Source organism: Neolewinella aquimaris, assembly GCF_014197245.1.
Lineage (GTDB): Bacteria > Bacteroidota > Bacteroidia > Chitinophagales > Saprospiraceae > Neolewinella > Neolewinella aquimaris.
Map to the genome: position 1 here is coordinate 314806 of NZ_JACIFF010000002.1, position 57671 is coordinate 372476.

Annotated in this window: 45 protein-coding genes (2 of these 45 only partly in view); 21 read left to right on the top strand and 24 right to left on the bottom strand. The window is 58.7% G+C overall.

The window, feature by feature from the left end; translation table 11 throughout:
• The 10 genes from GGR28_RS05885 to GGR28_RS05930 all read right to left on the bottom strand — a co-directional run.
• Window positions 1–370: the 5' end (the start) of a M28 family peptidase gene (locus GGR28_RS05885; RefSeq protein WP_183494814.1), read on the bottom strand. 1025 nt of this gene lie to the left of the window's left edge; the window shows 370 of its 1395 coding nt (coding positions 1–370); its start codon is at window positions 368–370; its stop codon lies off the left edge, out of view.
• A 104-nt stretch (window positions 371–474) separates the two neighbouring features.
• Complete coding sequence (locus tag GGR28_RS05890) at window positions 475–1575, bottom strand: energy transducer TonB (RefSeq protein ID WP_183494815.1); 1101 nt, start codon at window positions 1573–1575, stop codon at window positions 475–477.
• Window positions 1572–3335, bottom strand: a complete 1764-nt coding sequence (locus tag GGR28_RS05895; RefSeq protein WP_183494816.1) for an ABC transporter substrate-binding protein — start codon at window positions 3333–3335, stop codon at window positions 1572–1574. The genes GGR28_RS05890 and GGR28_RS05895 overlap by 4 nt, the downstream gene beginning before the upstream one ends.
• Window positions 3336–3499: 164 nt before the next feature.
• A complete protein-coding gene (locus tag GGR28_RS05900; protein WP_183494817.1) occupies window positions 3500–5050 on the bottom strand; it encodes a flotillin family protein in 1551 nt (516 codons plus the stop codon).
• A gap of 65 nt (window positions 5051–5115) precedes the next feature.
• Complete coding sequence (locus tag GGR28_RS05905; protein WP_183494818.1) at window positions 5116–5670, bottom strand: hypothetical protein; 555 nt, start codon at window positions 5668–5670, stop codon at window positions 5116–5118.
• Window positions 5671–5842: 172 nt separating this feature from the next.
• Window positions 5843–6634, bottom strand: a complete 792-nt coding sequence (locus GGR28_RS05910) for a ThuA domain-containing protein (RefSeq protein ID WP_183494819.1) — start codon at window positions 6632–6634, stop codon at window positions 5843–5845.
• Window positions 6635–6861: 227 nt separating this feature from the next.
• Window positions 6862–7863, bottom strand: coding sequence for a septal ring lytic transglycosylase RlpA family protein (locus GGR28_RS05915; protein WP_183494820.1), 1002 nt, complete (start codon window positions 7861–7863; stop codon window positions 6862–6864).
• A 196-nt stretch (window positions 7864–8059) separates the two neighbouring features.
• Window positions 8060–8704, bottom strand: coding sequence for an inorganic diphosphatase (locus GGR28_RS05920; RefSeq protein WP_183494821.1), 645 nt, complete (start codon window positions 8702–8704; stop codon window positions 8060–8062).
• A gap of 49 nt (window positions 8705–8753) precedes the next feature.
• On the bottom strand, window positions 8754–9944 hold the full coding sequence (locus tag GGR28_RS05925; RefSeq protein ID WP_183494822.1) for an ATP-grasp domain-containing protein: 1191 nt from the start codon (window positions 9942–9944) through the stop codon (window positions 8754–8756).
• A gap of 40 nt (window positions 9945–9984) precedes the next feature.
• Window positions 9985–10821, bottom strand: a complete 837-nt coding sequence (locus GGR28_RS05930) for a M90 family metallopeptidase (protein ID WP_183494823.1) — start codon at window positions 10819–10821, stop codon at window positions 9985–9987.
• A 109-nt stretch (window positions 10822–10930) separates the two neighbouring features.
• Between GGR28_RS05930 and pepT the strand changes: the two genes are divergently transcribed.
• The 4 genes from pepT to glgB all read left to right on the top strand — a co-directional run bounded on the left by pepT (window position 10931) and on the right by glgB (window position 15702).
• On the top strand, window positions 10931–12181 hold the full coding sequence (gene pepT, locus GGR28_RS05935) for a peptidase T (protein WP_183494824.1): 1251 nt from the start codon (window positions 10931–10933) through the stop codon (window positions 12179–12181).
• Entirely contained in the window at window positions 12178–12606 is a 429-nt protein-coding gene (locus GGR28_RS05940; RefSeq protein WP_183494825.1) for a hotdog fold thioesterase, read from the top strand. The genes pepT and GGR28_RS05940 overlap by 4 nt, the downstream gene beginning before the upstream one ends.
• Window positions 12607–12825: 219 nt before the next feature.
• The gene (locus GGR28_RS05945) at window positions 12826–13584 is read left to right on the top strand and encodes a helix-hairpin-helix domain-containing protein (protein ID WP_221233812.1); all 759 of its coding nucleotides are present in this window, start codon (window positions 12826–12828) and stop codon (window positions 13582–13584) included.
• Between the two features lie 165 nt (window positions 13585–13749).
• The gene (glgB, locus tag GGR28_RS05950; protein WP_183494826.1) at window positions 13750–15702 is read left to right on the top strand and encodes a 1,4-alpha-glucan branching protein GlgB; all 1953 of its coding nucleotides are present in this window, start codon (window positions 13750–13752) and stop codon (window positions 15700–15702) included.
• Between the two features lie 4 nt (window positions 15703–15706).
• Here the strand turns inward: glgB and GGR28_RS05955 are convergent, their stop codons facing one another.
• From GGR28_RS05955 to GGR28_RS05965, 3 genes are read right to left on the bottom strand one after another with little or no spacing between them, the layout of a single operon-like run.
• Window positions 15707–16810 (bottom strand): lactonase family protein, encoded by a 1104-nt coding sequence (locus GGR28_RS05955; protein WP_183494827.1) that lies wholly within the window; start codon window positions 16808–16810, stop codon window positions 15707–15709.
• A gap of 41 nt (window positions 16811–16851) precedes the next feature.
• On the bottom strand, window positions 16852–18861 hold the full coding sequence (locus tag GGR28_RS05960) for a TonB-dependent receptor family protein (RefSeq protein ID WP_183494828.1): 2010 nt from the start codon (window positions 18859–18861) through the stop codon (window positions 16852–16854).
• Window positions 18862–18870: 9 nt separating this feature from the next.
• On the bottom strand, window positions 18871–20127 hold the full coding sequence (locus tag GGR28_RS05965; RefSeq protein ID WP_183494829.1) for an arginine deiminase family protein: 1257 nt from the start codon (window positions 20125–20127) through the stop codon (window positions 18871–18873).
• Between the two features lie 127 nt (window positions 20128–20254).
• Between GGR28_RS05965 and GGR28_RS05970 the strand changes: the two genes are divergently transcribed.
• Genes GGR28_RS05970 through GGR28_RS05980 form a run of 3 tightly spaced genes read left to right on the top strand, consistent with a single transcriptional unit; the run spans window position 20255 to window position 23064 of the window.
• Window positions 20255–21583, top strand: coding sequence for a glucosaminidase domain-containing protein (locus GGR28_RS05970; protein ID WP_183494830.1), 1329 nt, complete (start codon window positions 20255–20257; stop codon window positions 21581–21583).
• A 9-nt stretch (window positions 21584–21592) separates the two neighbouring features.
• A complete protein-coding gene (locus GGR28_RS05975) occupies window positions 21593–22366 on the top strand; it encodes a hypothetical protein (protein ID WP_183494831.1) in 774 nt (257 codons plus the stop codon).
• Entirely contained in the window at window positions 22366–23064 is a 699-nt protein-coding gene (locus GGR28_RS05980; protein ID WP_183494832.1) for a ComF family protein, read from the top strand. Before GGR28_RS05975 ends, GGR28_RS05980 begins: the two co-directional genes overlap by 1 nt.
• Window position 23065: 1 nt before the next feature.
• Here the strand turns inward: GGR28_RS05980 and GGR28_RS05985 are convergent, their stop codons facing one another.
• Window positions 23066–23542 carry a DUF2892 domain-containing protein gene (locus GGR28_RS05985; RefSeq protein ID WP_183494833.1) on the bottom strand — a complete coding sequence of 159 codons (477 nt, stop codon included), beginning with the start codon at window positions 23540–23542 and terminating at the stop codon, window positions 23066–23068.
• A gap of 171 nt (window positions 23543–23713) precedes the next feature.
• On the opposite strand from GGR28_RS05985, the gene guaB reads away from it, so the two are divergent.
• Complete coding sequence (gene guaB / locus GGR28_RS05990) at window positions 23714–25195, top strand: IMP dehydrogenase (RefSeq protein ID WP_183494834.1); 1482 nt, start codon at window positions 23714–23716, stop codon at window positions 25193–25195.
• Window positions 25196–25203: 8 nt separating this feature from the next.
• Here the strand turns inward: guaB and GGR28_RS05995 are convergent, their stop codons facing one another.
• Window positions 25204–26571, bottom strand: coding sequence for an ADP-ribosylglycohydrolase family protein (locus GGR28_RS05995; RefSeq protein WP_183494835.1), 1368 nt, complete (start codon window positions 26569–26571; stop codon window positions 25204–25206).
• A 328-nt stretch (window positions 26572–26899) separates the two neighbouring features.
• Between GGR28_RS05995 and GGR28_RS06000 the strand changes: the two genes are divergently transcribed.
• Both GGR28_RS06000 and GGR28_RS06005 read left to right on the top strand, forming a co-directional pair.
• A complete protein-coding gene (locus GGR28_RS06000; protein WP_183494836.1) occupies window positions 26900–27352 on the top strand; it encodes an FKBP-type peptidyl-prolyl cis-trans isomerase in 453 nt (150 codons plus the stop codon).
• Between the two features lie 71 nt (window positions 27353–27423).
• Complete coding sequence (locus GGR28_RS06005) at window positions 27424–27873, top strand: TrmH family RNA methyltransferase (RefSeq protein WP_183494837.1); 450 nt, start codon at window positions 27424–27426, stop codon at window positions 27871–27873.
• On the opposite strand, the gene GGR28_RS06010 is transcribed toward GGR28_RS06005, so the two are convergent.
• Window positions 27850–29265 carry a hypothetical protein gene (locus tag GGR28_RS06010; RefSeq protein ID WP_183494838.1) on the bottom strand — a complete coding sequence of 472 codons (1416 nt, stop codon included), beginning with the start codon at window positions 29263–29265 and terminating at the stop codon, window positions 27850–27852. The genes GGR28_RS06005 and GGR28_RS06010 overlap by 24 nt on opposite strands.
• 241 nt (window positions 29266–29506) lie before the next feature.
• Here GGR28_RS06010 and GGR28_RS06015 point away from each other — a divergent pair, with 241 nt between their 5' ends.
• Window positions 29507–30844 carry a peptidoglycan-binding domain-containing protein gene (locus GGR28_RS06015; protein WP_183494839.1) on the top strand — a complete coding sequence of 446 codons (1338 nt, stop codon included), beginning with the start codon at window positions 29507–29509 and terminating at the stop codon, window positions 30842–30844.
• A gap of 16 nt (window positions 30845–30860) precedes the next feature.
• On the opposite strand, the gene obgE is transcribed toward GGR28_RS06015, so the two are convergent.
• Genes obgE through GGR28_RS06030 form a run of 3 tightly spaced genes read right to left on the bottom strand, consistent with a single transcriptional unit; the run spans window position 30861 to window position 33198 of the window.
• Window positions 30861–31898 (bottom strand): GTPase ObgE, encoded by a 1038-nt coding sequence (gene obgE, locus GGR28_RS06020; protein ID WP_183494840.1) that lies wholly within the window; start codon window positions 31896–31898, stop codon window positions 30861–30863.
• A 36-nt stretch (window positions 31899–31934) separates the two neighbouring features.
• Window positions 31935–32516 carry an adenylate kinase gene (locus GGR28_RS06025; RefSeq protein WP_183494841.1) on the bottom strand — a complete coding sequence of 194 codons (582 nt, stop codon included), beginning with the start codon at window positions 32514–32516 and terminating at the stop codon, window positions 31935–31937.
• 49 nt (window positions 32517–32565) lie between these two features.
• Complete coding sequence (locus GGR28_RS06030; protein ID WP_183494842.1) at window positions 32566–33198, bottom strand: NUDIX hydrolase; 633 nt, start codon at window positions 33196–33198, stop codon at window positions 32566–32568.
• A 20-nt stretch (window positions 33199–33218) separates the two neighbouring features.
• Between GGR28_RS06030 and pyrE the strand changes: the two genes are divergently transcribed.
• The 3 genes from pyrE (at window position 33219) to GGR28_RS06045 (ending at window position 35846) form a co-directional block, all read left to right on the top strand.
• Window positions 33219–33857: an orotate phosphoribosyltransferase gene (gene pyrE, locus GGR28_RS06035; protein ID WP_183494843.1), complete on the top strand. Its 639-nt coding sequence runs from the start codon at window positions 33219–33221 to the stop codon at window positions 33855–33857.
• Window positions 33858–33938: 81 nt separating this feature from the next.
• Window positions 33939–35024, top strand: a complete 1086-nt coding sequence (locus tag GGR28_RS06040) for a M20/M25/M40 family metallo-hydrolase (protein WP_183494844.1) — start codon at window positions 33939–33941, stop codon at window positions 35022–35024.
• A 9-nt stretch (window positions 35025–35033) separates the two neighbouring features.
• Window positions 35034–35846 carry a UbiA prenyltransferase family protein gene (locus tag GGR28_RS06045; protein ID WP_183494845.1) on the top strand — a complete coding sequence of 271 codons (813 nt, stop codon included), beginning with the start codon at window positions 35034–35036 and terminating at the stop codon, window positions 35844–35846.
• Here the strand turns inward: GGR28_RS06045 and GGR28_RS06050 are convergent.
• Window positions 35808–37169: a gluconokinase gene (locus GGR28_RS06050; RefSeq protein WP_183494846.1), complete on the bottom strand. Its 1362-nt coding sequence runs from the start codon at window positions 37167–37169 to the stop codon at window positions 35808–35810. The genes GGR28_RS06045 and GGR28_RS06050 overlap by 39 nt on opposite strands.
• Window positions 37170–37248: 79 nt before the next feature.
• On the opposite strand from GGR28_RS06050, the gene GGR28_RS19305 reads away from it, so the two are divergent.
• Window positions 37249–39996, top strand: coding sequence for an alpha/beta hydrolase family protein (locus GGR28_RS19305; RefSeq protein WP_183494847.1), 2748 nt, complete (start codon window positions 37249–37251; stop codon window positions 39994–39996).
• Here GGR28_RS19305 and GGR28_RS06060 read toward each other — a convergent pair.
• A complete protein-coding gene (locus GGR28_RS06060) occupies window positions 39980–40756 on the bottom strand; it encodes a biotin--[acetyl-CoA-carboxylase] ligase (RefSeq protein ID WP_183494848.1) in 777 nt (258 codons plus the stop codon). The genes GGR28_RS19305 and GGR28_RS06060 overlap by 17 nt on opposite strands.
• A gap of 66 nt (window positions 40757–40822) precedes the next feature.
• Between GGR28_RS06060 and rsfS the strand changes: the two genes are divergently transcribed.
• The 4 genes from rsfS to GGR28_RS06080 all read left to right on the top strand — a co-directional run bounded on the left by rsfS (window position 40823) and on the right by GGR28_RS06080 (window position 50416).
• On the top strand, window positions 40823–41215 hold the full coding sequence (gene rsfS, locus GGR28_RS06065; protein ID WP_246416370.1) for a ribosome silencing factor: 393 nt from the start codon (window positions 40823–40825) through the stop codon (window positions 41213–41215).
• A 64-nt stretch (window positions 41216–41279) separates the two neighbouring features.
• Window positions 41280–43271, top strand: a complete 1992-nt coding sequence (gene ftsH / locus GGR28_RS06070; RefSeq protein ID WP_183494849.1) for an ATP-dependent zinc metalloprotease FtsH — start codon at window positions 41280–41282, stop codon at window positions 43269–43271.
• Between the two features lie 138 nt (window positions 43272–43409).
• Window positions 43410–45977 carry a sigma 54-interacting transcriptional regulator gene (locus GGR28_RS06075; protein WP_183494850.1) on the top strand — a complete coding sequence of 856 codons (2568 nt, stop codon included), beginning with the start codon at window positions 43410–43412 and terminating at the stop codon, window positions 45975–45977.
• Between the two features lie 209 nt (window positions 45978–46186).
• Complete coding sequence (locus GGR28_RS06080; protein ID WP_183494851.1) at window positions 46187–50416, top strand: hybrid sensor histidine kinase/response regulator transcription factor; 4230 nt, start codon at window positions 46187–46189, stop codon at window positions 50414–50416.
• Between the two features lie 14 nt (window positions 50417–50430).
• Here GGR28_RS06080 and GGR28_RS06085 read toward each other — a convergent pair whose 3' ends face one another.
• The 3 genes from GGR28_RS06085 to GGR28_RS06095 all read right to left on the bottom strand — a co-directional run bounded on the left by GGR28_RS06085 (window position 50431) and on the right by GGR28_RS06095 (window position 53682).
• On the bottom strand, window positions 50431–51300 hold the full coding sequence (locus GGR28_RS06085; protein WP_183494852.1) for a family 16 glycosylhydrolase: 870 nt from the start codon (window positions 51298–51300) through the stop codon (window positions 50431–50433).
• 5 nt (window positions 51301–51305) lie between these two features.
• Window positions 51306–52448, bottom strand: a complete 1143-nt coding sequence (locus GGR28_RS06090; protein ID WP_406603757.1) for a glycoside hydrolase family 117 protein — start codon at window positions 52446–52448, stop codon at window positions 51306–51308.
• Between the two features lie 106 nt (window positions 52449–52554).
• Complete coding sequence (locus tag GGR28_RS06095; protein WP_183494854.1) at window positions 52555–53682, bottom strand: NHL repeat-containing protein; 1128 nt, start codon at window positions 53680–53682, stop codon at window positions 52555–52557.
• Window positions 53683–53824: 142 nt separating this feature from the next.
• Here GGR28_RS06095 and GGR28_RS06100 point away from each other — a divergent pair, with 142 nt between their 5' ends.
• Window positions 53825–54838, top strand: a complete 1014-nt coding sequence (locus tag GGR28_RS06100; RefSeq protein WP_183494855.1) for a zinc-binding alcohol dehydrogenase family protein — start codon at window positions 53825–53827, stop codon at window positions 54836–54838.
• A 416-nt stretch (window positions 54839–55254) separates the two neighbouring features.
• A protein-coding gene (locus GGR28_RS06105) for a DUF1553 domain-containing protein (RefSeq protein ID WP_183494856.1) crosses the window boundary here: on the top strand, window positions 55255–57671 show its 5' portion. Its footprint extends 784 nt past the window's final position; the window shows 2417 of its 3201 coding nt (coding positions 1–2417); its start codon is at window positions 55255–55257; its stop codon lies beyond the right edge, outside the window.

The window sequence follows — 57671 nt, forward strand, 5'->3', positions numbered from 1 at the left end:
CGGCGATGACGTTGACCACCCAGGTATCTTCCTTGATCCGGCTTTCGGGGTCTCCCTCGACCAGGTTGCGCTGGTACATCACCTCGAGGCAACCTCCACAGGCTTCGCTAATGCGTTCGAACTCGGAGAAGATCCAGCGGCGGGCCGCGCCGATCCCCCGGGTGTCGCTGGTGGTGTCACTGAGCGTATGGCGGGTACCGAAGTTGACCAGCGTGGTCACGTCCGCTTCGATGCGGGCCGGATCGGGTGCTTCGGCGATGTCGTACATCCGAAGATCGGCGGCGGGTGGCGGAGCAGTGGGCGTGGTGTCCTGAGCGTAACTATTGAGGCCAAGAAAACAGAGAAAACCGGTTAGAAAGGGCTTGTACATATAGAAGTAGTCGTTTGCGGGCTACAATGTACACTGTAGCATCGATCCGACGGTACGGCGCGGAACGCTGCCCTATTTCATTGCACCCGCGTACCCGCCCAATTTTACTCCTCCCGTTCCTCACGGCAAATCAGCGGCAGCACCGAATCGTACCAGTCGATCAGGGCGATCTCTTTGGCCAGCGTAAGATCCGTGCAGGCTTCCGCAAGCCGGTTGTTGTCGAGCAGGGCCTGTCCCCGCAAAACACGGAAGCGCCCGTCGCGGGGAAACAGCTCGATGGCCCGGTTCATTTTTTCCAGGCCTGCATCCAGTGAGGTGCTGTCGCGAACGAGCAACTGGGCTTCCTGCATCGTGGTCAGTGCCTCATTGTAGTTTTCGATGATGTACTGGCATCCGGGATCGGTGGGGGCGAAGGTGAACGAAACATCGTAGGCGCTGGAAACTTTTCGCCCCTCGTACTCCGCGGCGATCCATTGCCCGAAGGATCCGGTGGCTGCGTCGATGGCCTTGGTGGTGAATTCAATGCCCAGGTCGTTGTAGTCGATGATGTCGTTGACGGAAACCAAGCCATCCGGTTTAACGATGAGCTGCATATCGAGTTGCCCGGTAGCGCAGCTGTCCTGTTCGATGTCGGGATAGGTGATCTTCTCGTCGAGGTACCCCACCAGATCTCCCCCGTTACCGATGAAGGAAGCTCCCTTGGTGAGTTCGGTGTACACCGTATCGCGGTCGATGATGACATAGGGTTTGGGCTCTTCCAGTCGAAAACGAATGGGCAGCACTACGCGATAGCGGACGGGTTCTCCATCCTTGAAGGCCGGCCTCCAGAGCACTTCCCGCTGCATTCCGATCACGCTACGCAGTGCTGAGAAACCGAGCCCTCCCCCGGGGTCACGCAGAATCTCCGGACGGTTAACCAGTCCGTTGCGCTCCACGATAAAGGCTACGACCGCCGTTCCACTGATGCCCTGTTCGCGGGCTTCCGCGGGATATAGCGCACGCTGATAAATGTATTCGAGCAGATAATTCTGGGCGCATTGCCACTTGGCTGCCGCGGTAGTATCGTAGCGTTCGCAGGGACTCGGGAACCGAGCGACTTCGTCGGCAAAGTTGTAAATGGTGGTGTCGCCCGGGGCAACTGCGGTAGTATCCTGTCCGTACGCCAGCAGGGGCAACAGAGCAAAGAAAATAAGAAGGGTCTTCATTGAGTTGCTTTAAGCTTAAGCGCGTTAAACTTCAGATTGGGGGCAATGGAGCTGATGCTGTATTCAAACCGTTTCGATATTACAATCCGGTCGTAAGGTGAATACAGAAAAATCATCGGTTGGTTGGCGTAGATGATTTCCTGAAACCGCCGGTATAGCGTGGCGCGTGCGCTGGTATCCATGGTGATGGCGATCTTGCGAATGAGGCTATCGGCTTCCGGGTTGTTGAAATTTCCGCGGTTGGTGCCGCTGGGGGGTACAGAAGTTGATGACCAGACCTGAGCAAAGTCGTCGGGGGTAGGCTCGAAGCCCTGTCCGTAAAAGGTAGCGGAAAAATCTCCCGCATCCAGGCGTGCCATAAGGGCGCGCGGTTCCATCTTGGTCACCTGAATATCGATGCCCACCCTACGGGCACCCTCGGCAATCACCAGTGTTACCGCTTCACTCGTCGGCATAGGGTAGGTAAGCAGTTGGAACTGAAATTCTCTTCGTTCCCCCTCAATGGTCCGGTCCAGAATGCCGTTGCCGTTGGAATCCGACCAGCCTGCTTCCCGCAGGAGGCGTGCTGCCCTCTCGAGATCGTAGGGGATGCTGGGTAGGTCGTTGTTGTAGTAAGACTTGGCGGGCAGTACGGGACCCACGATTCGCTGAGCCAGTCCAGGAAACAGTTGCTCGATGAGCTGATCTACGTTGACGGTATGGGCCAGCGCCCGGCGGGTCAGGGAGTCGCTGAGCAGCGGATCGTCGCTATTCAGGAGAATGGAAAAATACTTAAAGCCAGGTAGGGCGACAAAGTCGTACAGGGACGTGAGGTACTCGTCGTTCCGCATCTCCTGAAATATGTCTACCGGCATGTCGATCGCTACATCGACCGAATTGTCGCGCAGGGCATTGATCTCGGCGGAATAGTCGGAGATGATTCTGAAGTTAAGGTATTCGGGGCAGGCGGCGAGCCGATCTTCCTCCCGGTCCTGGGCCCAGTAGTTGTCGCGGCGGCGAAGTCGGAGTCTCTGCCCGGGTTCCCAGGCCACGAGTGCATAGCCACCGCTGCCGACGATTCGTTCGGGGTCCAGGGCCAAATCGGGGCTATTGAACGCATCGGCGAAGGTCCGTAACCCGGCGTTTGCTTCGGCCAACTGCTCGGCCAACTGGGGATCGGCGAAATTGCTGAGCGGAATATCGTGGAGGTAGCCTCCGGGGTCATAGGCGTACTCCGGATAGATGTAGAGATCTGCGATGGCCTGATCTGCGAGGATGTAGGGCCTCTCCGTAACCACCCAGAAGGTGCGCTCGTCCGTTGAATCCACCAGCACGTCCTGTATCATATCGTAATACGGCCGGTAGGGGCCGGCTTCGACGAGCGGGTTCAGCAGGGCCTTAAGACTAAAGATGACGTCGCGGGCAGTTACGTCCGTACCGTTGGGCCAGGCAGCCAGCGAGTCGATGGTGTAGCGGTACGTAATGGTGCCATCGGCTCCTTGGGTCACAATGGGCGTTGAAGCTAGGAGGGGAACCAGTTCAAAGGTTTCCGGGTCGCGTTCGTTGAGGGTTTGAAAGATGTGCTCGTAAACGTAGCGCGATACATTCTGAACGGACAGGATAGGATTAAGCCCGACGGGTTCGGCCCGCATCGAGATCGTAACCTCGTTATCGCTGCTACCGGCTTCCTGGCCTCCATTCACCCTGTCTGACCCGCCGCCCTCCGCGCAGGAAAGCAAACCGCCCAGAAAAGCGGTCAGGATCAGTAGATGAAATTTCATGAGGCTGTGATGTCTAACAAGAATAGCTCCTTGTTGCGAAGGTATCTCTTTTCTGCGTATGCTGCCGGCTGGCCGGCCCCCAATTAGACTGTTCCATGTACTATATATGTGTTAAAACAAATTTAGCACGTAGCTTCCGGAAAGCGGGCCGCCCAGTCCGGAGATCACTGCGCCTCCGTCGTCTTTTCATGCCCGTTGGAAGCAGTAGCATCCAGGGACGGGGGAGGAGTTTCCTCAACCAGGCCCTTCGGCAACTTCATCCCGCTCTGCTGGAGGAAATCGCTAAGCTGGGGAACCATACCGTAGAGTCCCTGAACGAAATTGCCGACACCCCGACCGTTACCACTGTCGTACACGACGACTTTGTCGATGTCGACATCCTTGATCGCTTCGGTTTGAATTCTGGTCAACTCGGCCAGTTTGTCGAGCATCAGGTAGTTGATGGCGCTTTCGGGATTGCCGCCCGCAGCAGTGACGAGCTTTTGGAATCCGTCGGCCTGCTTACGCAGCAGTTCTTCTATGCCCTGCGCTTCGGCCTGATAGCGGAGGAGTACTGCGTCAGCCTCTCCACGGGCAATCTCGCGACGTTTCTCGGCTTCGGCCTGAGCGGCGATGATGGCCATTTGCTTTTCGATGTCGGCCAGCACCACCTGTTCGGCTTCCATACGGGCCTTCTCGGTGGCGGCACGGGCCACTTCCGCGCCACGTTCGGCCTTGTACGCTTCCTCGCGGGCGTTGGCTTCGGCGACCTTGCGGGCTGCTTCGGCACGGCGACGGGCTTCGGCCATGGCGACATCGCGGGCGGCATTGCTTTCGGCAATCTTAATCTCCGAGGTGTTCTTTCCTTCCGTTGCCTCGGCGCGGGCGGCGGCTTCTCCGATCTGGGCGGTACTTTCGGCTTCCGACACCTTAATGCGGCGTTCCCGCTGGGCCTCAGCTTCGCCGATCTCTGCGCGGCTATTCGCGGCGGCTACCTGAATACGTTGCGACTGAAGTGCGGCCGCTTCACCGATTTCGGCCCGGCTGTTCGCGTCGGCGACTTTAGAACGCTGGTCCTGCTGCGCTTCCGCTTCCCCGATGCTACCGGTACGGAGCTCATTCGCGACCTTGATCTTGGCGTCGTTGATGGCCTTAGCCGCGGCTTCCTGACCGAGTGCCTTGATGTAGCCCGACTCGTCCTGAATATCGGTTACGTTGACGTTGATCAGCTCCAGTCCGATCTTGTGGAGTTCCTCTCCTACGTTTCGGTATACGCTCTCGACGAACTTGTCGCGGTCGATGTTGAGTTCCTCAATGTCCATATTCGCAATCACGAGGCGCATCTGTCCCATGATTATATCGTGACTGAGACTTGAGATGCTACTGCGCTCCAGCGCCAGCAGGCGCTCGGCCGCCGCCAGCATCAGGTGCGGCTTATTGCTGATACCGACGGTAAACTGTGCCGGTACACTGACCCGGATATTCTGCTTAGACAAGGCATCCTGCAGGTTGACATCAATGGAGAGTGGAGTCAGGTCGAGGTAGCGGTAGTCCTGGATTACGGGCCAGACGAAGGTGCCCCCGCCCGCATAGCACTTAGCCGAAGCTTCGCTACCGGTACGACCGTACACCACCAATATTTTATCCGAGGGGCACCGTTTGTACCGACTTACCAACCAGAGTAAGAAGAGAAACAGAACGCCGGCAATCGCGCCGGCCATAATCAGGGGTTCCATGATCGAGGTATTTTAAGGTAAGTAAACAGCAACCCCCAGAATGACGGCAGGTGCAAGTAATCTTTTTAGGTAGCCGTTGGGTCGAGCTTCTCAGTAGGGCTCACTAGTAGAATGCCCTCGGAAGTAAAGTCGTCGACGAACACCGAAACACCCGTTGGGATAGATGTACCCGTAGAGCTGCGCGCCCTGAGCTCTCGCATCCCGCCCTTGACGTTTACCGTAACAATGCCCTCGCCCGCATCCGGTATACGGAGGTATACCTGACCGGATTGCATCAGGGCATCTTCCGGCGACCAGTTGACATTCTCTTCGTAGCTAAGCAGCCAGTTAACTAAAAAGGATAACAGGTAGACCGCCACTGCTCCCGCGCCTACGCCCGACACGATGGCAACGACAGGATTGGCACTGGCCAGCAGCAGTAATTTGACTACCCAGGAACCGACGGACAAGAAGGTGAGCCCCCCCTTCACTATTCCGACCCCTACCCCGCCGTCGGCCTGGGTGCTACTGTCTAGGTCGAAGTCTACGTCAAAATCTAATCCGCCGAGAATCCCGACCAGTAGGATAAGAACCAGCAGTCCCCCGGAAATAAGCGAAATGTAGGTGAGTGCAATAATCATCGGCCGGTGGCTTTAATACTTTATTAACGTTCGGCACCCCCGGTTGCGTTGCAACGTAAATTCGGCATTGGTCTATGTAATGCGGTCGCTTGTCGATACCCTGTATACGTACATTGCCCGATTGCAGGAATGTGCAACCGGGCAATGCGATACCTCCCACCCCCGCAGCCAGCTACCTGCTGGCTAAGTCCGCGAACTTTACGCGTTTGTTGTTGCCAAATAGATAGTCCAGGGCACCGGAGATGTGACTAACGAATTCAGGCTCGGAATAAGACGCATCGGTGTGTCCCAGTCCCGTATAGAACATCCGACCGTTGCCGATCGGCTTGTACCACGCGATGGGATGGTCGGCTCCGTTCTTGCCGCCCTCATAGCTAGACTCGTCAAGACGCAAGAGCGTGGTAAAGTCGTCCTGAATCGATTTATAGTTGTACCACTCGTCCTTGCGCACCCATTCGTCGCCAAGAAAGGCAGTAGAGGGGTGGTTGTGGTCTTCCACCACGATGGTGGCCTGCGGTTGTCCCTTCGGATGGCTGAGGAAGTACGCCCCGACCAGTTTATTGTACCACGGCCAGTCGTACTCCGTGTCCGCCGCGGCGTGTATTCCCATCCAGTTGCCGCCGGCCTCCATGAATTGCTCCAGCGCGCGTTGTTGTTCCTCATTGAGGATATCACCCGTCGTGCTGAGGAAAACGACCACATTGAATTTACTTAACCCTTCCTGATTGAAAACCTCGGCAGCGTCTTCGGTAAATTCGACGGCAAACTGCTTTTCCGCCGCAAGCTTGCGGAACATTTCCTGACCGGCTTCAATGGAAGCGTGCCGAAAACCGGCGGTCTTAGAGAACACAAGTACGCTTCTGTTTTCCGTACCACCACTACAACCGCACGCCAGGAACAGGATGACTGCAACGATGAATAGGACCGCTGCTGGCTGAAGGGGGGTAGGAGAATTATTCGTCATGGTGTAATACTGTTTCTCTCTAGAGCAAGAACATGGAAAACTAAGCCGTGGTTCTGCATCAAATTTTACTCGGCGCCCCTTCATCCAATCAATTGCTTGAATGACGAGGCAATTGCAAACTAATCTTCTAAATTGGATGCTTGAGACGCCAAGCTAGCAAAAAACAAAAAGGGGCGTTGTGCAAATTTGCACAACGCCCCTAATAATTTTCAGAAAAATGCTGGTCGCTACATTTTTGCTACAATACCAGCAATGTTAAATTTATTTTCGATCTCCTTCGCCGCAGTCTGCGCTTCGTTGACGTTGGCGAAACGGCCGGAATACACGCGGTTGATGACCTGTCCGTCCGCTTTGGTAATGGGTTGGTAGAAGGCATCCGTGAGTCCTTGCTCCTTCAATTCATCCACGCGACGTTGGGCATAGGCCTGGTTGTTGTAAGCCCCTAACTGAACTGCGTAGGCCCCCTCGGCAACCGTAGCACTCAGTACGGTCAGAGCAGTTCCACCCCGGGCCTCCTGCCTACCGGGAACGGTGGGTGAGGGTGGCGTAACTGACGCGACCTCGGAGGGGGAGGAGTTAGGATAGCGATTAAACGTAGCAGGGGTAGGCGCTACTTCGCGGTTCATGACGCTAGACGTGGCCGGATTAGCGACGGGCTTCTCAACCTGCTGCCGGGGCGGAGCTACTACTCCACTGGCTGCTTTGTCGTCAGCCGAGGCCAGAACCGGGGTTTGGCTGTAGGTAGAAGGGGTATAGGTCACCGCGTCGGTTGGCGGCAGGGGATTCCAGTTGCTAAACCCGCTGCGCTCCAGGCTAACTGGGGCTGACGAACCGATTCCAAGCTTATCCGCGGCAACCTGGCTGAGGGTTACTAGGCACTGGTCACACTCGCGACCCTTGTCCGTTACGCGTACTACGACACTACGGCCGTTTTCTACATTCGTCACCCGGAGTAACGTACCGAGGGGAAGTACGGCATGGCTGGTAGTCATCTCGTCCGGCGAGTACGTCTCACCGTAAGCCGTAGGCATTCCCTGGGCATCCGGCGTGTATACACCCGCGAGTCCCGTTTGACGTTCGGCGTAGGCCCTTTCATAGGTCTGTACGTCGTGCTGTACCTCTTTGGGGTGGGGTGCAGGGGTAGGTTTATCCTTGTTCCACTCAAAGCTTTGGGCGCCTAATGCCGCCGTAGCCGTGACCAGAATTCCGAGAGAGAGTAAGCGTTTCATTTATAGTGTAGGATTAAGGTTGGCTGTGGTGGCCAGGGCCGATCCGCACAACCGGGTAAATACCCTGGGGAGGCAAACAACGCCCGATCAGGTCAATTCATTGGCTATCCAAGGAATTATCGTCTGACGGGGTAACAAGGTAACGGCTCAGACAGGAATTTGCTCGCTCCTTACCACAATTTGGTGGAAATTTAACTTATTGGATGGCCTCACTGTCGGTTCGCCACCGCCGCACTTCCCGCCAGGCGTAGGCTTCGTCTTCCCACCGCAGCAGCTCGGTCGCGTTGGGCCCCTTATAGTTCAGGAACCACGTCTCGATGATCCGTTTGGCGGCATCGTTGCCGAGGGAGAAGTCGAGAAAGTTGTCCGCCCGAAACACCTGCGCAGTGCTGTCGGCGGGCACGGCAATGATCTTGGTGTCGATCTCGCCGCGGTCGCGAAGCAGCAGGGTTGCGATCGGGTACACGCGCAACTGAGTGCCCACCGGCACCCCCTCGCCAATCACGAGAACGTCGAGCGCGTCGCCGTCCCCCCCACGGGCTTTTTCGACCAGGGTGGAGGGAATGAAGCCATAATTTCCGGGGTAAGGCAAGAAGTTGATGACCCGCTGTGAGCCGTCGGGAAGGGTATCGTTAAGGTAGCCGGCACCCCGGTGGTACTCGATCTTGTGGTTGGTCCCGGCGGGGATTTCGACGATGACGTTGAGTGCGTCGCCGTCGATACTAGCAATCAAATAGGGGTCGCTGGCCTCCGCCGTGTCCTCCGTAGCAAGCGGTTCCGCGGGGGACGTTTCGCAGGCCGTCAGCAGGAGGAAAAGGAGGGCAGCTGAATAAACTCTCATGAAGGGGCAAGTTTTTAACAACACGAAGGTAGTACGGAATCGGTGCCGGCTATACCTCAAAATATCCAAGGGTACCCCCTACCCAACTCTTTCCCTTGTTGTACCTGACGCCGATCATCTCCCCCTTGGACAGCCTCACCAAATTGTTGACCAGCGTAGGACGATCGTCGCCCGGCAACCAGAGATACATCATGCGCAGTTCTACCCGCGCCAACTCGTCCGGCGTACGCACGATGGGGACGTAGTAGACCTTTTTCTGCAGGATGAAGTGCTCGGGCTGGTCCAGCCCCCGCAGGTCCGCTTCGGTCGGGTGAAGGTTCACGCCCATCCCCGCGAAACTATAGAGGGGTTTGAGCACGTAGTCCGAGAGGTTGGCCGGAAAGTGATCGAGCTCTGAGACAAACCTGGTTTCGGGAACGTAGGGACTATCCATAAAGGGCAGGCTGTACTTACTGATCAGGAAAAACCAGTTGGGGTGACCGGCCCACTCCACTTCCGCTACCTCGATCAGGTTGAATTTGCGTTTGAGGTCAGTGCGGGCCTTCAGCTCGTCGAAGATCACTCGATTGTAAATCCGATGGACCTGGGTGCGCTTCCCGTCCCGGTCGTAGTATAGTTTACCGTCTTCCAGGTCGACTTCGCTGATGCACACTTCCTGAATGCCGAGTTCGGCACAGGCCACGACCAGGTCGATCCGGGTGGTTTGCCCCTTCGGGTCGACCTCCAACAGGATAACGTTCTCCGGTGCATGCCCCCCCAGGATCGCCTGCCGCAGGGTGTCCAGGTATTCTTCGGGCGAGGAGCCGTCAAAGCGGGCCGAAAAACCGTCGGGCACGGTGAAAAATCGGCGGAAACTCCGGTCGAGCAAATGCTGAAAGTGGTACAGGGAGGGGAAGCCCTGGGCCTCCACCAACTGGGGTACGATGGTGCCGTCGGCCGCCTGGCATACCCCGAAGTCGAGCTGCAAAAACAGCGGCCGCTCGGTCTGGTTCGGCACGAATTCTCCGGGGGGAATTGCAGCGGCGGCCCGTTCGGCGTACCCAGGGTCCGCGATCACGTCCAGTACGTCTTCACAGGCGGAGAACACCCGCTCGCGGAAGTCCCGCGGAAAGAATACGGGCGTTTCCGCCACGTGGAATTTAGGGTCGTGGTTGTACTGTCCGCCCAGCCAGGAAATCATGGCCTGGTAGGCTTCGTTCGTAAAGGAGTCGTTGTACTGTTGGCGTAAGGCGGGTATCATAGGTAACGTTAACCGGAGGTACCCGGACTTGTTTGTTACCCTAAATATTAGCCACCGGATCTTGCTGTGCAACCGTACCTACCCCGCCGTCGCCGTCCAGGTCCTGGTGGAAGATGCGTTCCATAAGCGCAAAGAGCTCGGGATGCTTGCTGGCAAAGGCGGCCGGCCGGTTGAAAAAATACTCGGCCGCAACCGCAAAGAATTCCGCTTTATTGGTAGCACCGTAGTCGTCGATATCCGAGTCGCCCCGCTGAATGGCCTCCATTTCTCCCCGCATCATCTCCACCCACGGGATCAGGTACTGGTGCTCGAGAAAGTAGTCGGGAATGCCGTCCGTCTCGCCGTCGGCCTTGTCCAGCAGGTGGGTAAATTCGTGAATGCCCGTGTTGTCCCGTCCGGGATTGGCGAATCCACGGCGCAGGGCCTGCTGGGAGAGCAGCAGTTTGCCGTTCATGTAACCGCCGCCCACCATGCCCGCCACGTCGCGCCCCGCCCCCTCGGTGGCAAAGGTGTCGCGATTGAAAGTATTGGCGTAGAGCAGGACTTCACGTAGCTTGGGGTACTGGTTCCACTGCTCGAACCCGAAAGTGGGAATCAGCCCACTGGCGGCCACGAGCACCCGGTCGAGTTCGGTCACCTCGGTATCGATACCGGTGATGGTGACCCGCTGAAAGAAGTAGCGCATCCGCTCCTGGAACCTTTTCTTGTCGGCGCGACTGAGGGTCGAATAGAAGGTGACCTCCTTGCGCAACAACCGGCGCCACTGTTTGCGGAATTCGGGCAGCGGACCCATGGGCTCGTCGCGGAAAATATAGTAGAGCAATCCCCCGGCCAGGGCCAGTACCGCCAGGGCGATAAGTGTAGCGGAAGTAGTCATCGGTCGTTCGGTTTTTTGGGCGGGCGCGCAGGTGCGGTGCAACTCCAGTAAATGCCGTCTGCCTGGGCAAATGTTCGAGCAAAATCCCGGGACGCTGTACTTTGGCGGCATGAATGTCCTTGACCGCTTCCTCCGCTACGTGCGCATCGACACCCAGTCCGATCCCCACTCCAAAACCCAACCGTCGACCGACAAACAGCGCGACCTGGGCCGCCTGCTCGCCGAAGAACTCCGGGAACTGGGCCTCGCCGATGCCGAGCTGGACCGGTACGGCTACGTATACGCTACGGTACCCCCCACCCCGGGGATGGAAGACGTACCCGTCATCTGTTTCTGTGCCCACCTCGACACCAGTCCCGATGCGAGCGGCAGCGGCGTAAAGCCCATCGTACACCAAAATTACCAGGGCCAGGATCTCGTCCTGCCCGATGACCCTAATGTAGTACTACGGGCCGATGCCTTTCCCGGGCTGCGGCAGAACATCGGCCACGATATCGTAACCGCCAGCGGCACTACCCTACTCGGGGCCGATAACAAGTCGGGCATTGCAGCGATCATGGCCGCCGTAGAACACTTGAGTGAACACCCGGAAGTGCCCCACGGAAAACTGCGCATCCTCTTTACTCCCGACGAGGAGATCGGCCGGGGAGTGAATGCGGTAGACATGGAAAAACTGGGTGCGGATTTCGGCTACACCATCGACGGGGAAACCCGGGGCAGCATGGAAGACGAAACCTTCAGTGCCGACGGGGCGGTGATCACGATCGCGGGAGTAAGCAGTCATCCGGGCTTCGCGGAGGGAAAACTGGAAAACGCCGTGAAGATCGCCGCCGACATCCTTTCCGGCCTGCCCCGTACCGAACTCAGCCCCGAAACCACTTCCGGGAAACAGGGCTTCATTCATCCGGTGGAGGTTTCCGCAAAGGCCGAGAGCGCCCGGATCGATTTTATTTTGCGCGACTTCGACACGGCACGCCTCCGCGACCATGCGGAGGTGCTGCGAAAAATCATTACCGACGTCGGCCCGAATTATCCAAATAGCTTCATCCACCTCGAGGTCACCGAGCAGTACCGCAACATGAAGGAAGTGCTCGACCTACACCCCCGGGTAACCGCGCTGGCGGAAGCGGCCATTCACGCCGTCGGGCTGCAACCCAGGCGATCTTCCATTCGGGGGGGGACCGACGGATCGCGCCTGAGCTTCATGGGGCTGCCGTGCCCGAACATCTTTGCCGGTGAGCACGCCTTCCACAGCCACTACGAATGGGCCAGCGTTTTCGAAATGCAAAAAGCCGCGGAGGTCATCGTCGAGATCAGCCGGCGTAACACCCTCACGGACCCAACCGACGCCGCCCAATGATCTGGAAGACCAACCCCACCCTGGAAGGCCTGAACGCCATGAATACAAACACCCTCGGCGCGGCCCTCGGCATCAACTTCGTGGAAGTGGGCGAGGATTATATTGTCGCGGAAATGCCCGTCGACGAGCGCACCGTTCAGCCCTTCCGTCTCCTGCACGGCGGGGCATCGGTGGCCCTGGCGGAAACCCTGGGCAGCGTCGCCGGCTTTTATGTCCTCGACGATCCCGCGAACTACATCGTGGTGGGAGTAGACATCAACGCAAGTCACCTCCGCAGCATCCGTGAGGGCGGTACGGCGCGGGGTACGGTCCGCCCGGCACGCATCGGTAAGACGGTGCAGGTGTGGCAGATAGAAATCACCGATCAGCGCGGAAACCTTACTTGTGTATCGCGATTGACGTGCCAAGTGGTAAAACGGCGATAAAAATTTGCTTTTTTTTGCGTACTGCCGTTTCGGTAAATAATTGGGGGATTTCCGTTCCCTGCCTAGTATTTCGTTCGTATTGGGCAAATAGAACACAGCAAATTAGGTCTGTAAACCAATTACCACCGGACACGTTGAATCATTGCACCTACGTACCCGCCCAATGCTTTGACGTTCAGGGTGTATCACCATAATTTTGTACGAAATACACACACTACCATGATTAAGTCCACCTACGTAAAGTCTAAGGAGCAGTACAAGGTAAGCTTCGAACTGCCCCAGGAGCGCGTCGGCGAAAGCCGCGACGTAAGGGTGCTCGGAAACTTCAACGATTGGAACTGGGAGCAGGGCCTGAAACTCAAAGCGAGCAAGGGATCCTACACCGGAAACACTGAACTGCCCGCCGGCCATTACCAGTTCCGCTACCTCGTAGACGGCCACCACTGGGCCAACGACGACAGCGCCGAAGCCTACACCGACAGCGGTCACGGATCCACGAATTGCTGCTTCTCCCTGGAGCAGGTACAGAAGGAAGCCAAGGGTACGCCGAAGAAGGCCGCAGCTAAGAAAACCGCAAAAAAGGACACGACCATCCAGGCCGCCGAATCCGCTCCCGCCAGCAAGCCCGTCGTGACGCCCCAGGACAAGCCCACGGCCGCCGCCAAGACCAAAAAGGCCGCCGCCCCCAAGAAAACCGCCGCTAAGAAGACGGCCGCCAAGACGAAGGGCGACGACCTGAAGAAGATTGAGGGCATCGGTCCTAAGATCGCCGGTCTGCTCAACGAAGCCGGCATCAAGAGCTTCTCCGACCTGGCCGCCGCCGACGAAAAGAAGCTCGCCGACGTGATCCAGAAGGCCGGAGCCCGTTTCCGCCTGGCGAAGCACGACACCTGGCAGGAGCAGGCCAAACTCGCCGCCGATGGAAAGACGGACGAGCTGAAGAAGCTGCAGGATGAGCTGAAGGGAGGAAAGCGGTAGCACACCCTTCTTTTCTACCTTCATACGACCACACGGTAACCCGATAGGCTTCCCCCGCGAGTGCGGGGGAAGCCTATTTGTATTAGCCCACCCCATTGTTAACATCCACCCCCCTTTGGTGTTACCTGACATATATTGGACAATCACCATTAAAAGCTATTGCCTGTGCCTTCTACCGTTACCCCACACTCGCTCTTTACCGATTACGACATCAACCTGTTCCGCGCCGGAAAGAATTTCCGGATCTACGACAAGCTCGGTAGCCACGTCATCGAGGTCGACGGTAAGCGCGGCACCTACTTTGCCGTTTGGGCCCCGAGTGCCAAGTCAGTGGGAGTGATCGGTGATTTCAACGGATGGAATCGGAGCAGCCACCCCCTCCAGGCTCGCTGGGACAGCAGTGGTATTTATGAGGGGTTCATCGAAGGAGTCGAAAGTGGTACGGTGTACAAGTATGCCGTCGAGAGCCAGAACGGCGATCAACTGGAAAAGGGCGATCCCTACGCCCGCCTCTGGGAGACACCTCCGAAAACCGCCAGTATCGTCTGGGATACTTACTACGAGTGGGAAGACGGCGACTGGATGAAGAACAGGTACCAGCACAACGGTATCGATCGCCCCTACTCCGTTTACGAAGTCCACCTGGGCAGCTGGAAGAAAAACGAGAAAAACGAGAGCCTCTCCTACCGCGAACTCGCTACCGACCTGGTCGACTACGTGAAGAAGATGAACTACACCCACGTGGAGTTCCTGCCCGTCATGGAGCACCCCTACTTTCCGAGTTGGGGATACCAGATCACGGGATACTTCGCTCCTTCGAGCCGTTTTGGCGGGCCCCAGGACTTCATGTACCTCGTCGATAAACTGCACGCGGCGGGCATCGGCATCATCCTCGACTGGGTACCCAGCCACTTCCCCAACGATGCCCACGGCCTGGCGCAGTTCGACGGCACCCACCTCTACGATCACGCCGACCCCCGCAAGGGATTTCACCCCGACTGGAAGAGTGCCATCTTCAACTACGGCCGCAATGAGGTGCGCTCGTTCCTCATCTCCAACGCCCTGTTCTGGCTCGACCGTTACCACATCGACGGACTGCGGGTCGATGCAGTGGCCTCGATGCTCTACCTCGATTACAGCCGCAAGGCCGGCGAATGGATCCCCAACCAGTACGGGGGCAACGAAAACCTGGAAGCCATCGACTTCATCCGGGAATTTAACGAGGCCGTCTACCGCGATTTTCCCGACACCATGACCATTGCCGAAGAAAGCACTGCGTTCAGTGGCGTAAGTCGGCCAACCTACGTCGGCGGACTGGGCTTCGGACAGAAATGGATGATGGGCTGGATGCACGATACCCTGAATTACTTCAACAATGATCCCGTTCACCGCAGCTACCACCACGGTGAGCTTACCTTCTCGCTGGTGTACGCCTTCAGCGAAAACTTCATGTTGCCGCTGAGCCACGACGAAGTGGTGCACGGGAAGGGGCCCCTGATCGACCGCATGCCCGGTGATGAATGGCAGCGATTCGCCAATATGCGCCTGCTGTACGGTTACATGATGACCCATCCGGGCAGCAAACTCAACTTCATGGGCGGCGAATTCGGCCAGACCACAGAGTGGAGCATCGAGCGGGGAATCGACTGGAGCCTCACCCAGTATAAACCCCACGCCACCCTGCAGCAATTTGTAGCCGATCTGAACGCGATCTACCGCGACACCACCGCCCTTTACGAATATGCCTACGACCCCAAGGGATTCGAATGGATCGACATAGGTGACCACCAGCACAGCGTACTGAGCTACCTGCGGCGCGGTAAGGATGAGCAGGATGTCGTGGCAATCATCCACAACTTCACCCCAACCGTTCGCAACAATTACCGGGTCGGTGTACCCTTTGAAGGCACCTACGAGCCCGTGATCAACAGCGACGACGAGCAGTACGGAGGCACCGGAAATTATACGATCAAAGCAACGAAATCAGCCCCCAGCGAATGGAACGGCCGGCCTAACCATATTGAACTGACGCTCCCCCCCCTGACGACCATGATCTTCCGGTATAAGGCCCCGGCGAAGAAGAAAGCCGCCAAGAAACAGGTGGCCGAGAAAAAGTAGCCGATCAGAACAGGATACAGACGGGTATGGGCGCCGGAGTCGAAGTGACGAAGTCGAGCATACCCGTTTTTATGTTTCGCTTCAACGTCGTGATATTTTTGGATCGCTGGTTTGCCACCAGGAGGTAATCCTCGCGGGGCGACAGCGCAAAATTTCGCGGCCAGTCTCCGGCGACGGACTCGTGCTCCAGGGCAGTGAGGGCACCGGTACGCGCGTCAACCCGGTAGGCTACAATGCTGTTGTGGCCCCTATTTGATCCGTACAGGAACCGACCGTCGCTACTGACGTGGATGTCGGCACAGAAGTTTTCTCCGGTAAAGTCTTCGGGTAACGTAGACCAGCTGTCGACTACCGTCAGCGCGTCACCGGTGCGGCTCAACTGGGTCACCGTGCTGTTCAGTTCATTGATGACGTAGATCCACTTTCCGCCGGGGTGAACGGTCAGGTGGCGGGGGCCGGCACCATCTTCCATTTTTACCGCAGGTGGAGTGGCGGGCCGAAGTTTTCCTGCTTGCTTATCGAGCCGGTAGTGCCACACTTCATCCGTGCCCAGGTCGACGCAGAGCACCTCGGAACCGTCGTTGAGGAAGTAGGAAGAGTGGGCGTGGGGCGTCTCGCCGCCCCGCTGTCGGTGGTCCTGCAGATCGAGGGGCTCGGACAAGCGGCCCGTCCCGTCCAGTTTGAGCAATTCAACGTTGCCCCCGCCGTAGTTGGCAACCATGACGTAGTCGTCCTGGCTGACGTTGATGTGGCAGGCTCCGTTTCCTCCGGAAGTCTGTCGGTTAATGGCCTGCAGTTCATCGCCCCGCACCGCGAAGGAAACCACCCTACCCGGTCCTTCCGAAACTTGCTCTACCGAAACCAGTACCGAGCGGTCCTTATTATAGGAAAGGAAGCTGGGATTTTCCGCCTCCACTACCCTGCCCAGATTGGTCAGACGGCCGTCCGCCGCCAGGGAGAACCGGTAGATACCGGGTTCGTGAACTCCGGGTTCGTCGTAGGTGCCGAGCAGGAAGGTCTGCTCCTCAGCGGATGATTGGGTTACGCCGCCGGGGGTGGAGCAGGCACAGATCATCGACAGGAAAAGGGACAGGAATAGGTAGCGCATGGCGGAAGGTACGCCGGGGCCGGGAAATGGCAAATACCAGCCTAGGGCGTGACGGCAATCCCGATAAACCAGTTTCGTCCCGGTGCCGGTTGGTAGTAGCGCCCCCCGAATTGCGGATTCAGGTCGTTGCCGAAACTCATGCGTGCGTCCAGTAGATTGCTGCCGCCGAAGTATAGGTCAGCACTCGTCCTGCCCAGCCTACCGCGCCACCCTGCCCGGCCACGAACCAGGTGGTAGGCATCGCCGTATACGACGTTGGCGTCGTTAAGGGGGATGGCATCGGTATAGTTTTCGGTAAGGACCAGGTAGAAACCGGCGGGAAAAGCGAGTCGGGCTTCCAGATTTACGGTGTGCGGAGCGGTGCCGGGCAGTCGGTTGCCGGAGTAGTCCTCACCGGCTCGCGAGTAGTTGCCGTAACTGAAATCGTGGTAGGTGTAGCTGGCGTAAAGGTCGAGCCAGGAGCGGACGGCGTAGTCCAGGGCAAGCTCCAACCCGCGTTGATCCGTATTGCCAGCGTTGCGGAACAGGGTGGTACCGCGCTCGTCGGAGTAGGTACTGATGGTTTCATCGAGGCGTAGGTAGAACAAGCTCAGGTCGTAGGTCAGTGGACCGCGCCTGCCCTTGGTGCCCAACTCGTAAGTTATGCCCCGTTCCGGTCGAAGGGCGGTGTTGATGCTGCCCTCGTTGGTCCTGAATTCGTCGAGGGTCGGCGGACTGAACCCGCTGCTGATGCTTCCGTACACGCTCCACCTGCCAAAATCCCGCAGGGCAGAGATTCGGGGACTTACCACCCCCCGAATGTCGCTTTCGGTAATGCCGGTATTGCCATCTGAGTCGAAGGTGCGGTCGACGCGGTAGCTGAGGTTGTTAAGGCTGACCCCCGCGGTGAAGCGCCAATCGGCGAAATTCTGACTGGCCTGGAGGAACACCACCCGCTGCTTGCTGAGTACTTCGTCACTGAAGTTCAGCTCGGACGGTTGCCCGGCATCGTTACCGAAGTTGTTGGCCATGCGGTACTGCAGCTGATCTTCGGCACCGAGGGTCAACTTTAGCACGGAGGAATTTAGGGGCAGGGTATAATCAAACGCCGTGCGGCCGCCGACGCCCAGGTTGGTTTCCCGTTTGTAGTCGAAGTTGAAGGGGTGATCGAAGTAGAAGCCGGTGCCGTAGAGGGTCGTGCTGTTGGTCCACCGGCCCTTCGTCCAGTTCTGGGTCAGGCCGAGCAGGAGGTTGTCGTAGTTGATGCTGGCATTCGTTTCTTCGCTTCCGGGCCGGGCCTGCCGGAGGTCGTCGGCGTACTGCTCGGCGTTGAGTCCGCCGGGCAGGTCGTAGCCAAGGCGGGTGTAGAGTGCGTGCAAAGACCAATCACGGCCCGAAGCGCTGCTCCACCGGGTGGATGCCTGTACGGTTTGCCGCCGTAGGGAACTGTGCTCCCGGTAGCCGTCGGTCTGCTGGTGGGCGACCCGGAGCTGGTACTGCGCTCCGCCCGTGACTTGCGCTGCTTTCCCCGCCGGCCATTGCACCTGCGCCCCCGCCCGAAAAAAACCGAAGGAGCCACCGGATATTTCGGTCGAAACGGGACTTCCCAGTGTATCCGTCGACAGCATCAGGGTGCCCGCCGTGCCCGCCCCGTAGAGGCTACTGGCCGGTCCGCGGATGAGCTCCACCCGGTCGATATTACTGATGTCCAGGAAGTTAAGCTGGGTGTCTCCCCCGGGCTCCGTGATGGGGATGCCGTTCCAGTACACCTTGATGTTGCGGACGCCGAAGGGGCTGCGCAGGGTACTGCCCCGTACGCTGATGCGGTAGCTGCCCGGTGCGCGCTCCTCGAAACGGACGCCGGGCAGACGGTTCATTGCCGGCAACAAATCGTTGGCAGGAAACTGCCGCAACTCCGTCCGGTCCAGCGTACTGATGCTGGCCGCTACCCGCTGTACGGGCAACTGGTCGCGGAAGCCCACCACGGTAGCATCGGGCAGGGTGTAGAGGGTGTCGGACTGGGCCGCCATCCGTTGCGTTAGCAACACTAAAAGAACGAGGTATCGGAACATGGCAAAGGTTTACCCGCGCTCTACCGGGCAGGTCATGCAGTGACTACCGCCCCGCCCCCGGCTGAGTTCGGCGCTGGGCAGGGTAATGATGGTCTTGGTCAGGGTACTAACATCGGTTTCTCCCGCATTGATGCGATCGAGTAGCCGCTGGGCTTCAATAATGTCGTACCCATTGTGGGCCAGGGCTTCGGCGGTAACTGGGTTGCGGTCGTAGGTGAGGGCGATTCCCGGGGCCAGGGCGACGAGGTTGCAGCCGTCGGTCCACTGTTCGCGTTCCTGAAAGGGACTGCGGCCGTTGCCGGCGGAGATAAAATTGGCGTCGGGGTCGATCTCGCCGAGGATACATTCCTTCAGGCTGGGATAGTAAGTGGTTTCTCCCTCGCTCCGCCACACTTCCACGCCGGCCTGTCGGCCGCCCTCCGCAATGATGGGCTGGTAGCAAACGTAGTCGTGGACATCGATCTGGGTAAAGATGGTATCGAGGTGCATGAAACTGCGCTCGGCGGGAACGCTTACCCGTACGACGTTTTTCACCACTCCCTGCATAAATAGTCGTTCGGCCAGCTTACGAATGCTGTAGGTGTTCGACCGCTCGCTGTCGCCGATGAGGAGGTAGTCGCGGTTGAGCAGCATCACGTCGCCCCCCTCCATGAACACTTTTTCCCCCAGCTTGCTAGGCGGGAAGGCATCGACGTCGTTGAGGTTGATCACGCGTCCCTCCTCCCACATTTTGGCAAACATGGGGTGGGCCAGAATAACGAGGCGGGTGAGGAAGTTTTCGCGGCTCCGGGCCTGCTTGGCGGCCTTGGTCACCAGGATGTGGTCGTTGATCGTGACGGCGATATCGCGGGTGAAGATGAAATTCGGGATGGGGTCGAACAGCACGCGGTCCGTGGCGGCGATGTATCCCGTGATCAACACGTCGGCGAGTTCGACCGGAGAGAGTTCGGCCAGCTTTTCGGCGTAACTGTGCGGAAGCTCCTCAAAATTGATGATCAGATCGAGCGTCTCGGCGGTCGTTTCCGGTGAGGCGGCAATGGCTTCGGCGACCAGGGTACCGATCTCCAGGACGCCATCTTTGCCCAGGAAAGCACGCAGAATGGACGTAAATACATCGTGTTCCTCCTGCAGGCGGGGCAGGTAGACGATGTCGTCGAAGAGCAACTCTTCCGCCCGGCGCGGTGTAATAGTGGCCGTACCCGCATCGGGGCGGTGTACGATGACCCGGCGGAGGGGCGAAATTTCGGAATTTACTTGGATAGGCATAGGGGGCGAAGGTAGGGCGGGGGCGCAGGAGCCGGGCAAAATCTAAAAAAAAGCTAAAAATAGTGGCGTGATCCGACGAAGGACCGGAAATTAGCCGTTAGACTTCTACGTACGATTTGAGACTACCATGGAACAACTACTGACCGGACTTTTCCTATTTATTTCCTTTGCCACTTTTGCTAATTCTGCTCCAATCGTCTGGACGGCGGAGGAAGCCAGCGAGCAGGAAGCCTACATCGAGCGGTACAAAAAGATCGCCATGCAGGAAATGGAGCGCTCCGGCGTACCCGCCAGCATCAAGTTGGCCCAGGGCATCCTGGAGAGCGATTCCGGTCGCAGTTACCTGGCCCGCACCGCCAAAAACCACTTCGGCATCAAGTGCGGCAGCAACTGGAACGGCGATAAGGTGTACCGGGAGGACGATGATTACGACGACCGCGGCCGGCTCACCAAGAGCTGCTTCCGGCAGTACCGCAATGCGGACGCAAGCTTCGTAGCCCACTCCGAGTTTCTCCGCGACCCCCGCAAGAGCTTCCGCTACGGCTTTCTCTTTCGTCTGGAACCCACCGACTACAAAGCCTGGGCGAAGGGATTGCGCAAATCGGGCTACGCCACCAACCCCCGGTACCCGGAGCTGCTGATCTCCCTGGTGGAGCGGCACAAACTGGACCAGTACGATCGTCCCAGTGCCAGTACGCCCGTCAACATCGAAATTCCCGTGGAGGAAGCCATCACCGGCATCCTGAATACGAACGACGTCAGCTACTTCATCAGCGAAGCTCCGGTGAGTCTGCAGGAAGTGGCCCGTAAGGTCGACCTAAGCGTGCGCCGCCTGCTGGAATACAACGAGGAACTGGTCAGCGAGAACCAGCTGGTCGACCCACGGGAGCGCATCTTCTTGCAGAAAAAACGCCGGTCGTACCGGGGCCCCGAGCGCTACCATACCGTAGTGGCCGGACAGGACCTTTACGACATCGCCCAGCAGTACGGCCTGCGGATCAAAAACCTTGCTAAGCGGAACCGCATCGGCGAACAGGCGGATCCCGCGACCGGCGAGCAGGTTAAGTTGCGCGGGAGCCGGGTACGGACGGCTCCCCGCCTGGAAAATTCCGGTGCCAACAATCGTCCGACCCGCCCCGTCATTCCCGGCACTTCGGTAATCGAACCCGACGACGATGGATTCCTCGATATGGGCGAACCGAATACACCCCGTATTCCTCCCACCGCTCCCACGCCCCAGCCCGATCCGCGCCCGATCGTGTCGCCCGAACAACCGGTTGTAACTCCCCCTGCTACTGCCCCCAACCGGCCGGCGGCGGGCTACCATGCCGTGCAGGCGGGGGATACTCTGTATGCCATTAGCCGGAAGTACGGCGTGAGCGTCGAAGAGATCAAGCGCCTAAATGCACTTAACGGCAACAACATATCGGTCGGCCAACAATTGCGGATCAGGTAACTTACCGCCATGCTCCGTATTTTATTCCTGCTCTGTAGTTGTTTCCCCCTGTTCCTTACCGCCCAGCTCATCGATGAAGCGGGCACCTACGGCGAAGACTGGGGCGGCTATTTTTTCGGAGTCCGTGGTGGGCTCAGCCTGGGCAGTCAGGACTGGTCCAACATTGAAACCGAGCTGAATCCGGGCTTTCACATCGACGGGTTCCTGGAGACGATTCCTTCCCGCAGCACCTTCAGCTTTTGGGGGCAGGCCGGGTACCACCAGCGGGGCAGCCGGATCAGCCGGCAGCGGGTCTTTACCTTTCAGGGCAACCAGATCAGGCTTCCGGCAAACAGCTTCGTGTTCAATAATTTGTCGGTTGCCATCGGAGGAAAACAAGTGGTCAAGTACGCCCGCCTGGCCGATCTCTATTACCTGCTCGGCCTCCGTGCGGAATACAACCTCAGCACCAACCTTAGCGAGTACGACCAGCTGAGCAACAGCCAGGGGGTGAACTACGGACTGAATTTTCCCATCGACTCCTATGACTTCATCAATCGCTTCACTTACGGAGTGACGGTGGGTGGTGGAGCCAGTTTTCCGCTGAGCGAGGCCATCGGCGGATTCGTCGAAATCAGCGCACAGCCCGACCTGAGTTTTCAGTACAAGCAGGGCACGATCAGCAACGTCATCAACCCCGGAGGCGGCGGCAACACCAGCATCGGAGAGCGGGCGATCCGCAACTTCAACATCGAATTATCGGTCGGCCTGCGTTTCCTAAGGAAGTGGTACTACCTGGACTAATGGGGATCTCGCACTGGGTACGTGGCCTGACGAGCCTGTTCTTTCCTAACGTTTGCCTGAACTGCAGCCGGTCCGTTGACGATTCAACCGCCCTGCTCTGCCTCCGTTGCGAAAGCGACCTGCCCGTCACCGACCACTGGAAACAGCCGGAAAACGAAGTAAGGGATCGGCTGGCGGGGCGGCTACCCCTGGAATATGCTGCAGCGGCATACACCTTCCGGGAGGGGAACGTCTGTCAGCAACTCATCCACGCCATGAAATACCAAAACCGGCCCGACGTGGGTAAGAAATTAGGTGAGCGGTTGGGCCACCTGTTAAGCACGGCGGACAGACTGAACGACCTGCACGGGATAGTCCCCGTTCCGATCCACAACCGACGGCGGCACGAGCGCGGGTACAACCAGGCGGAGGCAATTGCTGAAGGAATCGGAGCTATCCTCAACAAACCAGTATTTTCGGATGCGCTGCGAAGAACGGACTTTCAGGGGTCCCAGACGCGACGGACCAAACTGGAACGGCTGGAGAACGTGCGGGACTCCTTCGTTGCCGGGCGGGGAAAGTTTAGCAATCAACACCTGTTGTTGGTTGACGATGTGCTGACTACAGGGGCCACGCTTGACTTTTCGGGCAACGCGCTACTGGAAGCGCACTCCGGGTTGCGGCTTAGTGTGGCCACCCTGGCGATAGTCGAGCGTTAGGTCAGTCGCCGGCAAGCTTGAGTGCGGCCCGGGCGCGCTCACGGGAGTCTTGAATGTCGCTTAGTTCAGCAAAGTCACCGCGAACGGCCTTCAGGGCAACCCGTTCCCACTCAATTTCCCGGCAGGTACGAAAGCCCATTCGCCGGAGCACGAACAGGGGCGGGCACCAACCCTGGATACCGTGTTGCAGTAAGAAGCCGGCGACGACTCCGGAGAGGATAAGCCAGCGGCGGTCGACAAATTCGCTTAGCGCCAGACCGGCTAGTACCAGCGTAGAGGCGTTGGTTTCGAGGGTACGCTCGACGTCCCACTCCTTGTCCAACTCTTCCAGACGCTGATCGATACCGGCCGGATGTTGCGCAAAGTGCTCTACGCGAGCGGTGATTTCCTGAGCTATCTTATTTGTATCGGCCTCGGAAGAATGTTCTACGACCCGTCCGCCGGGCGCATGCTCTTCTACATCATGTTGTGTGGTCATAACTCAAGGTGTTTGGTGCAATAATCAGGCGATCAACAACTGCAACTCCGGTAATAATACATATGTTCTGTACGGGTATTTGTGGGGTTTTAACTGGACGGATACGGCTAATTGCCCGCCGGAGTGACTACTTCGCGGTCGCAAGCCGATACATTTTACATACCTTTGCGCATGGAAGACAACAAAAGCTACCCCGACCGCTTTTCCGTCCAGGGTTTGACCTTTGACGACGTACTGCTGCTGCCCGCCTATTCCGAGGTCCTGCCCCGCGAGGTAGATCTTTCCAGCCAGCTTACCCGCGGTCTCCGCCTCAATGCCCCCATCGTTTCCGCCGCAATGGACACCGTGACCGACGGCCGTCTGGCCATCGCGATCGCACGGCAGGGAGGTATCGGCATCGTCCATAAGAATATGACCATTGCGCAGCAGGCCGAACAGGTACGCATGGTAAAGCGATCGGAGTCGGGGATGATCGTCGACCCGGTAACGCTCAAGCACGATGCCACGGTGGCCGACGCCAAGAATCTGATGTCTAAATACCACATCGGCGGAATCCCAATCGTCAACGATCACTACGAATTGGTAGGAATCCTGACCAATCGCGATCTCCGGTTTGAAACGGCTTCCCAGCGGCCCATTAGCGAGGTGATGACGACGGAACGGCTAGTCACCGCGCCCGTTGGCACCAACCTGGAACAGGCCAAGCAAATCCTGCAGGGCCACAAGATCGAAAAGCTGCCGGTGGTGGACGACCACAACATCCTGGTAGGTCTGATCACCTATAAGGATATCCTCAAGGTCCAGGACTACCCCAACGCCTGTAAGGATAGCTTCGGCCGGCTGGTGGTGGGCGGCGCCATCGGAGTGACCAGCGACATGCTGGAGCGGGTGCAGGCCCTGGTCGACGTCAACGTCGACGTAATCACCATCGACACGGCCCACGGGCACAGCCGGGGTGTACTGGAAGCCGTCAGACGTACGAAAGACGCCTTTCCCGACCTACAAATCATCGGTGGCAACGTGGCTACCGGACCGGCCGCAAAGGCGCTTGCCGATGCCGGTGCCGACGGTGTGAAGGTTGGTGTCGGCCCAGGGTCCATCTGCACCACCCGTATCGTTGCCGGCGTCGGGGTACCCCAACTCAGCGCCATTTCCAACGCGGCGGCGGCACTGCGCGGTACCGGTGTTCCCGTGATCGGTGACGGTGGTATCCGGTACTCCGGCGATATCGTCAAGGCACTCGCCGCCGGGGCATCCACCATCATGGCCGGCAGCCTGTTCGCGGGGGTCGATGAAAGTCCCGGGGAGACCATCCTTTATGACGGCCGCAAGTTCAAGGTGTACCGGGGCATGGGCTCACTCGGCGCCATGAACAAGGGCAGCAAGGACCGCTATTTTCAGGACGTGGAAGACGACGTGAAGAAGCTCGTACCGGAAGGTATCGAGGGCCGGATTCCCTACAAGGGAAGCCTGGCGGAGGTCGTCAATCAGTATTTGGGCGGACTGCGCGCCGGTATGGGCTACTGTGGCGCGGCGACCATCGACGGATTACAGTCGGCCGAATTCGTGCGCATCACGGGAGCCGGTATGCGGGAAAGCCACCCCCACAACATCACGATCACGAAAGAGGCACCGAATTACAGCCGTCGCTAGCAGCGCGGTTATTCTACCTGGTTTCGGCGAGCGAGAATCGCCGCGGTCAGGTCAGCGGCCCGCGCTTCCAGGTCAATGTCGAGGACTTCCCGGTTGACCCGTACGACCATTTCACGCTGGTCAACGGGCAGTCCCCCGTACCCGTGCAGTGCTCCCAGGATCGCGCCGGTGACGGCAGCGACCGTATCGTTGTCCCGGCCGTAGTTGATGACGAATTCCATGGCGGGGCCGAATTCATATCCCGAGAACAGCAGGGCCGTTAAATTGATAAGGTGAATCTCACCGGCGTGAAACGGGACATCCTGCTTCGCGCGGTCCAGTAATTCATAGGCCTTAAGCATCCGCCCGTAGGTAAGGCTATCGTAGGGATAGGTATCCGGCATACGGAATTTCATCGCGCGCACCTCTTCCTGGGTCAGCCGACGCGCCGTCCTGACGATGCTGCGTGCCTGACGAAATTGTTGGTAGGCAATCCGACCGATGAGGCGGGAGCGGAAGAAGCCCTCCGGATCCACCTCCCGCATGACGTCGACAAACGTACCAGGTCCGGCTCCGGGCGTAAAGGCAGCTGAAGTAAGTGCCGCGGTGAGTCCCGCAATGTCACGGGCGTAACCTAGGTCGAAGAGCGCAAGGTCGTAGGCAGCGCGGTACGCTTTCTCCGGTCGGCCGGGAAAGGCAGCTCCCAGGACCGGCGAGAATAGCATACCGGCACAGGACATTTCACCGCCGTAAAACCGCGAAAGGGCATTGCGGTAACCGTCCAGGTCGCGGGCGGCGTAGGCCCGGGTAACCTTCGCCCACTCCTGAAGCCACGTCAGGCGACGCATGGCATCCTCCAGGGGTTCGGGATCCAGCCCCTCGGTGGCCTTCAGGTCGTCGACACTAGCGGAGTACCGTCCGTTGATGAACTTGCTGAAGCGGCCGGCACCGGGAAGCAAGGGGCCGTTTGGCGCACGTTGCGCGTGCTCTTCCACCATAAATTCCACCATCAGCGATTTCCAGCGGGTGTCGTCGGTACCGGCTCCGGGGGGCAAGTTGTAGTTCCAGGGGCCTTCGGGACTGGGTTCGCGCAGGACGAGGTCCAGGCTGTCGACGTGGCCGTACTCATCCGTGATGTCGCCCTGCGTCCACATTTCCGTCGGTGCCCCCATCGCATCGCCAATGGCCGACCCCACTAAGCTTCCGAGCACCTTGTCGTACAGTACGCTGTCGCTGAGGGAAAGGTCCTGATAGTTCGCTTCGTCGTGTGCTGCCACGGAATGGTTGGTATCGGTTGGGGTGATGGCCGGGGAATCGTTCTCCGCACAGGCGAACGGGAGAAGCGCAACGATAATACAGTAGCCGATTCGGTCGGAGTGCGGATAGGTTGACGCCATGCTGTCCCAAAGATACCCGAACCACCAGCTACTAAGGCCGCTACAGGCTTCCGGAAATTCTAATCTGTATACCGGGCATAAAAAAAGGCCCGCCGGAAAACCGACGGACCGCTTACATACACTCACCTTATCTTATACGCTTAATTCGTTTGCTTTAGTAACCGAAGAAAATATAATTGTGTTCAAGATTACGAACAATTATTTGTTGTGAGAATCTTTTTCACAGAATATTTTGATTTCTGTTGCCGTCTTAACCCTGGCAGTTGACGGAATGTGCGGAAGGGTACCATCATTTTTTGACTATTTTTGCACACCATTTAAGTAGCCCATGAAATCATTCCCCCGCCTGATCCTTCTACTCGTCCCGGTATTTGTAGCCTTGGGTTGTAGCAAAGAGGATGATTGCCTGGCGAGCGACCAGTCGATAACGGAGTACATCACCGCTAACGGAATCATGGCTACCGAGGGCGACCTGGGTCTGTACTACATCATCGAAGCGGAGGGCGGCGCGGAAAAACCGACCACCTCCAGTAGCGTTACGGTTAACTACACCGGTCAGACCACCAATGGCGAGACCTTCGATCAGACGAGTGGCTCTCCGCGCACCTTTCTGCTCTCCGGACTTATTCAGGGGTGGCAGCAGGGTATCCCCAAAATTGGCAGGGGTGGTAAAATTCGCCTCTTCATCCCATCCTCCCTCGCATACGGAGCGAACCAAGCCGGAGACATCTGCCCGAGTTCGGACCTTATCTTCGACATCGAATTGGTAGACTTCAACTAAGCGGACCCGCGATCAGACAGCTGGAACACCACGAGATCGAGAACGAAGTTCGCCGACACCGGATCACCCTCTTGTGCGTCGACTGGAAGGATCCGCGGAATGTCGGTTCGGTGTTTCGACTCGCCGATGCAGCTGGAGTCAGCAAACTCCTACTTGCGGGTACTACCCCTACCCCACCCCAACCGGGCATCAGGAAGACGGCCAGGTCGACGGAGCGAAGCGTGCCCTACGAGGTCGTCAAAGATCCGGTTGCTTACCTGGCTCGATCCCGGCAGAGCGGGGCGCTTATCCTCGCCCTTGAGATCACGGACCAGAGCACATCGTTGTTCGACCTGGACTTACCCGAGCCGGACCGGGAGATCGTGCTCCTGGCGGGGAGCGAATCTACGGGAATAGCCGGGGAGCTGCTTGCCCTCTGCGACGCGGCCGTTCACCTGCCGATGTACGGGCAGAACACCTCCATGAACGTCACCGTAGCGCTAGGCGCGGCGGTATACTTAATCCTTATGAAGGTGCAGTAGGGCCATGATGTCGCGATCCTGCTCCAAATCGGGATGCCAGTTGAAGAGGAGTTCGTGATCTTCGTAGAACTCCGCCAGTCCCTCGTTCAGTAGGGCAAGGGCCTGCTGCCGCCGGCTGGTGATCATCAGAATCGCTACGGTACCAAAAAGCAGGGCACTATCGCGGTACACCGTGGCCGTATCGGCGAGGAGCTGAAGCGCGTCGGCTTCCCGACCAAGTTCAACCAGGAAGAGCGCGTAGGAGATGTAGGCGTCACTGAACTGCTCGTCCATCTCGATGGCCTTGAGAAAGGCCTGTTCCGCATCGAGGGGCGAGTTGGTGGCCGAACTGCAGAGCGCCAGACCAAGCCAGCAATCGGCCGTGTGATTCGGAAGCTCCACCGCCCTGCCGTAATTGTAGGCGGCTACGCCCCACTTCTCTTCGGCCACGCAGCACTCCGCGATGTACTGGTAGATGTCGTACATCTCGGGGTCGATTTCCAGGGCTCGGAAGTACGACTTCTTCGCGCTGGTGTAGTCATCCAGCATCTGGTGGCTGCGACCGATGCGCATACAGGTTTCGTAGCTTTCCTCCGCTTCCTCCGACTCGAAGTAAGCCTGGTACGCGGTCAGGGCCGGTTCGTACATTTCGAGATCGAAGAGCTTGTCGGCGTACTCCAGGTCGTAGGCGCTCCTCGCGTCGTTGAGGGACCGGGCGTTGCCGAACGCTTCCAGGGCTTCCATATCGTTGCCTCCGTCGTCGTACCAGAGTCCGAGATAGAACCAGGTCAGGTCATTGAAGGGGTCGCGATCGGCCTGCCGTTTGAGCAGTTTACCGATCTCTTTCCGCATCGCGGAAAGCTCCGGCGCGTTGAGTAGCTCGTCGTAAGCGGGTTCCTGGTAGGGGTCGAGGCGGATGGCTTCGGCCAGGGCTTCGAAGCTTTCGCGGAAGCGATTTTCCTGCATACAGAGCAGGCCGTCGAAGAACGCCAGCAAACTGAGCTTTTCGTCCTGGTCGACTACATTATACAACTGGTCCAGGGCCGCCCGGGCTTCTTCCTGGTGTTCGAAGTGGACGTAGACTTCCAGGCGCAGCATCATCACCTCCTCGTCGTTGGGGGCGTAGATATTGAGCTGCTCGAGGGTGGCCATCGCGTCCTCCTCCTCCAGGTTAATCTTGTGGATCAGGGCTTTCCACTTGTAAAAGTCGGGAGTGTAGTTGTGCTGGCTGATGGCCAGGTCGGCTACTTCGAGGGTTTGATCGTAATCGTGAATCCCGAAGTAATGCACCAGTAGTTCCTCGAATTCTTCCTCCGCGAGAAACAAGGTATCACCTCCCTGAGCCGCCCGTTCGTACCTGGCCACGAGGGCCATCAGCGCCGTCTCGCGCTGGTCGTTGCTCTTTCTATTCATACCGTATTCTCGCCCCCGGCTTAGTCACCTGGGCCATTGGCTGGGGATTGTGCTAAAAATACGAATTCCGCCCGATAAAGTTGTGTTCGCCTTGTCTCCCACCAAGCATCCCGTCAAGAAAATCACGCCGCGCAAACCCGGTGGGGGTAAGAAGTCGTTACCTTACCGGTCCGATACCAGGCCGTCAGTTTGATCGTTGATATCCAACCTCAGTCACCCCACCCCCCGAGCTACTCCGCCCATGCTAAAGTTTTTCTATCCGCTACTGCTGCTGCTCCTGCTTTCCGGTTCTGCGCTCACCGCCCAGGACATCTTTAATGTCCGAATCGGCACATTTCAGGACGTGAAAGCCGACGACTTTGTGGACCTACAGGAAATGGGCTTTGTGTACGGCCTGCCCCGGGAGGGACAACTAACGGATGTCTACCTAGGAAATTACAGCTCCCGCGACCGGGCGGCCACCGTCACCGAACAGCTACAGGCCCGGGGCTTTCGCAATGCCGCCCCCTTCGCCCTGCCCGCCGGAGTGGCGGAGCCGGCAACTTACGTACAGATCGCCCTCCGGGGCAAGGGCCGTTCGCTGGACTGGCGTTCGCTAGAGCGTGCGGGTAAATTATTCGTCGACGCCCGCGATGGGGTGACCAAAGTACTGACTGGCCCCTACCCCAACGCAGAGGCCGCCAACGAGGCCCTGGCCGGCATTCGTACCCTCGGTTACGGAGATGCTTTCGTAAGAACGGCAGTTCCCGGCAAACTGATCCCCATCGGGGTCTTCGAAACCGGAATCAAGAAGCCCCTGATCCCAATCGAACTACGCCAGATCGGGTCACCGGATTCCCCCGCTACCGATGCTTCCACTGCTCCCGCGCCCCCGCCCGCCCCTACACCCGCACCGGCGCCGGATACCACCGAAACCGTAGCCGCCACTACAGCCGTCGCAATCCAACCCCCACCGGCACCCGCCGCCACTCCCCACCTGGCGGCCACCCAACCCGGCCTACCCCCGATCGACGTAAAGACGAAGCGACACTCGGCGGCGGAACTGCAGCGGGTACTGAAGGAAAAGGGCTACTACGACGGCAGTATCGACGGCTATTACGGAGAAGGGACGCGCTCCGCCTACCAGGAAGCCTGGAACAAACTACCCGAGTTGCGCAAGTACCGTCTCCTTGCAGCAAGCGAGGACGTTGCTACCGGCACGCTCCTGAGCTGGCCCGAAATAGCTGTAGTCACCACGGTGGCCGATGAACTGGCCGCGGGAATGACCAATACCGTGCGTGAAGAAGAACTTGCCGAGGCGCGTGACGAACTATTCAATGCCACCGCCGCCCTACCCGCTGCCGATGCGACACGCGCGCGCACCTGGGAAAGCACGGTATGGGAAAACCTGAACGACTGGGCCGTCCAGGACCCCCTGCACGCCCGAATCCTGACCGCCCTGCGGGTATCCTATTACCAGGCACAGGCCCGCCTGGAAGCGATGTATTTACAGCGGGGGATGTCGGCGATCGCCGCACGCGACCTCGCAACGGCAACCCTGCAGAATTTGCTGGGTGCTCCGCTGGATCGCTTCCTCTAATTCACCTTCTCGGATCTTATTCTTCCTCCATCGCGAACTGAACTCCGTCGTAGCCTTCCCGCCGCTCGATAATGAGGCCGTAGAGCAAGTCCTTGAGGGCGGTGATCCCCTCGCCGGTGACGGCGCTCACGTATAATTTCGGCAGATCGGTGGGGATCTCCCCCTCGCGCAGGCGCTTTAGCTCTTCGTCCACCATGTCGGCCCGCGTGAGGGCCAGGACGCGGGGTTTGTCGAGAAGTTCCGGGTTGTACCGTTCGAGCTCATTGAGCAGGATGCGGTACTGTCCGCGAATGTCGTCGGCATCGGCGGGGATACAGAACAGCAGGGTCGCGTTGCGCTCGATGTGGCGGAGGAAGCGGTGTCCCAGTCCACGGCCCAGGTGAGCGTCCTCGATGATCCCGGGAATATCGGCCATGGCGAACGATTTTCCGTCGCGGTACTGCACCATCCCGATGTTCGGAACGATGGTGGTGAACTCGTAGTTAGCAATTTCCGGTTTGGCGGCGGTGACTACGGAGAGCAGGGTAGATTTCCCGACGTTGGGCAGGCCGACCAGGCCGACGTCGGCCAGCACCTTCAGTTCCAGCACGTACCAACCTTCGCCGCCCTCCTCACCCGGCTGGGCGTAGTCGGGGCTTTGGTTGGTTGAAGATTTGAAGTGGCTGTTGCCAAGCCCGCCGCGGCCGCCGTGCATGATGATGCGCTCCTCGTCGTGGTGGGTGATCTCGAAGAGCTGTTCGCCGGTTTCGGCGTCGCGGGCGATGGTGCCCAGGGGTACGTCGAGCACCACGTCGTCGCCGGTCGCTCCGGTGCGGTTGTTCTCACTGCCCCGCTGACCGTGGCCGGCGCGGATGTGTTTTTTGTACTTGAACTGGAGCAGGGTCCAGAGGTTGCGGTTGCCGCGCAGGATGATGTGTCCGCCGCGACCGCCGTCGCCGCCGTCGGGACCGCCCTTGGGGATGCCCTTGGCACGGTAAAAGTGCTTGGAACCGGCCCCGCCGCTACCGGACTGCAGGTTGATCTTTACGTAGTCGACGAAATTTGCTCTTGCCATACGGTTAGGCCAACGGATAAGGTCGGCAAGTGTGCGCTATTGTTCGATGGCGGGGGCGACGAGGGCGTCGATCTCCTCCGCTACTTCCGCAATGGAACGCGTGCCGTCGACGCGGTGCGCGAGTCCGAGATCCCGGTAAAAGTCAAACACCGGGGTGGTATAGTTAACGAAATTTTCGAAGCGGGTGCGGATCACCTCTTCCTTCAGGTCGTCGGCGCGGCCACTGGTGGCCGCCCGACCGATGATTCGTTTTACGACGGTGTCGGCGTCGACGTCAAGCAGGATGAGGGCGTTGATCTTGGCGCCTTTTTCCCGCATCAGGTCGTTCAGGTCGGCAGCCTGGGGGTCGGTCCGCGGAAAACCGTCGAAGATGATGCCGGTGACGTCGGGGTGCTGTTCCACGCGTTTGCGCAGCATGGCGATGGTCACCTCGTCCGGTACGAGGTGGCCCTTGTCCATATAGGACCTGGCTTCCTGGCCCAGGGGCGTATTGCGACTAAGTTCCTCACGGAACATGTCGCCGGTGCTGATGTGCAGAAAGTTATATTTCTGAACCAACAAGCTGGCCTGGGTACCCTTACCGGAGCCTGGGGGACCAAATAGGATCAAGTTGTACATAGAGACGTCGTGAGTGGGCGGCAAATATAGAAAATTTGCGGCCGCCGGCTTATTCCGGCTCGATTTGTCGCAGGAGTTCGCGCAGGTTCTCGTACAGGGGATCGCCGCTGGCGAGCACTTCCTCCACCTGCCGCCATTCCGCCCGCAAAATGTCTTCTCCGGTCTCCGGTACGAGTTCCTTTTGCCGGGTCGTCATGGCGTACCAGTAGGTCGGTTTCAGGATCCGTCGCTTGTTCCCGCGGTAGGTGTGGTAGGTAGTGGGAAGGGCCTGGCCAAGTTTGGTATTCCGGAGTCCGGTTTCTTCCGCGACTTCCCGCAGGGCGGCGGCGGCCCGATCCTCTCCGTCGTCGATCTTTCCCTTGGGTAAATCCCAGAAGCCCCGCCGGTAAATAAAGAGTTGCCGCTGGTTGTCGAGGTTGGTCACTACTCCGCCGGCTGCTTCGACCCATTTGTAGTGGGAACGGAAATCGGTCCAGAGCTCCTCGACGTCCGCTGCGACCAATTCGACCGAAGTGACCTTCTGACTGCCCTTTTCGAGGGTGTCGGCGTAGTTGAGGAGTGATTTGCGTTTACCGGAGTAGCGGGCCGTCAGGTGGGTTTCGGGGGCTTGGTCGGGATACCGACCCGGTTCACCCTCCGCGCGCAGCGTCAGGGGGCGGTCGTTAATATAGATTACGTACATTGGCGCGAAATTTACAACGCATGGACACATCCAGGCAAATTGCCCGTCGCCTGCTGGAAGTCGGCGCCGTCAAATTACAACCCCAAACCCCGTTCACCTGGGCGAGCGGCCTGCGCTCCCCCATCTACTGCGACAACCGGGTGCTGCTTTCCTTCCCGGAAATCCGCAACGAGATCGTTTCCGCACTTGCCGGGGCCGCGGGTGCCATGGATAGCATTGAAGGCATAGCGGGTGTGGCAACGGCCGGTATCCCCCACGGAGCCCTGGTTGCCGACCGCTTACGAGTACCCTTCATCTACATCCGCAGCTCCGCCAAGGAGCACGGACGTAAAAACCAGATCGAAGGTCGCCTGGAGGCGGGACGGCGCTACCTTGTGGTGGAAGACCTCATCTCCACCGGGGGCAGCAGCCTTAAGGCCGCCGAAGTGCTCCGGGCCGCCGGCGGCGAAATCGGCGGTGCCCTGGCGATCTTTACCTACCAGTTCCCGTCCGCCACCCGGGCCTTTCAACACGCCGAGATTCCACTGACGACGATCAGCAATTACGCCGCCCTGCTCGAGGAAGCGGAGCAATCCGGCCAAATCTCCGCGGAAGAAGCGGCCACCCTGGCCGATTGGCGGCGGGATCCCCGGGCCTGGAGCGACGCCTTCGTCAATTGACGCCCCCACTGACCATTCCCTGATCACCCCTATTCCATTGTCGGGCGTTCGACCGCCCCGATGAACAAATACTATCCCCACATGCCTATCCTCAACGAAGACGCCGAGGCCTTTCTCTACCGCTACCTAAACAATGCCTCACCTACGGGTTTCGAGAGCAGCGGCCAAAAATTGTGGCTGGAGTACATCCGCCCCTTCGTCGATGAGGTCGGTCTGGACGTGTACGGCACCACCTACGGGGTGATCAATCCCGGTCGCGACTACCGCGTGGTGATCGAGGGCCACGCCGACGAGATCAGTTGGTTCGTTCACTACATCTCCGATGCCGGATACCTGTACGTAGTTCGCAACGGCGGGAGCGACCACACCATTGCCCCCTCCAAGCGGGTCAACATCCACGGAGACAATGGGATCGTGCGGGGCGTCTTCGGCTGGCCGGCCATCCACACCCGCCGCGGCGACGATGCCAAATTGCAGCCGAAGCTGGAAAACATCTTCATCGACATCGGGGCAAAGGACAAGGAGGAGGTGCTCGAAATGGGCGTGCACGTGGGCAGCGTAATCACCTACCCCGACGAGCTGGAAGTAATGAACGACCGCTACTACTGCGGCCGCGCCCTCGACAACCGAATGGGCGGCTACTGCATCGCACAGGTGGCCCGGCTGATCCGCGAACGAAAGGTCGACCTCCCCTACTCCCTCTACATCGTCAATGCGGTACAGGAGGAGGTAGGCCTGCGTGGGGCCCAGATGATCGCCGAGCACATCAAGCCCCAGGTAGCGATCGTGACCGACGTAACCCACGATACCTCCACCCCCATGCTCGACAAGAAAAAGGTGGGCGACGTGAAGGCCGGTAAGGGACCCAGCGTGACCTACGCCCCGGCCGTCCACAACAAGCTGCTGAACCTCATCATCGCCGCGGCGGAGGAAAAGGAGATCGACATCCAGCGGGAGGCGAGCAGCCGCGCAACCGGCACGGACACCGACGCCTTCGCCTACTCCAACGCCGGCGTACCCTCGGCACTCATCAGCCTGCCCCTGAAGTACATGCACACCACGGTGGAAATGGCCGCTAAGGAAGACGTCGAAGGAGTGATCGAGCTGATCCTCCAAACACTCACCAAAATCGAGGATGGCATGAGCTTCAATTACTTCGAAGTGTAAGCGACCCGTATGTGCAGTCCCGTCTTCAACTGGCTCTTTTACGGGCACTTCTGGATTGCGCTCGCGGCTACGGCCCTCAGTTGGCAATCGACCTACCTGAACGGCGGGGAGGTCTCGTTGGGCGCGCCCCACTACTTCGTTTTCTTCGCTACGCTAGGGGTGTATACCCTCCACCGCCTGCTCAGTTACCGGCGGGCGGGCAGCCATCCCACCGGTCGCCGGTACCGGGTCGTGGCCCGCGAACCCGCTGCCTCGGTGCTCATCGGGGTCGGAAGTATTGTGGTCGCGCTGGCGATCGCAACCCAACTTCCCCTACGGGCTTTCTGGCCGGTACTGATCGCCCTGCCCTTTACCGGATTCTACCTGATTCCCCTCTATCCCGGCGGACCCCGCCTGCGTGACCTGGCCTACCTCAAAGTCGTGTGGGTAGCCCTCGCCTGGACCCTGATCACGGACTGTTTCCCGATTATGGGCAGTGGCCACGATTACGTGGAAGGGGCGATCCGCGCAGCTTTCGTGCTCGCCATCGCGCTGCTCTTCGATACCCGCGACGTCGTGCTCGATCGCCGGCAGGGCGTCAGGACTCTGGCGGGCAATCACCCCAAGTTGAACGCGAATGTTGCCCTTGCCCTGTTGGTGGGTTGCGCGGTCGTATCCCTCTGGCACTATCCGCTGCCGCAGGGGGGTGTCCTGGCCCTCGCGTACCTCGCCGGAGCCACCATCGGCTGGATCACCGACGCCCGGCAGGGGGAAGACTTTTACGCGACCTGGGTCAACGGTGCGCTACTGCTGCCGCCGTTCGGCCTGTGGCTGTTTCTCTAGCGCGCGCCGGGCCATCAGTGCGGCGCCGTAGGCGCTGGCCTGGGGAGTCTGGGCTACCTCCACCCGCCGGCCCGAGCGCTCTTCCAGCAACTTCAACCATCCCGCCGAACGCGTAAATCCACCGCTGGCGTAGATCACTTCGGCGGGGCAGGTCGCCTGCTCTACCTGACGCAGGATCTCGACGATGTTGTCGGTAACTCCCAGCAGGACGGCCCGGGCCAGGTCCGTAGCGGTGTGGTGCCCGCGTAAGCCCGTAAAGGAGGCCGTAGCGAGGGCGTCCCAGATCGGTGCGCGCTCCCCAAAGAGGTAGGGCCGGAAGTACAATTCGGCATCCGGGGCAGCGGAAGCGGCTTCGAGCATATCGCCGATGCTGTCGAAGTGAGCCTGTAGCAGCTCGTACGTCCATTCCAGCACTTTACCTCCGTTGTTGGTCGCTCCGCCGAGCACCGCATAGTCGTCAAACAGCAGGTAGTCGAACAGTTGGTGATCCGTCCTGGCCGGTTTACCCCGGTGCGTGACCCGCACGGCGCCGCTGGTCCCGACGGTAAGCGAAACCTGACCGGGCTCCGTAATTCCGCTTCCCAGATTGGCCAGGCAACCGTCGGAGCCGCCGATCACGAGGGGCAGGTCCGCCACGCCCATTCGATCGGCCACTTCCGCTTTCCACTCGAGCAGGGTATCGCCGGGTACGACGGTCGGAAGCTTGAGGGCAAGGTCGCGGTCGCCGCCGGCCAGGCGGAGCGCTTCTTTGTCCCAGTCCCGGCTCTCCAGGTTCAGCAGTCCGGTTGCGCTGGCGAGCTGCTCGTCGAGCAGTGCGCCGCACGTGGTCCAGCGGTCGATGAGGTAGGACTTAAGGTCGGACAGTGCCACCGCGCCTTCCAGCAGTTCCGGCCGGTGGCGATTCATCCACCGCAGTTTGACGAGCGGCGACATAGGGTGCACGGGCGTACCCGTTCGTTGGAGGAGGCGGGAACGCAGGAGCGGAGAAAACTCGTCCATCACTTGCTGGGGTCGAACGTCCGCCCAGGTAACGACCGGACCGGTTGGTTCGCCGGATTGATTCAGCAGCAGGACACCGTGCATGGGGCAGCTGATGCCAAGACCGGCGGGCGGGTGCGGCAACTCGGTCATGATCCCGGTAAGCAGCGATTCGGCTACGTCCACAATTGCCCGGACGTCCTGTACCGCGGCCCCCGGTTCGGGATGGAGGAGCGGATAGTCTCCGCTGCATTCCGCCACCAGGACACCCTCCCGGTCGAAGGCACCTACTTTGGCGGAGGTCGTACCCAAATCAAGACCGAGGTAAATAGCGGTTGCAGACATAGGGGGGTAAAGATAACAGGGGCCGACGGAGTAAACGGGCAGCTCGCTTATATTTACACCTTACCCCAAATGCCCTACCGTGAAGTACCTAGCCACCGTTGCTATTCTTTTAATTTATTGCACCTGCGTACCCGCCCAAAGAGCCATTGAAGTGGCAGACATGCAGGCCTGGAAGGAAATCCGCTCCGAGCAACTGAGTGCCGACGGCAGTCACGTGCTCTACAGCCTCACTCCGGATGTAGGGGATGCGGAAGTGGTGGTGTACCGGGCGGCCGACAAGCAGGAACGCCGCTTCCCCCGTTTGGAAAACGCCACTTTCTCCTACGACGGCAAGTACCTCGTGGGCATGCTAAAACCTACCCGCGACACCGTGCTGGAGTACAAGCGCCAGGAAAAAGTGAAGGAGCTCAAGCAACGCGACACCCTCCTGGTGTGGGACCTCCGAAGCCAGAACCCCATGCTATATCCCAATGCGTATGACTTCAAACTCAGCGAGCGCTCGTCGGAGATATTTGCCTACACGACGCAATCGCTGGTCCCCGACAGCCTGCGCAAGGAACTGGACAAGGACGCGACCCGCCTCGTCGTGCGCCGGTTCGCCAATCAGGACAGCTTTTATCTGGAGGGGGTGATGGATTTCCGCGTAGCACGCGACCGTCCGATCGTAGTTGCCCATCGCGTGGCCAAGGACAGCACCTGGACCGATGGCGTACTGCGGATCGACCCCAGTAAGCTCGAATGGCAAACCCTCAGCAGCGGGCCGGCGGAATTTAGCGGACTCAACCTCAGTTTTGACGGAGAGCGGGTGGCCTTTCTGAGCACCGATAAGGAAAAGGACGGTAAGCAGCCGCCGTTTCACCTGCACTACTGGTCGAGCGGAAGCGACTCGGCCTATATGGTCACGGGACGCGACATGAGCTGGCTTCCGAAGGGATACCGCATCAGCGACGACCGGCGGCCCGAATTCAGCGAAGACGGGAAGTACCTTTTCTTCGGCACCACGCCCCGCCGCCCCGAACTCGACAGCAGCGCCATCGCCAGTGAACTGGCCGACGTAGAGGTCTGGACAACGGAGGACCCCCTACTCTATACCCGTCAGAACAACAAGCTGGAGCAGGACAAGAAATTTACCTACCTCGCCGTATACCGTACAGGTGCGGACGAGTTTTTGCAGCTTGCCGATACGCAGTTTCCGGAGAGCAGTCAGCCCCAGGACAATCGGGGCGATTACCTGATGCTCTACAACGACAGCCCCTACGCCAAGCAGACCATGTGGGAAGGCGGCCCGGCGGCCCGCGACATCGTGACGGTCGATCTACGTAACGGGAAGCGCAGCCCGGTTGTGTCGGGGGAGGTCGGCTACTTCAACTGGTCACCTACCGGCAAGTACATCAGCTGGTACAATCCGGTGGATTCGGTCTACCGCACCTTCGACGTGGAGGACCGGGAGCTCAATACCATCACCTCAAAAGAGCTCGGCATCTTCTACGACGAGCGCAACGACCAGCCTAACAACCCCTACCCCTACGGCATAGCGGGCTGGCTGGAGAACGACCGGGGGATCATCGTGTACGACCGCTACGACCTGTGGCGCATCCATCCCGACCGGGAGGGCGACGCGGAACGGCTCACCCAGGGGCGGGAGGCCGGCGTTGAGTACCGCTACTACGATCTGGACAAGGAACGGGACGCCGTAGATGAGACCATGCTTCTGGTGACCCAGCGCGATGCGGACTACTACGGTGGTTTTGCACGACTCGACGCGGACGGCACGGTGCAGCAACTGGCTACGGGCCCCTACGTGTATGACGACTTTAGCAAGGCACGCTTGGCCGAGCGCTACCTGTACACCCGCGAGAGTTACCGCGACTTTCCCGATTTGCGGCTTACCGCTGCGTTAGCAAGCGAAGGAGAAGTGATTACGAACGCCAATCCCCAGCAGTCGGACTTCAACTGGGGGACCGCCGAGGAATACCGTTGGATCGATCACGAGGGGCGGGAACTTCGGGGGCTGCTGATCAAGCCCGCCGGCTTCGATTCCACAAAGCAGTACCCCATGCTGGTCAACTTTTACGAGCGCAGCAGCGAGGGCCTGTACCGTCACCGCACCCCGGTACCCGGTCGCTCTTCCATCAACTACCCCCACTACTCCAGCCGGGGGTACGTGATCTTCAATCCGGACGTCATCTACCGCGAGGGCTACCCCGGTGAAAGTGCCTACAACTGCGTGATGAGCGGCGTTAGCGCCCTGCTGATGGAGGGGTTCATCGACAAGGACCGGATCGGCCTGCAGGGACACAGCTGGGGCGGCTACCAGGCGGCCTACCTGGCCACCAAGACCGATCTGTTTGCCGCCATCGAGTCGGGGGCACCGGTCGTCAACATGTTCTCCGCCTACGGTGGCATCCGCTGGGGCAGTGGCCTGAGCCGGCAATTCCAGTACGAGCGCACCCAGAGCCGAATCGGCGGCACGCCGTGGGAATACCCCCTGCGCTACCTCGAAAATTCTCCCATCTTCACTACCGACAAGATCAACACCCCCATCCTGATCCTGCATAACGACGAAGACGGAGCCGTGCCCTGGTACCAAGGCATCGAGTGGTTTACGGCCCTGCGCCGTCTCGGCAAACCGGCCTGGTTCCTGAATTACCGGGGTGAACCCCACTGGCCCGTAAAGACGCCGAACCGCGCCGACTTTCAGACCCGCATGAGTCAGTTTTTCGACTACTACCTGCTGGGCGCGCCCATGCCGGTGTGGATGGAAAAGGGGGTGAGTCCGCTAGAGCGCGGCATCCAGCAAAACCTGGAGCTCACGCAGGAGAACTAACAAAACGCAGGCTTTGTAAATCAAACGACGGAACGGTGCCGTCGGCCAATTGCACCCGCAGTCGGCCGGCACCGGTTACGCCAGCAATGCGCCCCCGGAATTCCCGGGCGGTGGCCACTTCCCGGTAAACCGCCCACTCCTCCAGTCGGTACAAATTAGCGTGATATGCCGCCGCCAGCTGGCCCTGCTCACTGCCCGAAGTAAGGGGATAGAGTCGGGTGAACTCGGCAAACAGGACCTGCAGTACGGGCTCCAGGGCGACCGGTGTGCCGGTGAGTATTCTGAGGGAGGTCGCCGAATGGGCGAGTTCGGGAGGAAAGGAGTTTTCGTTGACATTGAGCCCAATGCCGATAACGGACCACTGTATCCGGCTGCCGCGCAGTCCGTTCTGAATCAGGATACCGGCGATCTTGCGGTCGCCCACGTAGATGTCGTTGGGCCACTTGATCCGGACGGTAGCGGCAAGCCGGGCGGGTAGCAGTTGCTCGATAGCAGTAGCGAGCGCCAGGGAGACGAATTGGTTGAGCACGAAGAGGTGGTCGACTGCCAGATGGTCAGGCCGAACCAGGATACTGAGGGTCAGATTGTCGCCCGGGGTCGCGTGCCAGTGGTTTTTTCCCTGTCCCCGGCCGGCGGACTGGTCGTCGGTAATGAAAACGGCACCATCGTTAAGTTTTTCTCCCGCGTTCAGTGCCTCCAGCATGGCGGTATTGGTGGAAGCGGTGCGTTCGAAACGGCGGGCAACTTTAGGAATCAGCAATTTGTTTGTTTTACAGCAATACTACGGGAATGGTATTTGCTACCTTCATAATTCTAAAATGCAGATTTGAACACATCCACCAAAGCAGCGCGTACGACCGTTAATCCAAAGATGGAGCAGCGGCTCGACGTCATCCTGGACAGCATCCGGGACATCAAAGGTAAGAACATCGTCCGCCTGGATTTGCGGAAGCTCGACGATCGCCCCGCGGAGTTTTTTTTCATCTGTGAGGGAGAGTCTTCCACTCAGGTGCGGGCCATTGCGGAGAACGTGCAGAAGCGAATGAAGCAGGAAATGGGCGAGTACACGAAAAACACCACCGGGTCGCGCCCCGCGAATTGGGTGTGCCTAGACTACTTCGATACGGTAGTCCACGTATTTTACCCCGAAACTCGCGCGTTCTACCAGATCGAGGATCTGTGGAGCGACGGTATTGCGAAAGAATTTGAGAGCCTCTAGCGGGTTGTCCCAAAATATGTGCGGCCAGCCAACGAAAAGCCGGTCCGCACGTTAGCCTAAAGATATGAGCACAAACAATCAGAATACCAACCCCGAGGGTTCCGGCGGTCCGAAGTTCCAGAGTTACTGGATTTACGCGATCATGTCCGTAGTCCTGCTGGCACTCGTGCTAACCAATTGGGGTACCGGTGCTTCCAGCGAGATCGACCTGAACCGACTGAATTCCATGATCAAGGACGATGCGATCGAGAGCATCAAGCTGGTCAACAACGATCGGGCGGAAGTCTTCATCAAGGAAGCCAAGAAGTCGGAAACTCAGTATAAAGACGCCGCCGCCGAAGGTATGGGGGGCGCCCGTTACGATTATTACCTGGAGGTCACCGATCCTACCTCTTTCAACAATTTCGTGAATTCGGCCTACGAAAACCTCGACATTCCCTTCGCCGATCGGGTAAGGGTGGATGCGGAAAAGCGTACCGACTACCTGGGCAATGCGCTGCAGTGGCTGTTGCCCCTGGCCGTTATCGCCTTCATTTGGATCGTGCTCATGCGTCGTCTCGGCAGTGGCGGCGGTGGTCCCGGCGGCCAGATCTTCAATATCGGCAAATCGAAGGCAACCCTCTTCGATCAGAACAGTAAGGTGAACATCACCTTTGCCGACGTCGCCGGTCTTGACGAGGCAAAAGAAGAAGTAATGGAGGTCGTCGACTTCCTGAAAAATCCTAAGAAGTACACCGCCCTCGGGGGTAAAATTCCCAAGGGCGTCCTCCTGGTAGGCCCTCCGGGTACCGGTAAGACCTTGCTAGCTAAGGCCGTTGCCGGAGAAGCCGGTGTACCCTTCTTTACCATGTCCGGTTCCGACTTCGTAGAGATGTTCGTCGGTGTTGGTGCTTCCCGGGTTCGCGACCTCTTTAAGCAGGCCCGCGAAAAGGCTCCGTGTATCATCTTTATCGACGAGATCGACGCCATCGGCCGCGCCCGCGGTCGGGCAAACATGCAGGGGGGCAACGACGAACGGGAGAACACCCTCAACCAACTGCTCGTCGAAATGGACGGTTTCAGTACCGACAAGGGAGTAATTCTGATGGCGGCTACCAACCGCCCCGACGTACTCGACTCGGCGCTGCTGCGCCCGGGCCGTTTTGACCGACAGATCGGCATCGACCGTCCCGACCTGAAGGGACGTGAGGCGATCTTTAAGGTCCACCTCAAGACCATCAAGACCAACGATACGGTAACCGCCGATGTACTAGCGGAAATGACGCCAGGCTTCGCCGGCGCGGAAATCGCCAACATCTGTAATGAGGCGGCCCTGATCGCCGCTCGGCGCAACCAGGACAGCATCGGGCTGGACGATTTCAACTACGCCCTCGACAAGGTGATCGGTGGATTGGAGAAGAAGAACAAGCTCATCTCGCCCGACGAGAAGAAGATCATCGCCTACCACGAAGCAGGTCACGCCATCTGCGGCTGGTACCTGGAGCACGCGATGCCGCTCGTTAAGGTGACCATCGTACCCCGCGGGGTAGCCGCTCTGGGATATGCCCAGTACTTACCCAAGGAGCAATACATCACCCGTACCGAGCAGATGCTGGATATGATGTGCATGACCTTCGGTGGCCGGGCCGCGGAAGAAGTGGTGTTCAATAAGATCAGTACCGGTGCCCAGAATGATCTGGATAAGGTCACCAAGATGGCATACGATATGATCACCGTTTACGGTATGAACTCGGAAGTGGGTCAGGTCAGTTTCTACGGAATGAGCAGAGACGTTTACCAGCGCCCCTACTCCGACGATACCGCTACCCTGATCGATGACCAGGTGAGGACCCTTCTACAGGGTCAGTACGATCGTGCGAAGCAGTTGCTCCAGGTTAAGCGGGAAGAAGTAAACAAGCTTGCCGAGGCCCTACTCGAGAAGGAAGTACTAAGCCGGAAGGACTTGGAAAACCTTATCGGTCCACGCCCCGCTGATGCGGAAGAAGGTTACCAGGAATGGGCTGGAGTGATCGACAACAGTCACGACCGGGACAACAACGGTGTCATTACCCCGTAGAAATTTTTCGGTGATCACAACGAACACAGAGGCTCCGTAACACGTTTACGGGGCCTTTTACCTTGAGGATAGTAATTATGTTGCTTTGTGACTATCTTCACGGAGCTACATTTTTCAAGTACCCTGTTACTATTGACCTTGGCAGATAACGCACCGCCCGTTGACGCATTGCTGCAAATTCACCAGGACGCCTTCGACCTGATCACCGAAGGTGTGCTGTGGGTGGATGTTACCGGTCGTGTACAGTACGGAAACGAAAGCGCGGCCAGCATTCTTGGGTACACGCGCAATTCGCTGCTGCGGGCGAGCTACTTCGAGATCAACCCTCACTTCAGCATGATGGGTTGGAAGAAGTTCTGGAATCGACTGCAGGAGAAACAGAGCGAGCGACTGGACACCGAATTTGTCAATCGGGACGGTAAGCTGTTCAGCATCAAGGGCCGTGCCGGCTTCGATATTTATAGCATTGATCCGGAATTGTGTATCGTCATCTTCCGATCTACCGAAGGAGGCAAACGGGATGCCGACCTGCTGGAAGCGGTGCAGCAACACGGCAACATCGGTGCCTGGGAAGTCAACCTGACCACCAATCAGGTATTCCTGGCACCGCCGATCCGGAGCTGGCTGTCCCTTCCCGCCGACCGCGCCTTTTACCCGGCCCTGGAATTTATTTCCATTTTGCAGCCCTATCTGCTGGAAGGCTCCTACGAGACTATTCGCACCACGTATAAAGACCTCCGCCGCTCCTCCTGCGAAATGGAGATGGTCATTCCACTACGGACTCAGACATCCGATAAGATGACGGCGCCGACCAATTTCATCATCCGGGCCAGATCGGTAGAGAATGAACTTGAGGTCTACAAGGTGTACGGCAGCTTTTGTCTGGAAGACCGGCCGGGTCACGCCGTAGTCGACCGTTCCGCCAACGAAGAATTACTCCAACTGGCTGTGGACCGTCACCCCGACGCAGTCTACATCGTTTCCTCAGAGGACCGTAGACTAACTTACGCCAACGAGCAGGCGGTGACCATGACCGGCTACACGAAGGAACAGTTGCGCGGTCTGCCCGTATCCGAGATTTCGGGTCTGAATCACGAGGAAGCCAGTGAGTTGTACCGCCGACTGCGGGAGGAGCGCTACGTGGAAACGACTACCCATACGCTACGTAGCGACGGGAGTAAGGTCCCTACTCTATCGAAGCTGTACCACTATCAGCGGGAAGGGCACGAGTTTGTTTTAGGAATCCTTCGCGACACCAGCCAGCAATCCCACGAAACTGAAAACGTCCAGCTGTACTCTACTACCCTGGATGTCCTGCAGGAGTGGGTCATTTGGTTGAACAACTCGGGGGAGATCGTCCTACTGAATGAGGCCGCACGCAAGAAACTGCGCCGCAAGACCAGCCGGTCCATCGAAGGACTTCACGTCGCCGAGCTTCTGCCCGACCTTACTATTCCAAACCTGGCAGACGTTCGCCAGGAGCGGCTCGACGGCCGCAGCCGGCCGTCTACCGAGTATGTGTTTTCGACCACCAGCGGGGACGATCGCACCCTGAACATCCGCTTCGCCCAGGTGGAGGCTGGCGCGCAGAACTTCCTCTGCCTCATCTGCCGCGACGTCACCACCCAGCAGCTCAATCGCCGCAAGCTGGAAAAGACCAAGCGGAGGGTAGACGAGCTTACCAAGCAACTGCAGAGCGAAAACGAGACGTTGCGCGAGCAGATCGAGCAGGTCAACACCAGCGGGCCCATCATTACGGTGTCGCGGAAGTACCAGGAAACCCTGGCCCAGATCGCCCAGGTTTCCGACACCGACGCTACCGTACTGGTAACGGGAGAAACCGGCACCGGTAAGGAATTGCTCGCTCAGTCCATCCACAAGTTCAGCGGCCGAAGCCGTAAACCCCTCATCAGTGTAAACTGCGCCGCCCTACCGGAAAATCTGATCGAGAGCGAGCTGTTCGGCCACGAGCGGGGTGCGTTCACCGGTGCCCACGCCCAGAAGAAGGGGAAGTTCGAACTGGCCGATGCCGGAACCATTTTTCTCGACGAGATCGGTGAACTGCCGCTGGATATGCAGGCCAAGCTCCTGCGGGTGCTGCAGGAAGGGGAAGTACAGCGGATCGGGTCGACGGAATCGATCAATGTGGACGTCCGGGTAGTGGCGGCCACCAACCGCGACCTGGAGCAAATGATCAATCAGGGCAAGTTCCGGGAAGATCTCTTCTACCGACTCAATGTTTTTCCCATCCACAACCTGCCTCTGCGGGAACGACGGGAGGATATTCCGGTACTCATCAAGCACTTCACCAAGGTGTACTCCGAGCGCATGGGCCGCAACATCACCCACATCAACCCACGCGACATGGAGCAGCTGATCGCCTATGACTTCCCGGGCAACGTGCGCGAACTGATCAACCTCGTCGAGCGCGCCGTCATCACCTCCCAGTCGACCACCCTGAACCTCAGCGCCAGCCTGCGGGCATTGCGCCGGCCCGGCCGGAACGGTGAAAACCAGGTGTTGTCGGGAGACAAGATCATTCCCTTCGAGGCCATGCAGAAGCAGTACATCATTGCCGCCCTCAAACGGACGAACGGAAAAGTAACGGGCCCCGGGGGCGCAGCGGAGTTGCTGGACCTCAACGGCCGCACCCTGATGTCAAAGATGAACAAGCTGGGCATCAACCGGAATACATTCACATCCTAGGGATTACCGGACGCCAGGCTACCACTTATGGTTCGATCCGTAAGACGGTCAGCTTTTTTAAGCGTACTGACCGTTCCAACTGCCACGCGTACGCCGGATAGTTGTTTTATTGAAGGCGTTCGGATACCGGCGGCTTGGGTCTCCATTCCGTAAATTGTATCCCCTCTTTACCAGAAACCCAGGCTGACCTCCAGCCGCGACCGATCCCTATGACGACTGTCCTCCGACTCTGTTGCCTGATTATATTGGTGAGCGTCTTGCGGCTCAGTGCCCAGGACGCGCCCGGGTACTTCGAGTACCTGACCAGCGAAAATGGGTTGACGGAGAACCACGTCAACGCCATCCATCAGGACAAACAGGGCTACCTGTGGTTCGGAACCTTCGACGGCCTGAATCGCTACGACGGTTACGAAGTCGTGACCTACAAACCCGATCCCAACCGCAGCAATACCCTCAGCGGCCTGCTGATCTTCGCCATGTCCAGTGACCTGCACGGCAACATCTGGATCGGCACCACGGGTACGGGACTAAACCGCTTCGACCCACTTACGAATACGTTCGAATACTTCGGTCCCGACGACGGGAGGCAAAACTCGCTGGTAAGCAATACCGTACAGTCGATGCTGACCGACAGCCGCAACCGACTGCTGGTAGGGACGGACAAAGGGCTCAGCATTCTGGACCTCAACGGGTCCGATGCCGCACAGCGCACGTCGTTTACCAACTACGAGGTCAATGGGCTCAATCTGCGCATCGAAACCATCTTCGAAGACCGCGATGGTACCATCTGGCTCGGCACCGACCGGGGGTTGTACAAAATGATCGAATCCAATGGTGACGGGGTACAGTTCGTACGCATCGCGATTCCTACCATAGCTTCGGATCAAAACACCATCAACGACATCACCCAAACTGCAGATGGGCAATTGGTGATAGGAGGCACTTCGGGCCTGTACTACCAGTTGCGTTCGCCGGGGAACATTGAATTTGCCAAAGTCGGCTACCTGCCCGTAACCTCCATGGTGCTTGATACCACGACCGATCACTTATGGGTCGGCACCTCACAGGGCCTTCAGGCATTCACGGCCGGTGAATTCGGAGAAGCTCCCCGGAGCGTCATGCACTTTACGAACGTCACTTCCGACCGGAGAAGTCTCAGCAACAATAACATCACCGAAGTGTACCTCGACCATTCCGGCATCCTCTGGATTGGCACCTTCGGGGGCGGGGTGAATAAATTCGACCCCCGGGGAAAACGCTTTTTTCAGCTACAGCATACGGACCAACCCACCAGCCTGTCCAACAATGGGGTACGCGCGGTTTACCAGGATCGTAGTGGTGGCGTTTGGGTCGGTACGGTCGGCGGTGGAGTCAATTACTCACCGACCAGCCTCCAACCGGGGAAAGAAGCCAACTTTACGGTCCTCGATCCCCCAAAACGGGTGTACAGCATCCTGGAGATCAATAATGCGTCCGGGCACAAAGTGCTCCTCGGCTCCGATTCCGGTCCGGGCCTTTTCGAAGTCGATCTGAATGAGCCGACACTAACCGCTCGGCCCAATCGAAGCGTAGATCGGGCAATTTTTTCGATGATCGAGGCCAACGACGGGACCATCTGGCTGGGATCTTACGCCGGAGGACTGTACCGGTGGGTACCCCAATCCGACGGAACGTACGATAAGACGGTGTTCCGCAGCAACGGAAGTGGCACATCACTTCCGAGCGACATCGTCAGAAGTTTACTTGAAGACCGTTCCGGCAACCTGTGGATCGGCACGGGTGACGGGCTGGCAAGAATCAGCGCCGACTCGGTGCAGCTGGATAATCCCTCCTTCCGGGTTTTCCGGAATATACCCGGGGAGGTAAGCTCGCTGAGTCACAATTATATCCTCCCCCTTTTCGAAGCGAGCAACGGAGACATTTGGATCGGAACGTTCGGCGGCGGCCTGAACCGCTACGTACCGGGCTCCGAAGGCAAGACCGACCATTTCGTACACATCACCGAACGGGGCGGGCTCAGAAGCGGGGTGATCAAGGCCATCCTGGAGGACTCGCGCGGGCACCTCTGGCTTTCGTCCAATAAGGGCATCACCCGCTACGATCCACGCTCTAGCGACCTAATAAATTTCGATTACAGCGACGGACTCCAGAGCAATGAATTTCAGGAACTCGCCGCGGTAAGACAGCACGACGGTACCATGATCTTCGGGGGAGTCAATGGGATAAATCTTTTTGATCCGGGAACCATCACCCCCAATACCGTAGAAGCCCGGCCCATCATCACGGAACTAAGTATTGGTAACGAAACGGTAGGAATTAACGATACGTTGAACGGCCGGGTACTGCTGACCCAGAGCATCTCCCACACCGACCGGTTGAACCTGACTTACCGGGAAAATAGCCTGTCGCTGAAATTCGCCGGATTGCACTTCGCTTCCCCGGGCAAAAACCGCTACGCTTACCGCCTGGTCGGATTTGACGACGACTGGATCTACACCACTGCGGATCAACGTTCCGCGACCTATACCAACCTTCCGTACGACGATTACACCTTCGAAGTGAAGGCGGCTAACAGCGATGGCATCTGGCAAGATGCTCCGGCTACGTTAGACATCTCGATTGCACCGCCCTTCTACGCTACCCATTTCGCCTTCGTACTGTACGGACTCGCTTTTCTGGGCTTGTTGTACGCGATCAGGCGCTACTCCATCATCGACGCCGAGGAAAAAAACCGGCTGCTGATCAAACGGGTGAGCCAGGAAAAGACCGAGGAGCTCAATCAGCTCAAACTCCAATTCTTCACCAACATCAGCCACGAGTTCAGAACGCCCCTTACGCTGATCACCAGTCCGCTGGAATCGCTCATTCAGAGCGGTGAGAATATTCCGCCGCTGCGCCGGGACCAGTTTTACCACCTCATGTACAAGAACTCCAAGTACCTGTTGCGGCTCGTCGATCAGCTACTCGACTTTCGCCGCCTCGATCAGGGACAAATGCCGCTGCAGGTCAGTAAGCGCGACATCGTGGAATTCGTCTCCGAGGCGACCGCCCCCTTTGAGTTCCTGGCAACGAAGAAGAATGTAGCTTTCTCGATTGAGGCCGAGGAATCTCCCATAACGACCTGGTTCGATCCCGATGTCCTGGAAAAGGTTCTCTTCAATTTACTTTCCAATGCCTTCAAGTTCACGCCTACGGGTGGGCGGGTGCAACTCAATATCCGCAAGACCAACTCCGAGGACCCCCACTTCAAAACCCACCTCGACACTTACGGAGCAGTCTGCATCAGCGTAGCAAATACCGGCCCCGGCCTGTCCCGCAAACAGCTCACCCGTATTTTCGATCGCTTCTATAAGTCTACCGCCGAGGGCCTCCAGAACCGGGAGGGGGCCGGCATTGGTCTTGCCTTTACCAAGACACTGGTCGACCTCCACCACGGGTACATCAACGCGGAAAGCGAGGTAGGTGAAGAAACCGTCTTTCACGTTCGCCTGGCCCTGGATAAGAACCACTACAAAAAAAGTGAGATCGCCCAGCAAAGTACCGTAAACTACGTGCCGCAGTCCGATCCGATCGACTACTTCATGCCGGACGAAAACCTCGGAGAAGAGGAGCTCAATGCGTTGCAGATCAACAAACTACCGGCAGCGCACCGCCAGGACGACGACGAAAGCCCGCTCCTCCTTTACATCGACGACAACAGCGACCTGCGCAACTTCATTCGCCAGGGCTTCGCGAACGACTTCCGGGTCATCGCGGCGGACGGCGGCGCGGCCGGCATCGAACTCGCAAAAACATCGTTGCCGGATATCGTTATCTCCGACGTCATGATGCCCGAAGTCGACGGCATGCAGGTCCTCGAAGCGCTGAAGAACGACCCGCGCACCAGCCACATCCCCGTCATCATGCTTACCGCCAAGGATACCGAGGAAAGCGTAGCGGAGGGACTCGGTTACGGCGCCGACGGATACGTCACCAAGCCCTTTAACCTCGAACTGCTCCGGCAACAGATCATCAACATCGTCAACTACCGGGAGGCCCTGCGCGCGCGCTTCCGCCAGGAGGTCATCACCTCCCCCAAGGAAGTTACCGTTACGAATGCCGATGAAGAATTTCTGCAGCAGGCCATGGATATCGTAGAAGAAAACATGTCCAATACCGACTTCACCGTGGAGCAGCTGGTCCGCGAGATGAGCGTCTCCCGCAGCAAGCTCTACCTCAAACTCAAGGCGCTTACCGGACAGTCCAGCAGTGAATTTGTCCGCACCATCCGCCTGAAGCGAGCCGTTCAGTTGCTCGAAGACAGCAATTACTCCGTGAAGGAGGTGATGTTCATGACCGGGTTCAATACGGCCTCCTACTTTTCCAAGTGCTTTAAGCAACAGTTCGGGATCGTACCGAGCGAGTACATGAAAAAGAAACGGGAGGATGCCGAGGTTTGATTGAGCCCCGGCTTCTATTGCCGTGGCCGGTAAGTACGGATCCAGTCTACGAGCATGATGTTTTTCTCGTCGTCTGCCAGCTCTTCGTCCGTTGCAACGATTCCTTTCTCTGAGCGCCAGGCGTGGTCTTCCGTGTCGATGATGAGATACATGGGCCGATCGAGCCCCACCCCGTCGGGGTCGTCGTCCGGTTCGAGTCTGAGCCGGCGCACCAGCTTACCGTCGAGGTAAATATCGATTGACCAGGGATCGATCCAGTAAGCTCCGAACCGGTGAAAATCACGGCGGTAGGGCACTTCCCCGGCCAGCGTATGGTGGGACGGATCGCTCAAATTTTCGAGAATTCGATTGCTCGAATCTCGCACGAAAATGTGATAGTTATTGGATGCATGGGTAGCATAGTAGCGCTGATCGGGCCGGTCACCGCCGTAAATTTCCAGGATGTCCAGCTCCCGCCTATCGTCCTCGCTCAGTAACCATAAATTGGAAGAGAGCACCTGATTGCTTACCCTGATGCTGGCTTCGATAAAGACCGGATAAGAAATTGGAGCTTGGGATGTTACTACTCCACAGTAGACCCTTCGGGTTCCTTCCTTGCGAGAGGCCCGAATGATCAGATGGCCATCCGCTACAGCTGAGTGTCCGGCGTCCCATTCCGTGAGCCCCGGTCCACTCCACCCCTTGAAGTAGGTATCCCGCCACCGCTTAGTGAACCGTTTCCCCTTGCCCCGGTAATTGAAACTGTCGGAGAATTCCGGTATAAGCTGCCATTCTTCGGTATGCCCGGCAGCGACGGGCAGCGGAATGCCCGACCAATCCTGTGCCCCGATCGTACCGATCGGGATAAGCACCGTAGCCAGTGCGTAGAGCAACGTCCATTTCATCGCTGCTACTTCCCGGCCTCCCCCTTCGCTACGTGCTGCTCCTTCCGTTGTCCCTCAAAGCGGCGGATGTACTGGTAATCGCCGTTTGCGTACTGGTGGGTCAGCCCCCACTCCATGATCTTGATGGGATCTTCCTCACTCTGGTTTGAGCGAACCAGGCCGATGGCGTGGGGCGCTCCGGGAATGGCACTCATGATCTCAAAGTTGATGCCATCGGGCGCCCACTGAATCGTGTTCTTTTCGAATCCGTCAGTGGTGATCAGGGAAGCGATTCCCCCATTGTAGTGCCAGACGCAAATTTCGTGACCGCTGTTGCTGATGGGATTGTAGGGCGACTTGACGTAGGGGCCCAGCGGATCGTCGGCAATGGCAACCCCGTGCCGAATCTGGCGACCGCCGAAGGTGATGGCCTCTCCCATTTGCTCACCCTTGTAGTAGAGGTAGAATTTGCCGTTGTAGGCCATCAGGCACGGGTCGTGCACCTTATGGCTGTCAAAGTCTCCCTTCTTCTCCACGGCGAAGCGATTCTGTTCCTCGCCCTTCCAGATGCCATTGTCGGCTGGACTCAGGATCGGCTCGTCCAACTTCGTCCACGGACCGTCGGGACTTTCCGACCAGGCCAGGCCGACCTGATTCTTTACCCGCACGTTGTAGGGCGACTTTACGGTCTGGTAGGTGAGGTAATATTTCCCATCGTGGGGCAGGCATTCGACCGTAAAGACGGAGCGATCGTCGTAAGCGCCCGGCTCACCGCGACCGACAGCCATGCCCTGTTCCTCCCAGGTCCATCCGTCCTTGCTGGTCGCGTACCAGATGTCGCAGCGGTCCCAGGGGAAGACCTTGTCCTTATCTATATCCCCTCCGAATCCCTGCGTCGGGCCCGTACTGCGGGAGTACCATACGTAGTAAGTATCGCCAACCTTGATCACCGCGCTGGGGTCGCGGCGCACCACCCCCTCCTCGTAGGCGAGATCGCCCTTCAGGTCCATTGTTTTAAACTCCAGGAACCATTCGTTGCTGCGACTTTCCTTCGGCCACTGCAGGGCACGCTTGCTGGCCGCGCTGAGGTGTTCCGGATCGGTGATGCCGAGAAAATCGATGTCGTCCTGGCTAATTTCAGTTGTGCTGGGTGGGTCAGTCTGTTGCATACTCTGACAGGAGGATAGAAGAAGGAAGAGGGGAAGGATACGGTATAGCATGGCAAATTGATTTTGATTTTCAGGATCACGCCGGCCAGGAGACCGACGGAAAATTTTACACCCGTTCGAGTTTTACGGGGGGCGTACGGTGGGCATTCCACTGGCAGACGTAGACGTTTTCGTCCGCATCCACACACACGTCATGGCCATTATAGAAGGTTCGGGCGGTGTCCTGGGCCACCCGTTGCAGTTTCTCATTTTCGTAGACGGGTTGTTCTCCTCCGGGACAGGAAACAACGCGATCGTCGCGGTCCATCACCATAGTGAAGCCGGTCTGCCGCAACCAGGGCTGCTCCCCCCCCTCACTGAAGTCGTGGCTCCAACAGACGCCGGCGTAGACATTCTGCCCACGAATGACGGGACGGCAAATTTGCAGATTGGCCAGGTCCACCGTCTTGATCCACTTTCCGTCGAGGGTGAAGTACTTATACTCCTTCGTCGAGCGGCTGGTCACGAGCAGGCGCGGACCGGCGGGGTCGCGGGTATCGACGGCTATACCGTGGGCGTTGTGCAGGTTGTAGTTCTTGTCGGCATTCTCGTGTCCGCCGAATTTGCGGATGAACCTTCCCTGCTGGTCGTACTGCAGAATGTAGTCGGAGCCGTAGCCGTCGGCAACGTAGATGTCCCCGTTGGGCGCTACGGCCGTTTCCGTCGGTTGAAAGGGCATTCCCGGCTCGTACTCTCCAATTCCCTGCGGATGACCTATGCTAAAAACGAGCCGCCCGTCCACCGTCATTTTAGCGACGTAGCCGTTCTGTCGGATCATGGTCCGCCCGTCGTCGCGGCTCCGCATCCAGCCGCTTTCGCTGACGTACAGCATATCCTCGCCCCCCTCGTCGACCAGCGTCAGGCCATGACCGCCGGGCCAGTACGTACCCCAGGAATCGACCACTTCCCCTGACTTATCGAACACCAGGATGTTATTGCGCGGGTCGTCGCCGATCATGATCAGCCGTCCCTTGCTGTCCGTCACCATTTCGTGGCAGTTGTCGATGAAGGTGGTGAAGGGATTGATCTTCGCCCAGTCGCGGTGTACGCGGTAGCGGTAGTCTCCGTGTCCGATAATTTCTTCCATGCTTGCAGTTCGCTTAGGGTATTTTCCTCCGATGGCGAAGGCGGGAGCGGTGACAAGCGCGGTGGCCAGCGTCATTCCGGTCTGTACAAACGATCTTCGGGAGGGCATAAAGTAGCTTAGTGGGTAACTCCAGCAAGGTAGCCGTTAGGATGGGGCAGGCCGTATCACTGTGGTACAAAAGCGTGCCACGTATGGTCGGACGGCCGTTTTTTGGGCGGGGACGCGGGTGCAATGTCTTTTCTTGCAAGCCATGAAGTACATCGTTTGCCAGGAACCCGGCCGCTTCGAGCTGGGCGACCGTCCCGAACCCACTGCAAAAAGCGGGGAGGCGCTGCTGAAGATTCACCGCGTAGGTATCTGCGGTACCGACCTGCACGCCTACTCCGGCAACCAAGCCTTCTTTACGTACCCGCGCATTCTGGGTCACGAGCTTTCGGCGGAGGTTGTCCAGATCGGTGAGAACCCCCAAGGGCTCACCGCCGGCGACCGGGTCATCATCATGCCCTACCTAAGTTGTAGCAAGTGCGTCGCCTGCCACATGGGTAAAACCAATTGCTGCCAGAACATCCAGGTACTGGGCGTACACACCGACGGCGGTATGCAGGAATACCTCACGGTACCCTCCGATATTCTGATTCCCGCCGGCAACCTGAGCCACGACGAGATCGCCATCGTCGAACCGCTCGCGATCGGTGCCCACGCCCTGCGGCGGGCCGCCGTGAAACAGGGAGAAACCATCGTCGTCGTCGGCTGCGGCCCGATCGGCATCGGAATGATGGCCCTGGCCAAGCTGGTCGGCTGCACCGTGATCGCCCTCGACACCAATCAGCAACGTCTCGACTTCGTCCGCGACGAGATCGGGGTCGACCACGCCTTCAGTGTGCTCGAAGACCCGGTCGCAGCGGTAACAGAAGTGACCGGCGGCGACCTGGCGACGGCGGTCTTCGACGCCACCGGTGCCCAACGCGCCCTGGAAAGCGGCGTCGACTACATGAGCCACGGGGGCCGCTACGTGCTGGTCGGTCTCAGCAAGGGAGACCTGACCTTCAGTCACCCCAAGATCCACGCCAAGGAAACCACCCTGATGTGTAGCCGCAACGCCACCTTCGACGACTTCCGTTGGGTAAAGGAAAGCCTCGCCAGCGGCAAATTTCCGACCAATAAATTCATCACCCACTCCGTCTCCTACACCGACATGATCGATCACTTCGACGGCTGGCTGCAGCCGGAAACCGGCGTCATCAAAGCGGTAGTAAAGTGGTAGTAGCGTCCACTTCAGTGGACAAGCTGCCGGATATGACAAGCAGCGGGACGGCTGAAGGCCGTCGCCACAGTAGCGTCTACTTCAGTGGACAAGCTGCCGGGCGTTATAAGCAGCAGGACGGCTGAAGGCCGTCGCTACAGTAGCGTCCACTTCAGTGGACAGGCTGCCGGGCGTTACAAGCTGCATGACGGCTGAAGGCCGTCGCTACTCGCGGACAGGCTGCAAAATATTGTAGGCAGCGTGACGGCTAAAGGCCGTCGCTACTGGTTCGGCACCCTGCCGGGAGACGGGCCGCCCGACCGGGAAATGCGGGTCAGGTACGTCCGCGTCTGGCAAAAAAAGTAGCTAAACCATTTGGAGTAGTCTTTTGGCTCCGCGTGGCAACGCAGCCCGGTCGAGCCCCGTAATTTAGTGGCATGATGAGATTGCTCTGTTTCGCTGCTCTTCCCCTGTTGCTCTGCACCTGCGGCCCCGCCCTACCCGACGACGTGGAGATGGCCTACGCCGAACTGCCGGAAGTACTGGATTACAACCTGCACGTCAAACCGGTGCTGTCGGATAAGTGCTTCGCCTGCCACGGCCCGGATAAGAATACCCGCTACGCGGATCTGCGCCTCGATGTTGCCGAAGTGGCCTACGCGAAGGCCATTAAACCGGGCAAGCCCGGAAGCTCGGAACTGGTGCACCGCATCCTGTCGGACGATCCGGAGATCATCATGCCGGAGGCGAAGGCCAATATTCCCCTTTCCGCCCGCGAAAAAGCCATTCTGGTGAAGTGGATCGAGCAGGGGGCCGAGTACCGCGACCACTGGGCCTTTAGTGCGCCGAACCGCCCGACTGCCCCGACCGCCGACGAAAGCGAGTGGAATGCCTCTCCGATCGACCAGTTCGTACGCCGCAAACAAAAGGAACACGGCTTCGGCTTTGCCCCCGAGGCACCCCGCGATCTGCTCCTGCGGCGGCTCTCCTTCGACCTGACCGGCCTGCCCCCCACCCCGGAAGAAACGGCGGCCTTCGAGGCGGATTCCTCTCCGGATGCTTACGAAAAACAGGTCGACCGACTGCTGGCTTCTCCCCACTACGGCGAGCGCATGGCCGTACAGTGGCTCGACCTGGCGCGGTTTGCCGACACCCACGGATATACCGTAGACCGCTTCCGCGACATGAGTCCCTACCGCGACTGGGTGATTCAGGCGATGAACCAGAATATGCCCTACGATACCTTCGTAACCTGGCAGCTGGCCGGTGACCTACTGCCCAACGCGACCCGGGAGCAGCGATTAGCAACGGGTTTCAACCGCCTGCACCCGCAAAACCTGGAGGGAGGAATCATCGAGGAGGAATTCCGGAGTGCCTACGTTTCCGACCGGACCGACGTACTGGGCACCGGCCTGCTGGGGCTCACCCTGGCGTGTGCGAAGTGCCACGACCACAAATTCGACCCGATCTCGCAGCGCAATTACTACGAGATGTACAGCTTCTTTAACAACGTCGACGAGGCGGGCCTGATCCCCTGGGACGGTGCCACGCCCTCGCCGCGCCTGGAGCTGCCGACGGAGCGACAGGACAGCATCATTGCCTACCTGAAGCAGTTGGAGCGCGAAAAAGAACAACGGATAGACCAAATCGCAAGCAGCAACGCCGAACGCGCGCAACAGTGGATCGCCAGTCACGGCTACCGGCGCCTGCGTCCTTCCCCGGGACTACGGGCCCACTATAAGCTGGAGGACAGTCGCCTCGCGAATGCACTTAATCCTGCCCAACGCGGTAAGATGGACCGGCAGTTCTCCAACGACGAGGTTCCCGAACTAGCGGAGGGGAAAAACGGCAGGGGGCTACAGATGAATGGCGATGCCTGGCTGGACCTGTATCCGGTGGGAATTTTTTCGCGGGACGAGCCATTTACAATCGGCCTCTCCGTAAAGCTGCCCGAAAAGTTGAAGACCGGAGTGATCTTCCACAAGGGCCACGGCACGCGGCTGCACGCCGAGCGGGGCTACCACCTCTTCCTCGATTCTACGGGACTGCAACTGCTGATGGCCCACGCGAATCCCGGCAACTCGATCGTAGAATTCGCCAAAGTCGACCTACCCCGGGAAGAATGGCTCCAACTCACCGTCACCTACGACGGCAGCAGCACCGCCGCCGGCTACCGGCTTTACCTGAACGGAGCGGAGCTCGCCACCACCGTAAAGAACGACGACCTCACGAAGGACATCATTTTCCACAGCATGACCGACCCGATTTACTCCGCGCCGATCGAGCCCGGACTGCAGATCGGTGCCCGCTGGCGCGGCAAGGGAATCGGCGGAGCGACGGTGGACGACATCCTGGTCTACGATCGCGAACTGACTGCTCTGGAGGTACTCCGGCTCGGCGATGAATCAGCGGTTGATAGACTACTGGCCACCACTCCGGCGCAGCTGAATGCTACTAAGCGGGAGGCACTCATGCAGTACTACACCGCCCTGGAAATACCCGCCTACCGTGCATCGCTCGCCGAACTGCAGCAAACCCGGGAGGCGCTGGTCGACTCGATGGAACCCGTGAAGGAGGTCATGGTCATGGCCGAAATGGAGACGCCCCGGCAGGCGTACATTCTTAGCCAAGGATTATACAACCTACCCGCCGAACCGGTAGAGACTCGGACGCCCGACTGGCTGCTGCCGATGCCGGAGGACGCACCGAAAAACCGGCTCGGACTGGCCCAGTGGATGTTCGCCCCCGGCCACCCCCTCACCGCCCGGGTGGCGGTCAACCGCTACTGGCAGCAGTTCTTCGGCCGCGGACCGGTCAAAACCGCCGAGGACTTCGGCAACCAGGGCGAGCTGCC

Excerpts from the sequence above, each read along its gene's own strand:
- GGR28_RS05930 (WP_183494823.1), bottom strand. The coding sequence starts at position 10,821 with ATGACTACTTCCGCTACACTTATCGCCCTGGCGGTACTGGCCCTGGCC.
- GGR28_RS05940 (WP_183494825.1), top strand. The coding sequence starts at position 12,178 with ATGATCTGGAAGACCAACCCCACCCTGGAAGGCCTGAACGCCATGAAT.
- GGR28_RS06090 (WP_406603757.1), bottom strand. The coding sequence starts at position 52,448 with ATGCAACAGACTGACCCACCCAGCACAACTGAAATTAGCCAGGACGAC.
- GGR28_RS05945 (WP_221233812.1), top strand. The coding sequence starts at position 12,826 with ATGATTAAGTCCACCTACGTAAAGTCTAAGGAGCAGTACAAGGTAAGC.
- GGR28_RS06085 (WP_183494852.1), bottom strand. The coding sequence starts at position 51,300 with ATGAAATGGACGTTGCTCTACGCACTGGCTACGGTGCTTATCCCGATC.
- pyrE (WP_183494843.1), top strand. The coding sequence starts at position 33,219 with ATGGACACATCCAGGCAAATTGCCCGTCGCCTGCTGGAAGTCGGCGCC.
- GGR28_RS06000 (WP_183494836.1), top strand. The coding sequence starts at position 26,900 with ATGAAATCATTCCCCCGCCTGATCCTTCTACTCGTCCCGGTATTTGTA.
- GGR28_RS06040 (WP_183494844.1), top strand. The coding sequence starts at position 33,939 with ATGCCTATCCTCAACGAAGACGCCGAGGCCTTTCTCTACCGCTACCTA.
- GGR28_RS05995 (WP_183494835.1), bottom strand. The coding sequence starts at position 26,571 with ATGGCGTCAACCTATCCGCACTCCGACCGAATCGGCTACTGTATTATC.
- guaB (WP_183494834.1), top strand. The coding sequence starts at position 23,714 with ATGGAAGACAACAAAAGCTACCCCGACCGCTTTTCCGTCCAGGGTTTG.
- GGR28_RS06095 (WP_183494854.1), bottom strand. The coding sequence starts at position 53,682 with ATGCCCTCCCGAAGATCGTTTGTACAGACCGGAATGACGCTGGCCACC.
- GGR28_RS05910 (WP_183494819.1), bottom strand. The coding sequence starts at position 6,634 with ATGACGAATAATTCTCCTACCCCCCTTCAGCCAGCAGCGGTCCTATTC.
- GGR28_RS05915 (WP_183494820.1), bottom strand. The coding sequence starts at position 7,863 with ATGAAACGCTTACTCTCTCTCGGAATTCTGGTCACGGCTACGGCGGCA.
- GGR28_RS06030 (WP_183494842.1), bottom strand. The coding sequence starts at position 33,198 with ATGTACGTAATCTATATTAACGACCGCCCCCTGACGCTGCGCGCGGAG.
- GGR28_RS05975 (WP_183494831.1), top strand. The coding sequence starts at position 21,593 with ATGCTCCGTATTTTATTCCTGCTCTGTAGTTGTTTCCCCCTGTTCCTT.
- GGR28_RS06050 (WP_183494846.1), bottom strand. The coding sequence starts at position 37,169 with ATGTCTGCAACCGCTATTTACCTCGGTCTTGATTTGGGTACGACCTCC.
- GGR28_RS05895 (WP_183494816.1), bottom strand. The coding sequence starts at position 3,335 with ATGAAATTTCATCTACTGATCCTGACCGCTTTTCTGGGCGGTTTGCTT.
- ftsH (WP_183494849.1), top strand. The coding sequence starts at position 41,280 with ATGAGCACAAACAATCAGAATACCAACCCCGAGGGTTCCGGCGGTCCG.
- GGR28_RS06045 (WP_183494845.1), top strand. The coding sequence starts at position 35,034 with ATGTGCAGTCCCGTCTTCAACTGGCTCTTTTACGGGCACTTCTGGATT.
- GGR28_RS05955 (WP_183494827.1), bottom strand. The coding sequence starts at position 16,810 with ATGCGCTACCTATTCCTGTCCCTTTTCCTGTCGATGATCTGTGCCTGC.
- GGR28_RS05965 (WP_183494829.1), bottom strand. The coding sequence starts at position 20,127 with ATGCCTATCCAAGTAAATTCCGAAATTTCGCCCCTCCGCCGGGTCATC.
- GGR28_RS05985 (WP_183494833.1), bottom strand. The coding sequence starts at position 23,542 with ATGACCACACAACATGATGTAGAAGAGCATGCGCCCGGCGGACGGGTC.
- GGR28_RS06010 (WP_183494838.1), bottom strand. The coding sequence starts at position 29,265 with ATGAATAGAAAGAGCAACGACCAGCGCGAGACGGCGCTGATGGCCCTC.
- GGR28_RS05920 (WP_183494821.1), bottom strand. The coding sequence starts at position 8,704 with ATGAGAGTTTATTCAGCTGCCCTCCTTTTCCTCCTGCTGACGGCCTGC.
- GGR28_RS06100 (WP_183494855.1), top strand. The coding sequence starts at position 53,825 with ATGAAGTACATCGTTTGCCAGGAACCCGGCCGCTTCGAGCTGGGCGAC.
- GGR28_RS06015 (WP_183494839.1), top strand. The coding sequence starts at position 29,507 with ATGCTAAAGTTTTTCTATCCGCTACTGCTGCTGCTCCTGCTTTCCGGT.
- obgE (WP_183494840.1), bottom strand. The coding sequence starts at position 31,898 with ATGGCAAGAGCAAATTTCGTCGACTACGTAAAGATCAACCTGCAGTCC.
- GGR28_RS05970 (WP_183494830.1), top strand. The coding sequence starts at position 20,255 with ATGGAACAACTACTGACCGGACTTTTCCTATTTATTTCCTTTGCCACT.
- GGR28_RS05890 (WP_183494815.1), bottom strand. The coding sequence starts at position 1,575 with ATGAAGACCCTTCTTATTTTCTTTGCTCTGTTGCCCCTGCTGGCGTAC.
- GGR28_RS05900 (WP_183494817.1), bottom strand. The coding sequence starts at position 5,050 with ATGGAACCCCTGATTATGGCCGGCGCGATTGCCGGCGTTCTGTTTCTC.
- GGR28_RS05905 (WP_183494818.1), bottom strand. The coding sequence starts at position 5,670 with ATGATTATTGCACTCACCTACATTTCGCTTATTTCCGGGGGACTGCTG.
- GGR28_RS05925 (WP_183494822.1), bottom strand. The coding sequence starts at position 9,944 with ATGATACCCGCCTTACGCCAACAGTACAACGACTCCTTTACGAACGAA.
- GGR28_RS05960 (WP_183494828.1), bottom strand. The coding sequence starts at position 18,861 with ATGTTCCGATACCTCGTTCTTTTAGTGTTGCTAACGCAACGGATGGCG.
- GGR28_RS05980 (WP_183494832.1), top strand. The coding sequence starts at position 22,366 with ATGGGGATCTCGCACTGGGTACGTGGCCTGACGAGCCTGTTCTTTCCT.
- GGR28_RS06080 (WP_183494851.1), top strand. The coding sequence starts at position 46,187 with ATGACGACTGTCCTCCGACTCTGTTGCCTGATTATATTGGTGAGCGTC.
- GGR28_RS06025 (WP_183494841.1), bottom strand. The coding sequence starts at position 32,516 with ATGTACAACTTGATCCTATTTGGTCCCCCAGGCTCCGGTAAGGGTACC.
- pepT (WP_183494824.1), top strand. The coding sequence starts at position 10,931 with ATGAATGTCCTTGACCGCTTCCTCCGCTACGTGCGCATCGACACCCAG.